This is a genomic window from Trichocoleus sp. FACHB-6 (assembly GCF_014695815.1).
Taxonomy (GTDB): Bacteria; Cyanobacteriota; Cyanobacteriia; order Cyanobacteriales; family FACHB-T130; genus Funiculus; species Funiculus sociatus.
The window spans coordinates 1-57,671 of record NZ_JACJOY010000013.1; the positions used below are offsets into that span (position 1 = coordinate 1).

Annotated in this window: 44 protein-coding genes and 1 pseudogene (1 of these 45 running past the window's edge); 23 read left to right on the forward strand and 22 right to left on the reverse strand. The window is 45.0% G+C overall.

Annotated features, from left to right (window positions below; all coding sequences use genetic code 11):
• A pseudogene (locus tag H6F66_RS02170) lies at window positions 1-89 on the forward strand (IS1 family transposase); the annotation flags it as partial.
• 95 nt (window positions 90-184) lie between these two features.
• Here H6F66_RS02170 and H6F66_RS02175 read toward each other — a convergent pair.
• From H6F66_RS02175 to purE, 3 genes are all read right to left on the reverse strand, one after another.
• The gene (locus H6F66_RS02175; protein WP_199295309.1) at window positions 185-1,012 is read right to left on the reverse strand and encodes an SGNH/GDSL hydrolase family protein; all 828 of its coding nucleotides are present in this window, start codon (window positions 1,010-1,012) and stop codon (window positions 185-187) included.
• Window positions 1,013-1,377: 365 nt separating this feature from the next.
• Window positions 1,378-2,988, reverse strand: coding sequence for an ammonium transporter (locus H6F66_RS02180; RefSeq protein WP_190417781.1), 1,611 nt, complete (start codon window positions 2,986-2,988; stop codon window positions 1,378-1,380).
• 514 nt (window positions 2,989-3,502) lie between these two features.
• Window positions 3,503-4,024: a 5-(carboxyamino)imidazole ribonucleotide mutase gene (gene purE / locus H6F66_RS02185; RefSeq protein WP_190417783.1), complete on the reverse strand. Its 522-nt coding sequence runs from the start codon at window positions 4,022-4,024 to the stop codon at window positions 3,503-3,505.
• A 28-nt stretch (window positions 4,025-4,052) separates the two neighbouring features.
• On the opposite strand from purE, the gene nagA reads away from it, so the two are divergent.
• The 5 genes from nagA (at window position 4,053) to H6F66_RS02210 (ending at window position 7,749) form a co-directional block, all read left to right on the forward strand.
• Window positions 4,053-5,264: an N-acetylglucosamine-6-phosphate deacetylase gene (nagA, locus tag H6F66_RS02190; RefSeq protein ID WP_347269322.1), complete on the forward strand. Its 1,212-nt coding sequence runs from the start codon at window positions 4,053-4,055 to the stop codon at window positions 5,262-5,264.
• 213 nt (window positions 5,265-5,477) lie between these two features.
• Window positions 5,478-6,164, forward strand: coding sequence for a magnesium protoporphyrin IX methyltransferase (gene bchM, locus H6F66_RS02195; protein WP_190417785.1), 687 nt, complete (start codon window positions 5,478-5,480; stop codon window positions 6,162-6,164).
• A gap of 39 nt (window positions 6,165-6,203) precedes the next feature.
• On the forward strand, window positions 6,204-6,623 hold the full coding sequence (locus H6F66_RS02200; RefSeq protein ID WP_190417788.1) for a hypothetical protein: 420 nt from the start codon (window positions 6,204-6,206) through the stop codon (window positions 6,621-6,623).
• Window positions 6,624-6,668: 45 nt separating this feature from the next.
• Window positions 6,669-7,046 (forward strand): DUF423 domain-containing protein, encoded by a 378-nt coding sequence (locus H6F66_RS02205; RefSeq protein ID WP_190417790.1) that lies wholly within the window; start codon window positions 6,669-6,671, stop codon window positions 7,044-7,046.
• Window positions 7,047-7,140: 94 nt separating this feature from the next.
• Complete coding sequence (locus H6F66_RS02210) at window positions 7,141-7,749, forward strand: transglutaminase family protein (protein ID WP_190417792.1); 609 nt, start codon at window positions 7,141-7,143, stop codon at window positions 7,747-7,749.
• A gap of 86 nt (window positions 7,750-7,835) precedes the next feature.
• Here the strand turns inward: H6F66_RS02210 and H6F66_RS02215 are convergent, their stop codons facing one another.
• The 3 genes from H6F66_RS02215 to H6F66_RS02225 are packed head-to-tail and all read right to left on the reverse strand — an operon-like array spanning window position 7,836 to window position 9,976.
• Complete coding sequence (locus H6F66_RS02215) at window positions 7,836-8,606, reverse strand: nucleotidyltransferase domain-containing protein (protein ID WP_190417794.1); 771 nt, start codon at window positions 8,604-8,606, stop codon at window positions 7,836-7,838.
• Window positions 8,607-8,664: 58 nt separating this feature from the next.
• Window positions 8,665-9,012, reverse strand: a complete 348-nt coding sequence (locus tag H6F66_RS02220) for a DUF6717 family protein (protein WP_190417796.1) — start codon at window positions 9,010-9,012, stop codon at window positions 8,665-8,667.
• A 58-nt stretch (window positions 9,013-9,070) separates the two neighbouring features.
• Window positions 9,071-9,976, reverse strand: coding sequence for a nucleotidyltransferase domain-containing protein (locus H6F66_RS02225; RefSeq protein WP_190417798.1), 906 nt, complete (start codon window positions 9,974-9,976; stop codon window positions 9,071-9,073).
• Between the two features lie 192 nt (window positions 9,977-10,168).
• Here H6F66_RS02225 and egtC point away from each other — a divergent pair, with 192 nt between their 5' ends.
• From egtC to egtD, 3 genes are all read left to right on the forward strand, one after another.
• Window positions 10,169-10,960: an ergothioneine biosynthesis protein EgtC gene (egtC, locus tag H6F66_RS02230; RefSeq protein WP_190417799.1), complete on the forward strand. Its 792-nt coding sequence runs from the start codon at window positions 10,169-10,171 to the stop codon at window positions 10,958-10,960.
• Complete coding sequence (egtB, locus tag H6F66_RS02235; RefSeq protein WP_190417801.1) at window positions 10,932-12,194, forward strand: ergothioneine biosynthesis protein EgtB; 1,263 nt, start codon at window positions 10,932-10,934, stop codon at window positions 12,192-12,194. The genes egtC and egtB overlap by 29 nt, the downstream gene beginning before the upstream one ends.
• Before the next feature lie 238 nt (window positions 12,195-12,432).
• Complete coding sequence (gene egtD, locus H6F66_RS02240; protein ID WP_190417803.1) at window positions 12,433-13,482, forward strand: L-histidine N(alpha)-methyltransferase; 1,050 nt, start codon at window positions 12,433-12,435, stop codon at window positions 13,480-13,482.
• Between the two features lie 268 nt (window positions 13,483-13,750).
• On the opposite strand, the gene H6F66_RS02245 is transcribed toward egtD, so the two are convergent.
• The gene (locus H6F66_RS02245; protein WP_199295304.1) at window positions 13,751-15,514 is read right to left on the reverse strand and encodes an alpha/beta hydrolase; all 1,764 of its coding nucleotides are present in this window, start codon (window positions 15,512-15,514) and stop codon (window positions 13,751-13,753) included.
• 227 nt (window positions 15,515-15,741) lie between these two features.
• On the reverse strand, window positions 15,742-16,848 hold the full coding sequence (locus H6F66_RS02250; RefSeq protein WP_190417805.1) for a precorrin-8X methylmutase: 1,107 nt from the start codon (window positions 16,846-16,848) through the stop codon (window positions 15,742-15,744).
• Window positions 16,849-17,105: 257 nt separating this feature from the next.
• Here H6F66_RS02250 and H6F66_RS02255 point away from each other — a divergent pair, with 257 nt between their 5' ends.
• The 8 genes from H6F66_RS02255 (at window position 17,106) to H6F66_RS02290 (ending at window position 31,051) form a co-directional block, all read left to right on the forward strand.
• Complete coding sequence (locus tag H6F66_RS02255) at window positions 17,106-19,031, forward strand: heavy metal translocating P-type ATPase (protein ID WP_190417807.1); 1,926 nt, start codon at window positions 17,106-17,108, stop codon at window positions 19,029-19,031.
• A gap of 216 nt (window positions 19,032-19,247) precedes the next feature.
• Window positions 19,248-20,036 (forward strand): molybdate ABC transporter substrate-binding protein, encoded by a 789-nt coding sequence (modA, locus tag H6F66_RS02260; RefSeq protein WP_190417809.1) that lies wholly within the window; start codon window positions 19,248-19,250, stop codon window positions 20,034-20,036.
• Window positions 20,037-20,232: 196 nt separating this feature from the next.
• Window positions 20,233-22,017: a molybdate ABC transporter permease subunit gene (gene modB, locus H6F66_RS02265; protein ID WP_190417811.1), complete on the forward strand. Its 1,785-nt coding sequence runs from the start codon at window positions 20,233-20,235 to the stop codon at window positions 22,015-22,017.
• A gap of 785 nt (window positions 22,018-22,802) precedes the next feature.
• A complete protein-coding gene (locus tag H6F66_RS02270; protein ID WP_190417812.1) occupies window positions 22,803-25,112 on the forward strand; it encodes an ATP-binding protein in 2,310 nt (769 codons plus the stop codon).
• The gene (locus H6F66_RS02275; RefSeq protein WP_190417814.1) at window positions 25,057-25,503 is read left to right on the forward strand and encodes a response regulator; all 447 of its coding nucleotides are present in this window, start codon (window positions 25,057-25,059) and stop codon (window positions 25,501-25,503) included. The genes H6F66_RS02270 and H6F66_RS02275 overlap by 56 nt, the downstream gene beginning before the upstream one ends.
• 209 nt (window positions 25,504-25,712) lie before the next feature.
• Entirely contained in the window at window positions 25,713-26,888 is a 1,176-nt protein-coding gene (locus H6F66_RS02280; RefSeq protein WP_190417817.1) for a hybrid sensor histidine kinase/response regulator, read from the forward strand.
• A 378-nt stretch (window positions 26,889-27,266) separates the two neighbouring features.
• Complete coding sequence (locus H6F66_RS02285; RefSeq protein ID WP_190417818.1) at window positions 27,267-29,657, forward strand: phosphoketolase family protein; 2,391 nt, start codon at window positions 27,267-27,269, stop codon at window positions 29,655-29,657.
• Window positions 29,658-29,815: 158 nt separating this feature from the next.
• On the forward strand, window positions 29,816-31,051 hold the full coding sequence (locus tag H6F66_RS02290) for an acetate kinase (RefSeq protein WP_190417820.1): 1,236 nt from the start codon (window positions 29,816-29,818) through the stop codon (window positions 31,049-31,051).
• Window positions 31,052-31,074: 23 nt separating this feature from the next.
• On the opposite strand, the gene H6F66_RS02295 is transcribed toward H6F66_RS02290, so the two are convergent.
• The 7 genes from H6F66_RS02295 to H6F66_RS02325 all read right to left on the reverse strand — a co-directional run bounded on the left by H6F66_RS02295 (window position 31,075) and on the right by H6F66_RS02325 (window position 38,286).
• Complete coding sequence (locus H6F66_RS02295; RefSeq protein WP_190417821.1) at window positions 31,075-31,614, reverse strand: retropepsin-like aspartic protease; 540 nt, start codon at window positions 31,612-31,614, stop codon at window positions 31,075-31,077.
• Between the two features lie 157 nt (window positions 31,615-31,771).
• Window positions 31,772-32,722, reverse strand: a complete 951-nt coding sequence (locus tag H6F66_RS02300) for a glycosyltransferase (RefSeq protein WP_190417822.1) — start codon at window positions 32,720-32,722, stop codon at window positions 31,772-31,774.
• A gap of 183 nt (window positions 32,723-32,905) precedes the next feature.
• On the reverse strand, window positions 32,906-34,000 hold the full coding sequence (locus H6F66_RS02305) for a glycosyltransferase (protein WP_190417823.1): 1,095 nt from the start codon (window positions 33,998-34,000) through the stop codon (window positions 32,906-32,908).
• 46 nt (window positions 34,001-34,046) lie between these two features.
• The gene (locus tag H6F66_RS02310; RefSeq protein ID WP_190417824.1) at window positions 34,047-35,015 is read right to left on the reverse strand and encodes a methyltransferase domain-containing protein; all 969 of its coding nucleotides are present in this window, start codon (window positions 35,013-35,015) and stop codon (window positions 34,047-34,049) included.
• Between the two features lie 206 nt (window positions 35,016-35,221).
• On the reverse strand, window positions 35,222-36,550 hold the full coding sequence (locus H6F66_RS02315; protein WP_190417825.1) for an O-antigen ligase: 1,329 nt from the start codon (window positions 36,548-36,550) through the stop codon (window positions 35,222-35,224).
• Window positions 36,551-36,712: 162 nt separating this feature from the next.
• Complete coding sequence (locus H6F66_RS02320; RefSeq protein ID WP_190417826.1) at window positions 36,713-38,107, reverse strand: oligosaccharide flippase family protein; 1,395 nt, start codon at window positions 38,105-38,107, stop codon at window positions 36,713-36,715.
• Window positions 38,104-38,286 carry a hypothetical protein gene (locus tag H6F66_RS02325; protein WP_190417828.1) on the reverse strand — a complete coding sequence of 61 codons (183 nt, stop codon included), beginning with the start codon at window positions 38,284-38,286 and terminating at the stop codon, window positions 38,104-38,106. Before H6F66_RS02325 ends, H6F66_RS02320 begins: the two co-directional genes overlap by 4 nt.
• Window positions 38,287-38,676: 390 nt before the next feature.
• Here H6F66_RS02325 and H6F66_RS02330 point away from each other — a divergent pair, with 390 nt between their 5' ends.
• Window positions 38,677-40,893 carry a hypothetical protein gene (locus H6F66_RS02330; protein WP_190417830.1) on the forward strand — a complete coding sequence of 739 codons (2,217 nt, stop codon included), beginning with the start codon at window positions 38,677-38,679 and terminating at the stop codon, window positions 40,891-40,893.
• Between the two features lie 42 nt (window positions 40,894-40,935).
• Here H6F66_RS02330 and H6F66_RS02335 read toward each other — a convergent pair whose 3' ends face one another.
• The 6 genes from H6F66_RS02335 to H6F66_RS02360 form a co-directional block, all read right to left on the reverse strand.
• Complete coding sequence (locus H6F66_RS02335) at window positions 40,936-41,148, reverse strand: hypothetical protein (protein ID WP_190417832.1); 213 nt, start codon at window positions 41,146-41,148, stop codon at window positions 40,936-40,938.
• A 395-nt stretch (window positions 41,149-41,543) separates the two neighbouring features.
• The gene (locus H6F66_RS02340) at window positions 41,544-42,725 is read right to left on the reverse strand and encodes a glycosyltransferase family 4 protein (RefSeq protein WP_190417834.1); all 1,182 of its coding nucleotides are present in this window, start codon (window positions 42,723-42,725) and stop codon (window positions 41,544-41,546) included.
• Between the two features lie 2 nt (window positions 42,726-42,727).
• Complete coding sequence (locus tag H6F66_RS02345; protein WP_190417836.1) at window positions 42,728-43,969, reverse strand: glycosyltransferase family 4 protein; 1,242 nt, start codon at window positions 43,967-43,969, stop codon at window positions 42,728-42,730.
• An 895-nt stretch (window positions 43,970-44,864) separates the two neighbouring features.
• A complete protein-coding gene (locus H6F66_RS02350) occupies window positions 44,865-47,078 on the reverse strand; it encodes a polysaccharide biosynthesis tyrosine autokinase (RefSeq protein WP_190417838.1) in 2,214 nt (737 codons plus the stop codon).
• Window positions 47,079-47,604: 526 nt separating this feature from the next.
• On the reverse strand, window positions 47,605-48,216 hold the full coding sequence (locus H6F66_RS02355; RefSeq protein ID WP_190417840.1) for a hypothetical protein: 612 nt from the start codon (window positions 48,214-48,216) through the stop codon (window positions 47,605-47,607).
• 273 nt (window positions 48,217-48,489) lie between these two features.
• Entirely contained in the window at window positions 48,490-49,101 is a 612-nt protein-coding gene (locus H6F66_RS02360; RefSeq protein ID WP_190417841.1) for a thylakoid membrane photosystem I accumulation factor, read from the reverse strand.
• 285 nt (window positions 49,102-49,386) lie between these two features.
• On the opposite strand from H6F66_RS02360, the gene H6F66_RS02365 reads away from it, so the two are divergent.
• The 5 genes from H6F66_RS02365 to H6F66_RS02385 all read left to right on the forward strand — a co-directional run bounded on the left by H6F66_RS02365 (window position 49,387) and on the right by H6F66_RS02385 (window position 55,777).
• Window positions 49,387-50,244, forward strand: coding sequence for a FecR family protein (locus H6F66_RS02365; protein ID WP_190417843.1), 858 nt, complete (start codon window positions 49,387-49,389; stop codon window positions 50,242-50,244).
• Between the two features lie 60 nt (window positions 50,245-50,304).
• Complete coding sequence (locus H6F66_RS02370; protein ID WP_190417845.1) at window positions 50,305-52,074, forward strand: adenylate/guanylate cyclase domain-containing protein; 1,770 nt, start codon at window positions 50,305-50,307, stop codon at window positions 52,072-52,074.
• Window positions 52,075-52,530: 456 nt separating this feature from the next.
• A complete protein-coding gene (locus H6F66_RS02375) occupies window positions 52,531-53,865 on the forward strand; it encodes a MurT ligase domain-containing protein (protein ID WP_190417858.1) in 1,335 nt (444 codons plus the stop codon).
• 59 nt (window positions 53,866-53,924) lie between these two features.
• Entirely contained in the window at window positions 53,925-54,707 is a 783-nt protein-coding gene (locus H6F66_RS02380; protein WP_190417847.1) for a type 1 glutamine amidotransferase, read from the forward strand.
• Window positions 54,708-54,880: 173 nt separating this feature from the next.
• Window positions 54,881-55,777, forward strand: coding sequence for a DUF4351 domain-containing protein (locus H6F66_RS02385; RefSeq protein ID WP_190417849.1), 897 nt, complete (start codon window positions 54,881-54,883; stop codon window positions 55,775-55,777).
• Window positions 55,778-55,854: 77 nt separating this feature from the next.
• Here H6F66_RS02385 and H6F66_RS02390 read toward each other — a convergent pair whose 3' ends face one another.
• A protein-coding gene (locus H6F66_RS02390; protein ID WP_190417850.1) for an ATP-binding protein crosses the window boundary here: on the reverse strand, window positions 55,855-57,671 show its 3' portion. Its footprint extends 1,612 nt past the window's final position; only the last 1,817 of its 3,429 coding nucleotides appear in the window; its start codon lies off the right edge, out of view; it ends in the stop codon at window positions 55,855-55,857.

The window sequence follows — 57,671 nt, forward strand, 5'->3', positions numbered from 1 at the left end:
GCTATTCCAAATCCGAAGAAATGCTGAGACATTCAATCCGCTTGTTACTTCACTACTTGAGATTTTGGGATGTCCCAATTCCTGCTTGATTCCTCCCATTATTCAGCAACGCCAGGTAAATTACTCTCGCTTCCTCGTTCCCAGACTGAGGATGAGAACGAGAGGAAGGAGAGGAAGGAGAATTTTAATTGATTTTGGCATTGGCGGGTTCTAGTTGCAGCCCCATGAACAGCACAAGCGCCGAACGCCAGACTAAATAGCCTTGAGAATTCAGGTGTAAGCCATCGGTAGTCAAATCGAGTTGCAAATCGCCTTGAGAATTGCTAAAGAGGGGATACAGGTTGAGATAATTGACACCTTCCGAACGTGCGATCGCTTCTAGTTGTTGGTTAATCTTGCGGATGCGACTGTTGGGGACTTCAGACAAGCGATCGCGTGCGCGAAAGGTTGACCTAGCTCCACTGTGGGGCAAAATCGACTGAATCACAATCTCGGCTTGGGGATGAACTCGCCGCAGATAGCGGATAATCCGTCGCTGATTCGCCAAAATTGTCTGGTCTTTCCCTCCCCGAAGCAGATCGTTAATGCCAATCATTACAAAAATCGTACTCGGTTCAGTTTGGTCAAATACATATAATCGGTTGAGCAACCCAGCCGAAGTATCGCCAGAAATTCCCTGATTTAGCCAAGTGCGATCGCGCCTAGTCCCCGAAGGAGCATCCCTTGGCAATAGCTCAGGAGGAAACCATAAACTGAGGGAATCCCCAGCTAGGACGGTTAAATTTGGCGGTTGTTTTGCTGCTATTACCTCAGCTTCTCGCCCCAGCAAAGCCACCCATTGTTGATAAGACAACTGGTGGCGTTGTCCTAAGGTTGGTTGGGGAGCAAGGGTTTTACTCATCAGGCTGGTAGAGAGATCCGGCGGGGTTTGCATCTGCGATGTAGAATCGCTAGCTTGAAATCTGGCTGGTAGCCACCGATCCCGATTCAGCAACAGGATCGTTGTTAGCATTAGCAGCCCATTAGTAGCCAGGGAGATGAAAGCCCAAGCCGGAATCAAGGTTTTGGAGCGGGTAGACACACTTCTCAAATTCAGCAGAGTTTGAATTTGATTTTAAAGGCTATCAGCAATAAATTTGTTTAGTTTCACTCACTCGTAAAACTCATCCCCCCTGCGAATTCCTCTCCATCATGTTTGGTGATAGCCATCCCTTGCATTTAGGCTTCTGGTTCGGGTTGCAGACCGACTGTAGCATTTAGGATTTTGAGAATGATGAAGATGCCAGAGCCATAATATACGCGATCGCTCCCAGAAAAAGAAAAAGGCAAAAGAAAAAATTCTTTTGCCTTTTCCCTTATACTTATTATCCTTTGCCCTTACTTGGCATACTCTCCCGGTGAATTTGGCATTCCACCGTGCTTACCAGTATCAGCAAAACCACCTGCGCCTGTCTCTTTGACAAATCCGCTGTAGGCTTCCATACCGTGTTCGCCGATATCCAAGCCTTCAAACTCCTCTTCAGGCTTAACTCGGATACCAAGGGTTGCCTTAAGCACCATCCACAAGATTGTACTCAGTAGAACTGTCATGCCGCCTACTGAAACAACGCCAATCAGCTGAGTGATGAACTGTCCAGGGCCACCACCCAAAAGTAACCCTTTCGCTGGGCCAAGACCTTCGCCGTACCAGGAGTAGACACCAGGGCCGACACTGAATAGACCCACTGCCAAACTACCCCAAATACCACAGACAAGGTGAACCGAAGTAGCACCCACTGGGTCATCAATCTTCCGCTTGTCAAAGAAGGTGACAGCAAAAACTACCACAACTCCGGCAATCAAACCAATTATCAAAGCACTACCAATGCTGATGAAAGCACAGGCGGCTGTAACCCCCACCAAGCCAGCCAAGATGCCGTTGATAATCATCGACAGATCCGGCTTACCAAGATACAACCAAGCTGTAACTGTAGCGGCGATTCCACCCGCAGCTGCCCCCATGTTGGTTGTCAGGGCAATGTGGGTAATGGCATTGGGATCGGCAGCCATTGTGGAGCCTGGGTTGAAACCAAACCAGCCCAACCAGAGAATTAAACAGCCCAAGGTAGCAATGCTTAGATTGTGACCTGGGAAAGCAACACTCTGCCCGTCTTGATATTTTCCTAGCCGCGGCCCTAAGAATGCGGCTCCCATCAAAGCTGCCCAACCACCAACCGAGTGAACTACAGTTGAGCCGGCAAAATCCCAAAATCCTCGCGATTGTAGCCAGCCACCACCCCAAATCCAGTGTCCGGTGATTGGGTAGATAATACCTACGAGTATGAGGCTAAAGATTAAGAAGTCAACAAACTTAATCCGTTCCGCAACTGCTCCAGAAACAATTGTGGCGGCGGTTCCGGCAAATACTAGCTGGAACAAAAACTTAGCAGCTAGAGGGACACCAGCCCATTTGAGAGAGCTAAAGACGCCTTGATAGGCATCGTTTGTGGCGGGACTGTTATCGGCTCCACCTAAGAAAAATCCATTGAGTCCGATGAAGGGGTTACCATCTCCGAACATCAAGCCAAAACCAATTGCCCAAAAAGCAACGGTAGCCAAAGCAAACACGATCAAGTTCTTGGCCAGAACGTTGACGGCGTTTTTCTGGCGGCAAAAGCCAGTTTCCAACATACAAAAACCAGCGTTCATAAAGAACACTAGGAAGGCAGCGATCGCTACCCACAAAGTATCCAATGCTACCTTTAGCTCCGCCGTTGTCGGGCCAGCGGCTGCCGGAGCATCTTGAGCAACTGCCGAGTAACCCCACAGCATCACAATGACTGTAGCTATAGGAATGCAAGCTTGCCAACTCGGAGTTAACCTCTTAACAGCAGTCTGTAACTGCTTCCACATCATGGCGCTCCGAGGGGAGTAAGGTAGCCCATTTGAAGAAAGTCGCTTACTTTTAGTCCTCGACTTCTTCTTTTTTATCTTTAGTCTAGAGATCATCAGTGCAGTTTCCTTGCCGCTTAAAACACATCCAACAGTTTCGCAATCGGGGTAAATCTAGCCCTCTGAAGCGGTAAATGACCTATTTGTAGAAACAACCCCACAGGGATTCAAGACGCTATTGGCGTTTGGAAAAATTGTAATTTTGCCTTTTAAGTCCTTAGATTTTGTATTTTCTTCATTACAAATTCTGTATAATAGAATACAAATACTTATGTCAGACTTTAGAGAGTTGACCAAAAAAGGATTTTCCCAAAGTCCTAGCCATAGGCAGTTGTAGCCTGTAGCTAAAATATATCTTTAGGAGGATGAACAAATTTTAGAATAAAATACTACAGTATCTTTCACTCATTGAGTGTAAATTTTTATAGAGAACCGATTAGGTAAAAATTTTTAATAATTCTTCTGATTGCCGCACAAAAATGTTGTACGATTTTGATTGAATCGTGCAACGCTTAAATTTATAAAACTTGCTACCGGCAAGGGTTTCACAATCCTTGCATAAGAATTCCTATTAAAGCATTTCCTTTAAATACTGCTTGTAGCCCAGTTCCTCTAACCGCCCTTGCTTTTCCATAACAGATTGGGCTAAATTTTGGCGATACTGCTGGACTCGTTCTAGTAATTCTGGCTGGTGGGAAGCTAATATTTGCACAGCCAATAAACCAGCATTCTTAGCATTGCCAATAGCGACAGTAGCGACGGGAATTCCCCCTGGCATTTGCACGATGGAATAGAGAGAATCGACACCCTGCAAATGACGGCTAGTTACTGGCACTCCAATCACAGGCAAGGGTGTTAAAGCAGCAACCATTCCCGGCAGATGGGCAGCGCCACCAGCACCAGCGATAATAACTTTAATACCGCGTTGGTGGGCGTGTTGGGCATATTCTACCATGCGTTCAGGGGTGCGGTGGGCGCTGACGATCGCTACTTCGCAGTTAACGCTGAATTCTTCACAGACTGCGATCGCGTCTTGCATAGTGGGCAAATCGGAATCGCTGCCCATGATAATACCAACTAGGGGTTGAGTCATGCGATTTTAGATTTGGGATAATCGAATTGTGAATATTATCAACGTTAGACTGCCTGGATATCAAGGATTACAGGAAATTTCCGTTACACAAGGCACAATTGAAAGAATCTCACCGATGCGCGTCTTTGAAAAAGGAATGCGATCACCAGATGGACTCTTAGATGTAGGAGGCGAGTGGCTTTCTCTGGGAGGTGTGGATTTGCAGATTAACGGGGCGCTAGGGTTAGCATTTCCAGAGGTTAATTTAGAAAATAGCCATAAAATACCCGAAATTTCTAAATTATTGTGGGAACAGGGTGTAGATGGATTTTTGCCCACTATCGTCACGACATCAGTAGAGAATATACAGCGATCGCTATCCATTTTCGCTGATGCCTCCGCCCAGCAGAACGATAAAACCAGCGCCCAGATTTTGGGAGTTCATCTAGAAGGGCCATTTCTGAATTACCAAAAGCGCGGCGCACACCCAGCAGAGTATTTATTGCCCCTGACAATTGACAACGTGAAGCGAATCTTAGGGGATTACGCCAGTATTGTCAAAGTAATTACCTTGGCACCAGAATTAGATGAAACTGGAGAAGCAATAGAGTATTTGCGATCGCTTGGCATTACCATCAGTCTCGGACACTCCCAAGCTACAGAAACACAAGCGCAACGTGCCTTTAACACGGGTGCAACAATGGTGACTCATGCCTTCAACGCCATGCCCAGTTTACATCACCGAGAACCCGGATTACTCGGAGCAGCAATCGTCCATCCTGACGTAATGTGTGGTTTAATTGCCGATGGTCAGCACGTCTCCCCGACAATGATCAAGATGCTGCTATGCGCCAGCAACTACGAAAAAGGCATATTTTTAGTTAGCGACGCATTATCACCATTGGGGCTACAGGACGGTATTTACCCGTGGGATACTCGGCAAATAGAAGTAAAAAATGGTACAGCAAGACTACCAGATGGCACCCTTTCCGGGACAACATTACCGCTGTTGGTCGGAGTGCAGAATTTAGTCAAGTGGGGGTGTCAAATAGAGGATGCGATCGCTTTAGCAACCATAGCACCCCGTCGCGCCATAGGGTTGCTTAAAGAACCATCAAAACGCGATCGCCAAAAAAACAATCAAACCAGCCCCTACCTCAGCCAATCCGTCAATCAACTGCTGCGCTGGCATTTAGATGAATTCGGCGAACTCACATGGAAACGATTACAACCCCGTCCCGTCAACCGGGAGAGGCTTTGATACGGCTACCGACTCATCTCTTCCTCTGCGTTCTCCGTGCCTCTGTGGTTCATTTCACACTGCTGATTTGCAGCCTACAAAACTCTTCCTCTCTTCCTCCCTTGTCCTTCGTTGTCTAACGGCTGTCGCCTTCGCTTATGCGATTCCATTTCCCACTGTCCTCGGAGAATGGTAACTTAGAGCGTTGGGAACAGTTAAACAAAAACCAATTTCATGAACGCAGCAGACGACAAAACGATAGTAAAAGACTACTTCAACTCCACCGGATTCGATCGGTGGCGGCGCATCTACGGCGACGGCGAAGTTAACAAAGTCCAACTAGACATCCGTGAAGGACATCAGCAGACAGTTGATACCGTCATCAGCTGGCTGACAGACGATGGCAATTTAGCAACTCTCTCCATTTGCGATGCGGGATGTGGTGTTGGTAGCCTCAGCATTCCCCTCGCCCAAGCTGGTGCCAAACTCTACGCCAGCGACATCTCCGAAAAAATGGTAGGAGAAGCTAAAGAAAGAGCCGAAGCACTTTTAGGCAACAATAGCAATCCTACCTTCACAGTGCAGGATTTGGAAACATTGAGCGGCAAATATCACACCGTGATTTGTCTGGATGTGTTAATTCACTATCCCCAAGACAAAGCCGCCGAGATGATTTCCCATCTCTGTTCTATGGGAGAATCTCGGATAATTCTCAGCTTTGCACCGAAAACTTTAGCCCTCAGTTTGCTTAAGAAAATCGGCAGTTTCTTCCCAGGCCCCAGCAAAGCAACTCGCGCTTACCTGCACCGCGAAGCTGATGTCGTGAAGATTCTGGAAAGTAACGGTTTTGTGATTCAGCGCAAAGCAATGACTAAGACTCGCTTTTATTTTTCCCGCCTACTGGAAGCTACTCGAAACTGAGGTTAAGATCGCGGCAGTCTTGAATATATCAACTGCCCTATGAAGCTGATTAAGAAACTATCTGCGGGTTTATTACTTACCTTTGGCGGTCTGGTTCTATTAGTCCCGTTAATCGTTTTTACGATGCCAAATCAGGATGCTAGCCCGGAGGATAAGCAGGAAGATAGAGATGCTGCTTTAGGAGGTTTAGTTTTAGGGCTACCCGCAGTAGCTTTGGGAGGATGGCTGGTAAGGGGATTGCAAAAACAACACTCCAAAGAAACACGCGATCGCCTCCAGTCTATCTTTTATCAGCTCATCCAAGACGGCGACGGCACGATTACAACATTGCGCTTTGCAGCAGAGGCGCAGCTATCAGGAAAAGAAGCCAAGCAGTATTTAGATGAAAAAGCGAAAGAGTTCGATGCCAATTTTGATGTTAATTCAGAGGGAGGAATTTCCTATCGATTCAATCTTTAGGATTTAAAATTGAAGAGAACTAACTCTTAGGACTCGGCTGAGAAAATGACGCGGATTTTTTTGAGTATAGCCGCTATCCTCGGCGCTACATCTGTCGCCTTTGGTGCTTTTGCTGCCCATGCTTTAAGGGACAAACTAACTGAAAGGGCGACAGAAATTTTTGAAACTGGCGCTCGTTATCAGATGTATCACGCTTTGGCGCTGTTACTGGTAGCATTATTATTAAGCCGTGCCGAAGCAGCACAATCAAGCCTGGTGGCGGCTGGATATGCCTTCATCGTCGGCGTGGCGTTGTTCTCTGGTAGTTTGTATGCTTTGAGTCTTACAGGTTTCAAATGGCTGGGAGCAATTACTTCACTGGGAGGAGTAGCATTTATTGTAGGCTGGGTTTGTCTGTTTGTCGCCGCCCTCAGTTTTAAATAATTAACACAATCCACGACTTTTTCTTAGCCCCCCTTTTCGAGGGGCTGGGGGATAGAATATTGTAGCCTTGCTCAATACAATTAGTATAAATCCAATGAAATTAATACCTGAAGTTAATAACCTCAAAGAATATCTAGCACCATCAGAAGTCATCGACCATAACATAGAAAGCATACAAAATATCGCCAAAAAATTAGCTGCCAATAATGAAAATGATGATATTCATTTAGCTAAAACTGTATATGAATATGTTCGAGATAAAATCTCCCATTCATTCGATATAAACAGCGATACCGTCACCTGCAATGCTTCCGATGTCTTGAAATACAAACAAGGTATTTGCTATGCAAAATCACATCTACTAGCTGCTATATTACGATATTTAGGAATCCCCACCGGACTTTGCTATCAAAAGCTTATTTTAGATGATACTGATAAACCGTTGTTCACCTTACATGGTTTGAACGCAATTTATTTGAAAAGTTTAAAGAGATGGATTAGAGTTGATGCCCGTGGAAATAAAGAAGGGGTAGCAGCAGAATTTAGTATTGATACAGAAATGCTTGCATTTTTTGTGAGGGAAGAACTAGGCGAGAGAGATTACCCCACGATTTATGCCAAAGCGAATAAAACCGTTATTAAATCTCTAAAGAATAGTAATAACCGTGAAGATTTAATTAAAAATTTGCCTCTTGAATTATAATTATACCTATTAATTGTAGGTTGGTTTGAGCGGTAGCGAAACCCAACGCCCACAAGTATTTGTTTGGTGAGATTCCTCAACTAAACCTACCCTAACTTGTTTGTAAAAGATGCTAATCGTACCCTTACGAGCAAGTCATTTAGCGCAGGCTTGGCAGAAGGTGATTCCGGTAGGGTACTGCTTTGACTCGCCTTGTCTAATTGACCTAACAATCGTTGATATTCGCTCAGATGAAATGCCATATCAGCATCTTCCAAAACAGATTTTTCTGCTCCTGCTAACTTCCGCTCAATCAGGTCAGGAATGTAAGGCAATTTGAATAATTCATTCAACTGCACTAAATTGGCTTCGATTACACCCGTTTGCATCAGATAAATGCCAGTTAATAACACCCGATAAACATAAAGAAGGGGTTTAACTCGCCGCAGTTCTTCTTTGGCAAAAAGTTTCCATTGCGTCTGAGCAAAGCCTAAATAATGATGGCTATGATGGCGAGTGATGCAGCCTTTGGCAATGTCTTTCAATTCCTCGTGTTCTGGCGTAGTGTGCAGGATTAAAGGCGAATATAGTTGCTCCAAAACATAGCCATTTTTTTTGAGTGATAGCGAAAAGAACTTTTTGACATCGTGAGTTACCAGGTCAATTTCTAGCTTGTCGCGTAATTCTGAGACTTCAATAGTTTCCCGTCCAGTATCTAAGCCAACAACCTCTGATACTGGCAGAATGTGCGAACCGCGTAAATCGTAATCAGAATCAGGCGACGGGAAACCATACAGATGTGCGCCGCTGATTGTGGCAAATAAAAGCGGGTAGGGTTGGTCAGAAATTACCGGGAGTAGTTGCTGCATTGTCGCCATAATTTATTTGAAGGGTAAGCAGAGCCTCCCACCTTACGTCTGGTAATGAGAAAACTACTTAGGAACGAAGTTTCTCTGCTTTGCAATAAAGTTTCATCGGCGCTTCGCCGAAGTATTTAAACAAAGCCGGACATAACCATCCTTCCATGTTATTCGACTCCCAGCGATACCAGTTGCCATTGTATTCTTGTCTCAACAAAGTTAATTCTGCTTGATATCCGGGGAAAGGGTTTCCAGAAAACAGAAGTTTGAAACCTTTCTCAGCATTGGGAATGTCTTTAACGAGGATATCAATCATTTCCGGAATGCCGCTGACAAATGGCTCCCTTACAAGTCCAACTCGCTCATCATCAAATACCCAAGTATACTCACGATAGGGGAAAATCACCATCATTGCATTAGACATTAAATTAATCTCCTTTCAAATTTCTCTCGAAATTCTTTGTCTTTATAGGGTTTAAAATCTAAACCATGCTTCTACGCGCCTTGATTAAAAAAGCATTAGCTTTTTCATAATCTGGACGCTCTGGCAGAGATGTCACGGCAAAAGCATCATCAAACTGCTTGTGCAAGCTTAAACGCCAAGCGTTGACTTCTTCCCAGGAAACTTCACCATAGCGGATAGACATCAACTGTTGCCGATGTTCTTCGACGCGCACCGGCACAAAACCTTCATTCAGCACCTCGATACCGGATAACAAGACGCGAATTAGGTGCATGGCGTGTTTCCATTTGATGTCGCCTTTGGTGCGGATGTCTTGTTCAAGTTTTTTAAACTGAGACATCACATATCCGTTATATGTCTGATAAACTAACTGAGAGAGAAAAATAGACCGAATTGCCAGTAATTCCTCAACCAGGGGCATCGCCTTTTCTACCAGTGGCGTGTAAAGGCACTCTAAGACGTTTGGATTTGCTTTGAGTGCGAGTGTTAGAAATTTCTGGAGTTCCCAGTAGCATTCCTCGGTGTCTTTGTTGTCCAACTGCTCCGGGAGACCGTAGAGCGACCAGTGCATATCGGCTGGTGGTAAGTATATGCCACGTCGGTCGATGTCGGAGTTGGCATCATCTAGACCGTAAGCTTTAGAACCGACGATACAGCGGTAAATCACATAATCATAAAGGTCGAAATCAGATAAGTAGGCTGCTGGTTGCAAACCTTCTTTTTGCGACTCTTTGCGGATGGTAAGTTCACTTCGGCGCAGGGACGCAACGCTTCCATCGGGAAACTCGACGCGATAGGCGTGGGAGTTGTCTTGAGGTGATTTAATGATAACGCCGACGCTGCCGCGAGTATGCACTGCCTCATCTTGAATATCGACGCGAGTTACTACCTGTGTTCCGACTGGCAAAATTAAGTTGGGATTCATGGGATTGGGGATTGGGGATTGGGGATTGGGGATTGGGGATTGGGGAATTGGAATGGGGAAGAGAAAAAAGTCCCTAGTCCCTAGTCCCTAGTCCCCTTCCCCTCCTATTACCTTTTTTTGCTGCCGTAGCCTAAGAGGACGTGCCTACAATGATTAAGGATTGTAAAAAAGCTGGGAGCGATCGCTTTCTCTATGTGCCGTATACTAGGCTACCTTGGCGCACCGATTATCTTGGACTACCTTTTGTCCAAACCAGAACACTCGCTGATTGTTCAAAGCTACCAACCCCGCGAGATGACCTCTGGCGTTGTCAGTGCTGACGGCTACGGGATTGGCTGGTTTCACCCACAACGCGAGACAGAACCTTTTGTTTACAAAAATTTGCTGCCCATTTGGGATGATATCAATCTCACCAACCTCGGTAGATATATTGAGTCAGGTTGTGTAATGGGTAACGTTCGCAGTGCTACTACTGGTCAGTCAGTGGATTTGAGTAACTGCCAACCGTTTCGAGGGGAGAATCTGTTATTTACTCATAACGGTTTCATCAAAGACTTTCGTAAGACGCTATACAGACCGATTAGGGATCAGTTGAGCGATCGCATCTACCAATCTATCGATGGTACAACCGATTCCGAACATATCTTCGCTCTACTGCTCAATAACTTGGCATCTACCCCTGGTATGACTTTGGAACAAGCAGTTTACAAAACCTTGACTACCATCGCTGAATTAGCCAAAGCTCATCAAACATCAGTTTCTGCCAACCTTATTGTCAGTGACGGACATCGCATGGTCGCCACTCGCTATGCTACTACTTCCCCCGCTCCCTCCCTCTACTGGCTGCGCGACGAGCCTATCTTCCCAAAAGCAGTAGTTATTGCCTCTGAACCGTTGTTTACTAGCAACTGGATTCGTTTCCCAGAAAATACCATTTTGAGCGTGGGAGAAGACCTTGAAGTTCAAATCGATCAATTCTTGTAGAGAGGCAATTTATCAGGGATTGCAGCGCTGCCGTACCGGAACTTTAGCGCTGTTTGAAGGTATAAACCACGACACCTTTTGTCGTCAAGTGCATCCCGACTTCAGCCCCATTGGTTGGCATCTCGGTCACATTGGCTACACCGAGTCTCTTTGGCTACTTAATCGTTGTGCTAGGAAACCGCCTGCGTTCACCGAATATCAACGCTTATTTGCTGCTGATGGCTTACCCAAAGTAGAACGGGTTTATTTACCAACACTTTCCGAAATTTGCAGCTATCTGGACACCGTAAGAGAACAGGTATTAGATTACCTGGAAGTAGCGCCATTAGACGAGCAAGAACGCCTATGGCGCTGGTTAATTCAGCATGAAAGCCAGCATAGCGAAACGGTGAGCTTTGTCCTGCAATTGCAACGCTGGCAGATGCCCCAAGTGGGATCTCTTGTGGCATCTGGCTTGCCTAATCAGGCGCGGGCATCCTACCCACCCCTCAAGCAATCTGAAATGATTGAAATCCCGGCGGGTGAGTTTGCGATGGGTAACGAATCTATCGATGCCCTGGATAATGAACGACCAGTTCACAAAGTATATTTAGACACCTACTGGATTGACCGCTACCCCGTCACCTGCGGGCAATATCGCGAGTTCATCGAAGCGGGAGGCTATCGGGAAACCTGGTGGTGGAGTAATGCTGGGTGGAAATGGCTGTCTGAGAATCCTGTCAATCAGCCGCTATATTGGGCAGAAGACTCAGCTTGGGATAATCACCCTGTCTGCGGTGTCAGCTGGTACGAAGCTGAAGCTTATGCCAGATTTGTTGGGAAGCGTTTGCCAACAGAGGCAGAGTGGGAAAAAGCAGCCAGTTGGGATGAAACAGCCCTTTGCCGTCGCACTTATTCTTGGGGGGAAGAACTAGATGCCCACCGATGCAATCACGATAATGCTGCGGGGCAAACGACACCAGTAGACGCTTATCCCCCTGGGCAAAGTGCTTATGGTTTGCAAGATGCTTTGGGTAATGTTTGGGAGTGGACATCGACTTGGTTTGATGGCTACGACGGGTTTGTAAGTTACCCTTACGCTGGTTATTCCAAGGCTTATTTTGATGGAGAGCATCGGGTGTTGAGAGGTGGCAGCTGGGCGACTCGTCCTTGGGCTTTGCGTTGTAGTTTCCGCAACTGGTATCATCCCGACGTGCGTCAGATTTTGTCTGGGTTTCGCTGTGCTAAGAGTTAATTTATCCTCATTCCTAACCCTTCTCTCCTAGTGGGAGGAGGAGGTTGGGGTGAGGGGGATACTAACGTGGGTTAAGGGCTGAGCGGTTAGCCTAAGCTAAGAATTGACAATAAACAAGCTTAAATTTGAAACATCTAACTAAGGCGGGTTTTTATTCTATCTAGCTTTGTGTTTCACTAGCTGACGGTTGTAGTGAATTGTTTTAAAGAGCGATCGCTCCCACACAAACGGAGGTTTAATGTCAATTTCTAAAACTGCAAGCAGTAAAATTTCTTCCCAGTATACTATTGAAAAACGCTTGCAGATAGAGCATCTACTTAGCCCCACGCCATCAGAGCTAAATAAACTCGATCCGGGTGGCGATGTTGTTCAGGGCTTGACTCAAACTCCCAAAACTCTGCCGCCACGCTATTTCTACGATGACAAAGGTTCACAACTGTTTGAGCAAATCTGCGAGTTGCCTGAATATTATCTAACACGCACAGAAACGGCAATTTTGCAACAGTATGCCGGGGAAATTGCCCAGATGACGGGTGAGTGTGAACTGGTGGAACTGGGAAGCGGTAGTTCTACGAAAACCCGCATTCTGCTAAATGCTTACCAGGACATGGGTAAGAAGCTGCGCTATGTGCCGATTGATGTCAGTGCGGGAATTTTGGAAAGCAGTGCTAGAGAGCTTTTGGTAGACTATCCATCTCTTCAGGTTCATGCTAAGTGCAGCACTTATGAACTGGCATTGGCACGACTGTCCCCAACTGGGCTGTCTAGTCGGATGATATGTTTTATTGGCTCTACATTGGGAAATTTAACTCCCGAAGAATGCGATCGCTTCTTTTCCCAAATTACAAATGCCCTCCAGTCGGGCGAGTATTTGTTATTAGGAATAGACTTAGCCAAACCTAAACATTTGTTGGATGCAGCCTATAACGATAGCTGTGGCGTAACGGCGGCGTTTAATTTGAATATGCTGGAGCATTTGAATCGGCGCTTTGATGGCAATTTTGACATCTCAGAGTTTGAACACTGGGCGTTTTATAACGAAACTCAGCAGCAAATTGAGATGCACTTGAGAAGCAAGCGATCGCAAACTATCCAGCTTCGCGCCCTCGACTTAACAGTTGAGTTTAGCAGTGGCGAGACAATTCTTACCGAAATTTCCCGCAAATTCGATCTCAAAACTATGCAGCAGTATCTCCAGACACAAGGTTTAAAACCGCTGCAAGTTTGGACAGATAAACAGCAGTGGTTTGGCTTATTACTTTGCCAGATGCAACCTTCAGTTTCGTAGGGTATTAACCTCTCCCCAACCCCTACCATGTATACACAAGTCTTGGGTCTAGAGTTTGGGGTTGTAGATCCCCCTTGCATCCCCCCTTAAAAAGGGGGCTTTGACTCTGATTTCCCCCCTTGAAAAAGGGGGTTAGGGGATCGAAAGCTGTAATTGCTAACCAAAACCATTTGTGTATACACGGTAGCTTGTAGGGAAGGGGGTTAGGGGGTTAGGTCTGCCTTAGAAACTTAACCATATTAAGCCTTTGTTGGGTTTCTAGGTACAACTAGCGGAAGCCAGCGATCGCTTGTTCCAACTGAGCTGCTGTCAGAGACTTGATCAGAGTCAGGTTAAATGGATTTTGGCTGATAGCATTGACATAAGGCTGACTCAGGTAGGGACGGTATTCTGGCTGATTACTCAGGTGAGTTTTAAAAAAAGCCGTTGAGAGCGCCCTGAGTTGGGGACGAGCTAAGCCAGGATCTGAACCAATCAATTCTGGTGGGACAGGCAACACCCCTTTTTTTCCGCCAAGATAAGAGAAGTGAGTGGCGTTTTGGGCCATAACCAAGTATTTCTGGCGCGTTGTTAGCCAGGTAAAGGGGAAAATCTGCTCCGGTACTGGTGGCGTAAACAAATCCTCAACACCTGCAACCAGCATGACGGGAACTTGAATTTTACTTAATCCCTCCTGTCCAAAGATAGTGCTACTCAGGGGATTTACTGCCAGCACCGCTTTCACCCGTTCATCTTGCAAATTATAGTTTTGGGGCGGTAAATCGGTGCTTCGACACTGTAGCAGCAGTGACAAATTAAAAGATGTATTGTTCAGTTCAGATTGATTGCACACCTGACGCAGCTTTTCAAAGTTGAGCGCAGCACCCCCAAGAGCTAGAACCGTATAACCGCCAAGCGATTGACCAATTACTCCTACCTGTTGCACATTCAGCTTTCCTTTCCAAGCTGGGTCAGACTCAGATTTTTGCTGGAGTTCATCAAGTAAATATTTGACATCCAAAGGGCGATTGATAAATGTGGTGGGTTGCGGGGGTGTATCGAAACCAGTCAAGAATCGCTGAAACTTTTCGGCACTGGTATCAGGATGCTCCACCAGTGCCACTGCAAAGCCCCAAGATGCTAAATGTTCAGCTAGATAAGCAAAGGTATTGCGGTCTGAGGCAACACCGTGAGAGATGACAATTACAGGGGCAGTCTGGAGTCCTTGGGGCAAGTAAATATCGGCAGGAACGGAAAGTTCCCGGTTTGGGTTGTTAAAGGTGATAGTTTCTTTTCGCCACCTAAATTGTCCTGAAACCCGTAAATCTGGCTGTGCTAAAAATTTTAAAGTCGTTGTTGCTACTTCATCGGCCGCCTGCTGTTGAATGCTGTTGACGATTAAATCCCGCCTTCCGAATAAATAAGACACCTCTCTAATTGCCCGGAGACTTAGTTGCAGGTCTAGGCGGATGGTACGCAGGGGGAACTGATGCAGTATATTTACGAGGGTTAAGCCTTCTGGGTCAGCAGCAGCCTGAACGAAGGCGGATCGTAGGGCATAAAAACCATTTTGGTTGAAATCAGCTTTTAACACTTGCCCCAAACGTCTCAATATTTGTTTTCCAATCGGCGTGTAGGTAAATTGAGAGATAGTAATAGGGCCTACATCCAGGCGTCTTTGCAGTAACTCTCGCAGTACAGCGAGTTGTTCTGGTTTGACACGATTGGCATAAAAGGCAAATTCTGGGGTGATTTTGCCTTCTTTGGCAAAGATTTCCAGGTCTTTAATGGAAATATAGAACTCGCCAAAGGGTGGGTAAAAGAAGGCAATTCTCTCGGCACTGAAAGCAGGAATTGCACTCAAAGCTGTGGAGAGTATTCCCAAGCATAGGGAAAAGAAAAAACGCGAACCCCCCACAGGGGCCGTCCCTTTGGGCGATCGCATCTTTTGAAGCCAACTTCTGTTTTTCTGATGCCCAGCAGGGGAGTTCTGTTGCTTAAATGAGTGCAACGGTTGAGAGGTTTCACGATCTTGACGAGGGGAAGATGCCATCTGGAGATCCAATAAAGTTGATTAGGGGATGCTAGATATCTTCATTGTCTTTACTCCTAGTGCTTTACCCATATCCCCAACTTTAGTGGAGTTTTAAGAGTCCCAAGTTCAGTTAACGCTAAAAATCTAAACCCTGCCTAGGAACGAAACCCAACAAATGCTTCTTTTGTGTTGGGTTTCCCATCCTCAGTCGCAACCTACAACTTAAGAGTCTCCAGCCTCGTTCATCAGCCCAGATAACAGTGGCAGTTTGGCTTCTCGATCAGGGACTCGGCTAAGGCATTCAGGGCGATCGCTGCTAGTAGCCCCCCACCTAAAGTACCAAGGCTGGTTATGAAAGGAATGCCGGAACGCATTAAGCGGCGTTTGGCAGATGGGGCGTGACTAAAGCCAATTGGCATCCCGATAATTAAGGCAGGTTGCAGCTTACCGTTTTCAATTGCTTCGCAAGCTGCCATCAATACTGATGGGGCATAACCTACTACTAGAACACAGTTAGAATTTAGCTGCTGCAATCGTTCCCGCCATTGGCGATGTTGCCAAAATTCGTGTTCTGCTTCGGTGACACTGGTAATGTGGGGGTCATCAATTAAGGTGACAACCTCACAGCCCAGATGCGCTAATCTGGTTTGGTCGAGGCTGGCAAAAACTGGTTTTACATCCGCGACGATTTGGCAACCAGCTTTTATGGCATCACGAACAGCTGCGATCGCATTCTCACTCAGTCGCACAACATCCACTAAACTGACATCGCCACAGGCTAACACCAGTTTCTTAAGTAAATCTACTTCAATTTCTGAGCGATCGCTCAAATCCGGTAACAGGTGTTCTAACGATTCTTGAAATTCTTCTGGATGGGTGTGTGTCGCAGCATCCAAACCGTCCCAAAGTTTTTCTAGTTGCGCGAATCCGGTGATCGTTTCTACTTCCAGTTGTCGCAGTTGGTCGATTGCTTCTAATTGGATATTAAGACATTCGCGATCGCGTCCTAACAATCCTTCCAACGCCGATGCTGTTTGCCGCAACCTTCCCAGATATTGCATCACAGACCGATACTGCTGTTGCAGTTGAGTCATCAGCGAGTCATTTGTCGTCGTCATGCTGTCGGTTGCCAACAACTTTTGGATGTGGGACAGCTGAAATCCTTGTTGCTTCAACGCCACGATCCGCCGCAAGTGTTGTACATCGTGATCGGTGTAGAGTCGGTAATTCCCATGCGATCGCTTAGCAGGTGGCAACAACCCCAAAGTGTGATAATGCCTCACCATCCTGGGAGTAAGACCACCTCCTACCGCCTTGATGAGATTTTTAATCGTCAGGGGGTTACTTGTCATGCCTTTAGTCTAAGTAGGGTGGGCAATACCAAGGATAAGAGCAAAAAGGGAAAATAAAAGCATTATTTTGTTCTTTTTGTTTATTTTGTCTCAATATCCGGGTAATGCCGTCGCCTGCTGTATTTATTATCGCCATGCTAGTCCCTTTCTTTGGGGCGCTTTTTTCTTTTACCTTCTCAATGCCCACCCGTATAAGTTGACATTTACATTAGTGTCAACGTTTACCGTTGTCTAGAAAGGCGATTTCTAGCACCCCAATGACTTCTTCCCTTACCACTCCAAACTTCAACCAACTCCTCAAAGAACATCCAGATGCTATAGCGGCTACTTTGTGCGGTCTACTCGTCTTCCTGGGTTGGCTTTGCCTGCAATTTAGCTGGGTTGGACTTAGTTTATTTCTACTGCCAGCAGCCTATGTAATTGGCGGCTACGAAAGCGCGAAGGAGGGACTAACGACTCTTTTTGAAGAAAAAGAACTCGATGTCGATTTACTAATGATTGTGGCGGCGCTAGGGGCGGCGGGGCTGGGATTTTGGCGACAGGAGTATCACCTGCTTGTTGATGGTGCGGTGCTGATTTTGATTTTTGCCATCAGCGGCGCACTGGAAGGCTACGCTATGCAGAGAACTAATCGGGCAATCCGCAGTTTGATGAGTTTGACACCGGATACTGCCAGAGTGATGTTAAACGGTCAGGAACATGAGGTTTCCATAGATAAATTAAAAGTGGGCGATCGCGTCTTAGTCAAACCCGGAGAATTGATTCCCACTGATAGCATCATCATCGAAGGTGAAAGTAACCTCAACGAAGCATCAATCACAGGCGAGTCATTACCAGTAGAGAAAGCTATTGGCGATGAAGTCTTCGCCGGGACAATTAACGGGACTGGCGCTATTACCCTGAAAGTGCATCAACCCCCAGAAAGTAGTTTAATTCAACGAGTGATTCGTTTAGTACAGCAAGCCCAAACTGAAGCACCTCCGTCGCAGCTATTCATTGAACGCTTTGAGCGTGGATATGCGAAAGTAATTGTGTTGGTGGGGATAGTTTTAGCAATTTTGCCGCGAGTATTATTGAATTGGGATTGGGAAACTACAATTTATCGGGCGTTGATTTTTCTGGTGGTAGCTTCTCCCTGTGCATTGATGGCGGCGATTATGCCGACATTGCTATCAGGAGTGGCAAACGGGGCGCGACAAGGTATTTTATTTAAAAGTGGCACCCAGTTGGAGATAATGGGAAAAGTCAGAGCGATCGCTTTTGACAAAACTGGCACTCTCACCACAGGTAAACCGCAAGTTGTCGAAATTATCCCAGCTTCCGGACAATCAGAAAGTAGCGTATTGCAAATAGCAGGTGCGATAGAAGCATTTTCAGAACATCCTATCGGAAATGCGATCGCCCAAACCGCCCAAGATCATCATCTGAGTGTTCCAACTGCTACTAACGTGCGATCGCAAACAGGTTTTGGGATTATCGGTGAAGTGGACACAAAGCAGGTAAAACTAGGTAAAGCTGCTTTTGTGAAATCGGAAAATTCTGACTTTGCCGAAGATTTGATTAAAGAATGCGATCGCTTAGAATCGGAAGGCAAAACCGTTGTTTGGGTAGCTGCTGACAATCAAATTCTGGGAATCATTGCTATTGCTGACACCCTACGTCCCGCTGCTGCTACAACAGTAAAACGCTTAAAACAGCTAGGCATAGAACAGATTATCATGCTGACTGGTGATAACGAACGCACCGCCAAAAGCGTTGCCCAACAGTTAGGAATAGAGCAAGTTTATGCTGAACTTCTCCCCGAAGATAAAGTATCCGTAATTCACCGTCTGCAACAGCAATATCAAACCGTGGCGATGGTGGGAGATGGGATTAACGATGCACCCGCACTTGCTACAGCATCAGTGGGAATTGCAATGGGAGCAGCTGGCAGCGATGTAGCTTTAGAAACAGCTGATATTGTTTTAATGGCAGACCGTTTAGAAAAATTGTCTCAGGCAATTAATTTAGGTCGTCGTGCGGATAAAATTGTCAAACAAAACATCGTTTTTGCACTCAGTGCCATTGTATTGCTGTTAATCGCTAACTTTACTGCTAATATCACTCTACCTCTAGGCGTGATTGGCCATGAAGGATCTACTGTACTCGTGACGCTAAGTGGTCTAAGATTGCTAAGAAATTAGGCTATCGTGCGATAAATCTGTAGGGACATGGCAATGCCATGTCCCTACCAACGTAGCCCGAACGTCAAAACCGCGATAGATTCCACCCAACTGAGAAACGCTATAGCAGTTCAAAACAAGTTCTAAAATCTTTCATCCTATGTATCCCAGATGAGACATCTGCGACAGATTTAGCAATATTTCAAAATAAATTAATTTTAATAACTCAGATAATCTATGACAAAAAGACGCATTATTATATTTTTCTCCTTACTCCTTGCCACATTAATCATCTTAACCATCCGAGCAAATATTAACACTCCTCTTGTAGCACATAAAAATAATAAATTGCTCGTTTCTGCCGCCGCTAGTTTAAGAGAATCACTCCAAGAAATTCAGCTTCTTTACCCACAAAATAAACAAAATATAAACCTTACTTACAACTTTGGCGCTTCCGGTGCCTTGCAACAACAAATTGAAAATGGTGCGCCAGCGGATGTATTTATTTCTGCTGGTAAAAAGCAAATTGATGCCTTACAAGAAAAGGGACTTATTCTCCCCGATACTCGCCGCAGCCTGCTAACTAATCGCCTAGTTTTGATAGTGCCAAAAAATTCTTCAGAAGTTAGAAGTTTCCGCCAACTGACAAACGCTAAAGTGAAAAGGATTGCTGTTGGAGAACCACGAAGCGTACCAGCAGGACAATACGCTGAAGAAGTCTTCATAAATTTAGGTATTTTGCAGCAAATTAAACCAAAGTTTGTGCTAGGAAACAACGTTCGCCAAGTTTTAGCAGCGGTAGAAAGTGGCAACGTCGATGCAGGTCTTGTTTACGCTACAGACGCGCGAACATCACAGCAGGTAAAACAGATAGCAACAGCAGCAGAAAACTTACATTCCCCGATTGTTTATCCAGTAGCAGTGCTTAAAAATAGCAAAAATATACCTGCGGCTAAAGAGTATATCCAATTTTTATTTAGTAATCAAGCTAGAACGCTATTTCAAAAATATGGATTTGGGATATAGCAATCCTCGGCAGAATTGTGAAAAACGAACCGCTGAGGCGCAGAGGAGGAGGAAAGGGAAAATTTTCTAAATAAGGTAGGATTGCTATAGCCCAATATTTTTGATTTTAATCTCTTTTTATGGAGCCTGGCAACGGGAGAAGGAGTGTAAATTAAGTATAATAGCTTGGCTTACTTTTGCATTAAAAAACTTGCCAATGCCATTTGATATATCTCCTCTATGGATTTCTCTTAAAATTGCTTCAATCGCCACCGTTATTACCTTCTTTCTTGGCATTTTAGCTGCTTACTGGATGCTAGGATATCGAGGAAAATGGAAATCGCTAATTGAGGCAATCTTTATTTTACCCTTGATTTTGCCGCCAACAGTCGTAGGCTTTTTATTACTACTGTTGTTCGGAAAAAATGGTTTTGTGGGAATGCTACTGCCTCTAAATTTTAGCATTGTATTCACTTGGTACGCCGCTGTAATAACTGCTACAGTAGTTGCTTTCCCATTAATGTACAAAACAGCATTGGGAGCATTTGCACAAATTGACGCGAATTTATTAGCAGTAGCTAGAACTCTTGGCGCTTCTGAATGGTCAATTTTTTTGAGAATTAGTTTACCTTTAGCTAGTAAAGGAATTATCGCGGGAACAACGCTGGCTTTTGCCCGTGCTTTGGGAGAATTTGGCGCTACTTTGATGTTAGCTGGCAATATTCCGGGACAAACGCAAACGATTCCAATGGCGATTTATTTTGCGGTGGAAGCGGGGGAAATGAGTGAAGCTTGGTTTTGGGCGGTGGCGATTATGAGTATTTCTTTATTAGCGATCGCATCTGTCAATTTCTGGCAAGATGACCGAAAAAGGCAAAAAAAAGACTTATCCCAATCCCCAATTTCCAATTTCCAATTCCCAATTCCCAATTCTGGACTTTTTGTAGATATTCAAAAGCAACTTTCTGATTTTACCTTAAAAGTTTCCTTCAGCAGCGATGAACAGCCTTTGGGATTGCTGGGCGCTTCTGGCGCTGGTAAAAGTATGATATTGCGCTGTATTGCTGGAATCGAAACACCTACCCAAGGACGGATTGTTTTAAATGGGCGAGTGCTGTTTGACTCAGAACGAGGAATAAATATTCCAAGTCGCGATCGCTGTATCGGTTATTTAGTCCAAAATTACGCCTTATTCCCTCACCTAACTGTTGCTGAAAATATTGTTTTCGGCTTACCAAAAAAGATATCAGTTGCCAAAATTAAACAGCAGGTGGAAGCCCAACTTGCAGCGGTGCAGTTGCAGGGATATTCTCACCGATATCCCCGCGAACTTTCTGGCGGTCAACAGCAGCGAGTTGCTTTAGCAAGGGCTTTGGCAAGTCAACCTGAAGCGCTGCTATTGGACGAACCTTTTTCCGCACTCGATACCCACTTGCGAAGCCAGATAGAACAGCAATTAATCACCAGCTTGGGGAATTATCAGGGCGTTACTTTATTTGTGACGCACAATTTGGAAGAAGCTTATCGGGTTTGTCAAGATTTGCTGGTGCTGGAAAAAGGTAACGCGATCGCTTACAGTTCAAAGCAAAATATTTTTGAGCGCCCAAAGGTTGTAAGCGTTGCCAAATTAACAGGTTGCAAAAACTTTTCTCGCGCCCGAATTAGTGCATCCCAAGAAGTAGAAGCAATAGATTGGGGTTGCACTCTCCGAGTTATCGAACCTATCTCAGATTTGCTCTCCTACGTCGGAATTCGCGCCCATCAAGTAACCTTTACTAAAGACCCGAATCAAGAGAATACTTTCCACTGTTGGTTGGTGAGAACCAGTGAAAGTCCACACCGAATGACTCTATATCTCAAGCTCAACTCTTCCCCCACCACTTCCCACGATTACCATCTGCAAGCAGAAGTTTTTAAAGAAAAATGGGCGGTTCTCAAAGACCAATCTTTCCCCTGGTACGTCCGGTTAGATCCAATGCGGCTAATGTTGTTGGAGGAGTAAATTTACTGTGGAGTTCCTTATAGAAATATATAGGAGTATTTACGAAAGTTTGTAATCTATAATTAGAATATCTTTTTATTTAATATAAAACCAAAAGTTTGCTTTTGTTCAAAGTAACTGTAGGGAATGGGAGCCACGGTTATTCGCGGGCGTGGCGTTTGAGGAACCTGAACTAACAAATCGCATCTTCTAAATTTTTAACTCTAACTGAACCGTATTGTTGTTTAGCCAATTTTGGCAGAACGAGATTTGTACTCAAACATATTGTTTTCCAGAAACTCTCCCCGCCGCCGCTACCCCCGGAAGCGGCGGCAGAAAGATGATAAAACACATTCCGGTCGTACGGCTAAAGATTTCAAAACATCAAGAGGATATTTTCAAGAGTTACAGATTACGAATAAATTGTTACATTGTAAGACACGCAACTAAAGTTGCGTGTCTTACAACTGCATAGTTCAGCCTAGGAATCGTTATTCCGTCGTCTGTCTAGGAAATATAAAAAGAGTAAAAAATTGTCTTATTGCCGCACAATTTTTAACATTTACTATAGGAATGGTAGTTAGATACCTGTGCTATGCTGATGAACGCAAGCAGGTCAGGAAAAAACTGCGAAAGACGGCTAATTAGAGTCAAGAACAAAATTTTTCAGCCCCTGTCCCTCTGCGGCATCAACCAAGTAAATTTTTAACTGGTACGGAAGTTACATTTAGGTATTGTAACCCCGATAGGATTTCATATCCTATCAGTGTTCTAGTTTTTGTTACGCCGGATAATAAAGGAGAATCATGGCGGAAATAGATTTACAAATACAAGATGTTAATTTGGCTAGTTTGGAACAAAAATCAATCCATAATTGTGGTCAAATTCAGCCTCACGGGTTAATCTTCGTTTTGGAAGAACCTGGCCTAAAAATATTACAAGTTAGCAGTAATACATCCAGTGTTTTTGGAATTTCTCCCGAAAATATACTTGGGAAACAACTGGATGAAGTTATCGATCCATTTCAAGTAGAAAGAATTAAAGCCGGACTAGCAGAGGAAACTCTTGATTACATCAACCCTACAAAGGTTTGGATCAGAAAAAAAGGTGATGATTTCTTAGTATTTGATGCAGTTTTTCACCGTAATTCAGACAAATTTTTGATTCTGGAACTGGAGCCAGCAGTTTCCCAAGAAAATATTCCATTTTTAAGCTTTTATCATCTAGCTAGAGCTTCTATCAATCAGCTAGAAGAAACATCAAGTCTCCGGGACTTTTGTAAAATCATTGTCAAAGAGGTGAGAAAAGTCACTGGATTTGACAGAGTGATGCTATATAAATTTGATGATGATGGGCATGGCTCTGTTATTGCTGAAGAAAAACTGGAAAGTATGGAACCTTATCTAGGTCTTCACTACCCAGAGTCAGATATTCCTAAACCAGCGAGAAGATTATTCGCTTCCAATTGGATCAGATTAATACCAGATGCCAATTCTCAGCCTGTTCAAATTTTCCCTGTGAATAATCCGATAAATCAGCGATCGCTAGATTTAACGAACTCCATTCTTAGAAGCGCCTCTCCCTGTCATATACAGTATTTGCACAACATGGGTGTTGGTGCAAGTCTGACTATTTCTTTGATTAAAGACCAAAAACTTTGGGGACTTATTGCTTGTCATCATCAGTCACCAAAGTATGTTTCCTATGAGTTGCGAAAAGCTTGTGAATTCTTAGGAAGAGTAATCTTTTCGGAAGTTTCAGTTAGAGAAGAAACAGAAGACTACGACTATCGCATGAAGTTGACATATATCCAATCAGCTTTGATTGAATATATGTCCCAAGAAGAAAATTTTATCGATGGGTTACTTAAACACCAGCCGAATCTCCTCGATCTTGCCAGCGCTCAAGGAGCAGCCGTGTGTTTTGGTGGGAATTGCACAACTGTCGGAGAGACTCCTAATGAAGAAGACTTGAATTTTTTAGTTCAATGGCTTAAAAATAATGTCAAGGAAGAAGTCTTCTACACAGATTCCCTGGCTCACGTTTACCCTGACGCAGAAAAATTCAAAAACGTCGCCAGTGGTTTACTAGCGATTCCAATTTCTAAGAAAAACTATGTTTTGTGGTTTCGACCAGAAGTAATTCAAACTGTCAATTGGGGAGGCGATCCTAGTAAGGCGTTTGAAGCAACTCACTCAGAGGGAAGCGTACATCTGTCCCCTCGGAAATCATTTGAATTGTGGAAAGAAACGGTTCGTTTAACATCTTTACCCTGGAAACAGGTGGAAATTAAAGCAGCGCTTGAACTGAGAAAGGCAATTATTAACATTGTCCTGCGTCAAGCCGATGAACTCGCTCAGTTAGCTCACGATCTAGAACGTTCCAACGCTGAACTAAAAAAGTTTGCCTACGTCGCCTCCCATGACTTGCAAGAACCGCTAAATCAAGTAGCGAACTATGTGCAGCTGTTAGAAATGCGCTATGAAGAGCAACTTGACCAAGATGCCAAAGAGTTTATTACCTTTGCTGTCGAGGGAGTCAGCCTGATGCAGACGCTGATAGATGATGTGCTGGCATACTCGCGGGTGGATGTGCAGGGTATCGAGTTTGAACTGACGGAGGTAGAGACACCTTTAGAAAGAGCCTTAGGCAATTTGCGGGGACGGATCGCGGAAAGCAAAGCTGTTATTACCCACGATCCTTTGCCAAGCGTCATGGCTGATAGTACGCAGCTGATGCAGTTGTTCCAGAACCTGATTGGCAACGCTATCAAGTTCCGGAGTAACCAGCAGCCAGAAATTCATGTAGGAGTTTCTCGCCAAGAGGATGCGTGGCTATTTTCAGTGCGGGATAACGGCATTGGCATCGATCCGCAGTTTAGCGATCGCATTTTCGTCATCTTTCAACGCCTGCACACGCGGGATGAGTATGCTGGTACAGGCATGGGTCTGGCTATTTGTAAGAAGATTGTAGAGTGCCACCGAGGCAACATCTGGGTAGAGTCGCAGCTTGGTCAGGGTGCGACGTTCTACTTTACGATTCCAGTAGGGGGACGCGATCGTGAGCGTAGAAACGGACGAAAAGCTCAAAACAATCTTTTTGGTGGAGGACAATAAAGCTGATATCCGCTTAATTCAAGAAGCGTTGAAAAATAGCTCGGTGCCGCATCAAGTAATGATTGTCAGGGATGGCATGGATGCTATGGCTTATTTACGTCAGGAAGGCGAGTATGCTGATGCACCTCGCCCAGACCTGATTCTCTTGGATTTGAACTTGCCGAAGAAGGATGGTCGAGAGGTTCTGGCGGAAATTAAAGCCGACCCTAACCTAAAACGCATTCCGGTGGTAGTGCTGACAACTTCAAAAAACGAGGATGACATTTCCCAAAGCTATGAGTTGCACGTAAATTGCTACATCACTAAATCCCGCAATCTCAGCCAGCTTTTCAAAATTGTCAAAGGGATTGAAGAGTTTTGGCTAGAAACCGTCACCCTACCGTCAGAATAAAATTTTGAGTTGTGAGTTAAAAATGAGAAGTTAGGAATTAGAAGTTATAAGTGAGAAGTTAGGAATTTTGACCCCTTGGCTTAGCTCAGGGAATGGTTTTAAATTCAAAATTTACTTACACTTAAAACTTCTCACTCCTCACTTTTGGCTCAAAACTCAAAACTCAAAAATCAAACATTGGGGAGCGGAGGGAGAAAAACTAAAAGACTATGCCTGCAACCTCAATAAAAATCTTGTTAATTGAGGACAATCTGGCAGAAGCCAGACTTTTGCAAGAGTATCTGAAGCAAGCCAACGGCAATCAGTTTAGTCTGGTTCATGTCAAGCGATTGGGGGAAGCCCTCAACCGACTCAAGGAAGATTGTTTTGATATCATCTTGTTGGATCTGACCCTACCAGATAGTCAAGGATTAGAATCCCTGGCTCCCTTAAACAGCCACGCCCCTAGCTTACCGATTGTGGTGCTAACAAATACGAACGATGAGAAATTAGCAATTGAGGCGGTTCGGCAGGGGGCGCAAGATTATATAGTTAAGCGGCAGCTCAATGTAGACCTGCTGGTTCGCTCCATACGCTATGCGATTGAGCGATCGCAAGTTATGGAAGCATTACGAGAAGCGAATGAAGCGTTAGAAATTAGGGTTCAGGAACGAACGGCTGAACTGGTTAAAGCTAAAGAAGTCAGCCAGATGAAATCTGAATTTGTTTCGATGCTCTCTCACGATTTCCGCAATCCACTAACTACTATTCTCCTGTCTACTGGATTTCTCCAAAACCATGACGACAAACTAACCAAGGAGACAAAACTTACTCACTTCTTGCGGATGCGTTCGGCGATCAAAAACATGGATCAGCTATTGAACGAGGTTTTATTAATCGGTAAAGCCGATTTAGGTAAACTTCAGTATCAACCTACTCAGTTAGCTTTAGAACCGTTTTGCCGCCAACTGGTCGAAGAGTTACAACTTAGTACAGGTGAAAAGCATTTTACTATTGTTTTCACCTGTCAAGGAGAATTGGGCGAGGCGCTATGGGATGAAAACTTGCTGAGGCATATTTTAGGAAATTTACTCGCCAACGCCATTAAGTATTCGCCCGAAGACGAGACAGTTTGGTTTGAACTGATTGGTCAGGAGAAAACAGTCATTTTTCGGATTCAAGATCGGGGGATTGGTATTCCTTTAGAAGACCAAAAAAGACTGTTTCAACCTTTTAATCGCGCTAGAAATGTCAGCACAATTCCTGGCAATGGTCTTGGTCTAGCGATTGTTAAAAAGTGCGTAGAGGCACATGGGGGCCAGATTTCCGTACAAAGTGAAGCTGGAGTAGGGACGACGTTTACCGTCATCCTGCCACTTGCGTCCGCAACAGTGAAGTCTGATTAAGGACTTGCCTGTGGTGCTGACAACTTCATCCGTCAATATTATCAAGTTATTCTGAATTGAATATAGAAATTCTATTTAAATTGTTAATGAGTATTCGCCCTGGTGTAGGGACACAGCAGTGCCGTGTCCCTACAGGGTGTCACGAATTATTTAGGATTGCTATATTCCTTATTTGCATCCATCAAGAGAAATAGTTCTGAAAAAAAACTAATAAAATTTTGCAACTTGTTAAAGCAATTCTTAACAAATTGGCACGGAGCTGGATGTCGCACAGATAATTATGGTAACAAGACAACTTCATTTAGTAATTTGAAGCTGTCAGTTGCATTTCGTAGTCCTACCAACTAATTCCCACGATCCAGAAGGTAGAAAATCATTATGGTTCAAGCGATCGCTCCCACACTCCAAAAAGGTCTGCTGACCGCCGAAGAACTGCACAAGATCAACGCTTACTGGCGTGCTGCTAACTACCTTTCCGTCGGACAAATCTATTTATTAGACAATCCGCTACTCAAAGAACCACTGACAATAGAACAGGTCAAACCCAGGCTACTTGGACACTGGGGGACAACTCCGGGTCTGAACTTCATCTACGGCCATTTCAATCGCCTGATTAAAAAGTATGACCTTCAGGTAATCTACATTGCTGGGCCTGGTCATGGCGGGCCCGGTTTAGTCGCCAACACATACTTAGAAGGCACTTACAGCGAGTTCTACCCCAACATATCCCAGGATGCTCAGGGCATGAAGTCGCTGTTCAAACAGTTCTCTTTCCCCGGTGGTATCCCTAGCCACGTTGCACCCGAAACTCCCGGATCAATTCACGAAGGCGGAGAACTCGGTTACGCACTCGTCCACGCTTACGGTGCTGCCTTCGACAACCCGGATCTGATTGTCTGTGCCGTTGTTGGTGACGGGGAAGCAGAAACTGGGGCCCTGGCTACCAGTTGGCACAGTAACAAGTTTCTCAACCCAGTCCATGATGGGGCTGTGCTGCCGATTTTACACCTGAATGGCTATAAGATCGCTGGGCCAACAGTGTTAGCGCGCCTGAGTGATGACGAACTGGAACACCTGTTCGTTGGCTACGGCTACAAGCCTTATTTCGTTGAGGGGTCGTACCCTGTTGAAGATGTTCACCAGTTGATGGCGCAAACCCTGGAGAGTGCGATCGCAGAAATTAAAGACATCCAACAAGATGCCCGAAGCAATGGGTTCAGCAAGCGCCCCCAATGGCCGATGATTGTCATGCGGACTCCCAAAGGCTGGACGGGGCCAAAAGAAGTAGATGGTAAACCCGTAGAAAATTACTGGCGATCGCATCAAGTCCCATTATCAGACTTGGTGAACAAGCCAGAGCAGCTGAAAATGCTCGAAGATTGGATGAAGAGTTACAAACCCGAAGAACTCTTCGATGAAAACGGAACGCTAATTCCCGAACTTAAAGAACTGGCACCATTAGGCGATCGCCGCATGGGTGCGAACCCTCACGCTAACGGTGGCTTGTTACTAAAAGACCTGAAGATGCCAGACTTCCGCAATTACGCCGTCGATGTCCCCAAACCCGGCACCGTTATCAGCGAAGCTACCCGCATCATGGGAATGTTCTTGCGCGACATCATGACACTCAACGGCGAACGCCGGAACTTTCGGTTATTCGGGCCAGACGAAACGGCATCAAACCGCCTCAGTTCTGTATTTGAAGTCACAGACCGGGTATCTACCGCCGAAATTCTCCCCATCGACGGCAACGTTTCCCCCGATGGTCGCGTGATGGAAGTCTTAAGCGAACATATGTGCCAAGGCTGGTTGGAAGGATATCTCCTAACTGGTCGCCACGGGTTATTCTCCTGCTACGAGGCGTTCATCCACATCATCGACTCGATGTTCAATCAACACGCCAAGTGGCTCAAAACCACTCGCCACATTCCCTGGCGGCGACCAATCGCTTCCCTCAACTACCTGCTAACAAGCCACGTCTGGCGACAGGATCATAATGGTTTTTCCCACCAAGACCCCGGCTTTATCGATCACGTTGTCAATAAGAAGGCAGAAATCATCCGGGTTTACCTACCCCCCGATGCTAATACCCTGTTGTCGGTGACAGACCATTGTTTACGCAGTCGCAACTATGTCAATGTCATCGTCGCCGGGAAACAGCCCGCCTTGCAGTACCTTGATATGGATGCGGCAATCAAGCACTGTACGGTAGGTATTGGTATCTGGGAATGGGCGAGTAATGATAAAGGTAGCCAACCAGATGTAGTGATGGCGTGCGCTGGAGATGTTCCCACTTTAGAAACTTTGGCAGCAGTTGACATTCTCCGTCAGCACTGCCCCGATCTGAAGGTGCGGGTGGTGAATGTGGTTGACTTGATGACGCTTCAGCCAAAAAGTGAGCATCCTCACGGTTTGTCTGATAAAGACTTTGACACCATCTTCACCACTGATAAGCCTGTCATCTTTGCCTATCACGGCTATCCTTGGCTGATCCATCGTCTCACCTACCGCCGGACAAATCACAATAACCTCCACGTCCGGGGTTACAAGGAAGAAGGCACGACGACTACGCCGTTTGATATGGTGGTTCTCAACGATTTGGATCGCTTCCACCTGGCGGGGGATGTCATCGATCGGGTGCCAGAACTGGGATATGCGGCGGCTTATGTGAAACAAATGCTGCGCGATAAGTTGATTGAGCATAAGCATTACATCACTACGCACGGCGAGGATATGCCGGAAATTCGCGATTGGAAATGGCCTTATTAGAGGAACCCCAATCCCTCCCCGCTTGAGGGGGTAAGAGAAACTGTTTAAGACGTTCCCAGGCTGAGCTTGGGAACGCCTTTCAAGCTCAGCCTCTTGTTTAGATACAGGAGGCTGAGCCTCCAAATACGCATTCCCAGGCTGAGCCTGGGAACGAAAAAATGAAGATATTAGTTTTGAATGCGGGATCTAGCAGCCAGAAGAGTTGCTTGTATGAGTTAGGGGAGTCTTTGCCACAGGAACCCTTAACTCCTTTGTGGGAGGCGCAGATTGACTGGACGAAGCAGCCTGGGATGGCTTTAATTGAGGTGAAAACTGGAGGAGGTGCAGTTTTTGAGGACAAGTTACCGCTAGATGATCGGTTAAAAGCGATCGCTTCTATGTTGGAAACTCTCTGGTGTGGCGATACTCAGGTGCTAGATAACCCTACAGATATTGATATTGTCGGTCATCGGGTGGTGCATGGGGGAGAAGAATATCGCCTCCCCACTTTGATTACAGCCGAAGTCAAAGACGCGATCGCTCGTCTTGCGGAATATGCCCCCATCCATAACCCAGTCAATCTTGAGGGAATTGAAGCCATAGAGCAAATTCTGGGTAATTCCGTTCCCCAAGTTGCTGTGTTTGACACAGCTTTTCACAGCCAACTACCGCCCGCAGCTTATGTATATCCTGGTCTTTACGAGTGGTTAGAACAAGGTATCAGGCGGTATGGTTTCCACGGTATCAGCCATCAATACTGCGCTCAACGCACTGCACAAATTCTGGGGAGAAACCTCGATTCTCTGCGCCTGATTACCTGTCATCTAGGAAATGGTTGTTCCCTGGCGGCAATTCTTAACGGTTATAGCATCGATACCACGATGGGGTTTACTCCCCTGGAAGGGTTGATGATGGGCAGTCGTTCAGGTTCTGTCGATCCTGGGATTTTAATTCATTTATTGCGTCAGTCAGGGATGGATGCCGAAAAGCTTGACAAAATGCTCAATTCGCTTTCTGGGTTAAAGGGGATTTCCGGCTTATCCGGGGATATGCGCCATATCCTGAGTGCGATCGCTCAAGAAAACCCACGCGCAACTTTGGCGTTTGATATTTACGTGCATTCACTCCGCAAGCACATCGGTGCCATGCTTGCAAGTTTAGGCGGCTTAGATGCACTGGTGTTTACTGGCGGTGTCGGTGAAAATGCGGCGGCGGTAAGAGAGCAAGCCTGTGCAGCTTTTGAATTTCTGGGTTTGCAACTAGATCCCCAAGAAAATGCCGCATCCCCGCGCGATCGCGATATCGCCTCTTTTGAATCAAAAATCCGGGTGCTAATTGTTCACACTCAGGAAGATTGGGCGATCGCGGTGTCGTGCTGGCAGTTAGGATTTAGCGCCGCTTCCGCCACAGGATGAGTATTTTTTCTTCCCCAACAACCTCAGCGCAGTTGAAACACCACCACATCCCGTTTCACGGTGACATCGTAATTGCCAAAGAAGTCATGCCCCAAAAGCCCAATGTCTTGATCTGCACCTGCGATCGCTACTAGCACTTTATTGGCAACGGCACCATCTACAGACATCGATTGCACGTATCCTACAGGAAATTCTACTCCTACCGCACTGGCAGTATCAGCTTTAACCGTTGTCACTGGCACTACCCGCAATGCCGACGCCATTCGGCGGGTAATCATTGTCCCGCTAGCCCCGGTATCTAGAATCATCTCGTAAGTTTGCCCGCCATTAAATGTCACATCAATTACGGGTGTACCACCTAGTCGGCGTTTGATTGGGGCTTGAAACGCCCGTTTGCTAGTCGAGTCGCCGCCGCACAGATGACCTAAGTTGACGGTTCTGCCTCCCGGAGCCACCATAAAACACGGGTCATCCTGGGCTTTAGCCGCCCTTGGCACCTCCGCCAGGACTGCATAAAAAACCAGCCCGGTTAGAGAAACTAGCACTGTTATAAATCGTTTCATCTTGCTTTCCCTGTCTTATTAATTGAGCTTGGTAGGACTATTGCTCAATTCTCAATTTTTGTTATACAGCAGTCCTAAACGAATATTTTTTCGTTTATCGCACTCTCGTCCTGAGAGCGACTTACTGGATGCTGCTATATCTATTATTATTAATTTTTTAAAATTTAGTATTTTTCAGATAATTGTAAAGCGCCCTCATATAAATTTCCATTTTTTCTGGTAGCGTCACCGAAGATAAATAACTTTTGACAAATTCCTGACATTCCTCTTCAACTCCTCCAGAACGCCCATACATACCCAAACCTGTTGCTAACAAATTATTGGTAAATTTAGAAAACGATGGGAATTTCTTTCTTATCCAATAGGCTGTAAGAACAATTATTCTCGCTTGCACCTTTTGCTTATCCTTCCTCATCGAATAAGCGTTGGAGCCGTGTACTCTATAAAGAGCTAATTCTTTATCAAAAATCAGACCTTTACCCAGTCCTATTGCCGTAAATTCCAAATAACCATCATTAAGGCCAATTCTCTTGGCTTCAGGCATTGGTAAAATTTGTTGTAGAAGCGATCGCCTAAAGCAAAGTCCTGTTGTAGAAGGGAGATTGTCTAATTTATCCTTCAGTTTTCCCTTTTTGATGTATTCTCTCAGATCGTACTCGCGTTTGGTATTTTCAGACCCATTCTTGCTAATATATCCACCTTCATTACCATTTTTACTAACGGTAGGTTTACCCTCAGCATCCACCCACTTAAGCGAGTGAAAACACCATTCTAAATCTGCGCGATCACTAAATGCTTCTACAACTTCTGCCGCTTTTTCTGGCACATAGATATCATCAGCGTCTAAAAAGCAAATAATATCCCCACTACTCGCTGCAAAACCAGCATTAAAAGCCGAAGCTTGCCCTCCATTTTCCTTTAGGACTGGGGTAATTTTATCTCCGTAACTGGCAATAATTTCCCGTGAATTATCGGTAGAACCGTCATCTACTACGATGACTTCAGTGTGAGAATAACTTTGATTAAGAGCGCTGTCAATCGCCTCCGACAGGAAACGAGCATAGTTGTAGTTGTTAATGAGAATGCTAACTTTAGGATTACCGTTCATGCTTTAGCCCTTCAAACTTTTTAAAATTCACCAGTCGTTATTTTACTTTCTTCCCGCTCAAAAATTACTGAATCTGTAGGTTGGGTTGAGGAACGAAACCCAACGTTCCTTACTGGGGCTTGTTCCTCAACCCAACCTCATAAATTCCTCTAATTAAAGCAGAAGCAAAGGAAGAAAATAGCTTTAGCTAACATTCAATACCTGCCGATACCCTGTTAAAGCATTTTCTAGCGAATATTCCGCAGCCTTTTGCCGTAAAGCTTCAGAATTTCGAGGCTCCTCTAAACTCTTAATAATAGCCTCTGCCATACCCTTAACATCTCCCACAGGTACTAATTTTCCATAGCGACCGTGTTCTAAAATCTCAGCGGGGCCACTCTCGCAATCGGTAGAAACCACCCTGGTTCCTCCAGCCATCGCCTCAATTAATACAGTAGGCAACCCCTCAAATAAAGATGAAAGAACGAACACATCCGATGCAGCCATATAAGCATAGGGATTCGCCACGAAACCAGGTAAAGCTACAACTGCCGTTAAACCTAGTTCCTGCACCAAAGCCTCAAGTTGTGGACGTTCTTTTCCCTCACCCAAAATCATCAACTTTGCCGGACGCTGCTGCTGCACAAGTGCAAAAGCGCGAATTAGCATTGGAAAATCTTTCTGCTTTTCCAAGCGTCCCACACCTAAAATCACCGGAGGCGAACCCGGTGCAAACCAAGGATGATCCACAGGTTCAGCAACTTTTTTAAAAAGTTCTGGGGTAACAACTGGGTTGTAGATTACTTTAACCAGTTCCTTAGACAAACCCAATTTTATTAAATCGTCCGCCGCCCCTTGAGATACTGTAACAACTGCATCAGCCCACGGGTAAAACCAGCGTGCCAAATAAGGTGAAATTCGCCTTTTAAGTTGAGTTGAATTTTGGGACTCTATGGAAAGAGTATTATGCACGCTAACTACCATTCGAGTAGATACGCCACCTATTTTTCGACTCCATAAAGCTACTAAGTTTGTATCTTCCAAAGCCGAAAGTAAAGCTTGCGGTTTGTTTTCTTTTAGATAGCGTACCAGCGCGGGAAGACTGGTTATTAGCCGCTTACCCTGCAAGTCTATGATGTTTACTTCTGACGGAACCAGAGGCAGAAAAGGCCCTTCAACCTTAACTAAAACTAAGTCTACGCTTAAACCTTGCTCAATAAAACCACGAGTCAAGTTAACTAGCACTCTCTCAACGCCACCACCTTCGAGGGAGGTGAGAAAAATTGCCACATTAGACATCTTAAATCAGGCAATAAATTATTAACAATCTTAATGAGCAAAAACTCTATTGTATACCTTTGTAGAGTTTAAGCAATTCTCGGTCAGAAAGAACGCGATCGCTCTTTGTCCCGATAAAATAATATCCTGATGCTGCATCAAATGTACCAGGCTTATCAATTAAAAAATAATCTAAATATTTTAGCCAGAAGGATGTCAACCTGGTAAAAGCTTTTACCGCAGATTTGGCCGCATCAGACTTCACAAAACTCAAAAGAAAGTATTGATATGACCAAGCTAATGCCATTCCCGGGCCACACACTGCGCCACTAGAAGCTTCTTCAAACTTGCGGAACAAACGGCGATGTCCTAAGTGGGTGAAGCGAGTAAAATCATATCGTCCCATGTGTACTTGTTGCATAAAGGGAGTTTCTGCGTAAACTACTCCACCTTTTTTAAGTACCCGATAAATTTCTTCTACACATCGGTTGGGATCTAGAACGTGTTCAAGTACAGCTTGTACAATTACCCCATCAAACGAGTTATCAGCAAAGGGTATGTCGTGAGCGTCACAGATTAATGCTGTACAAGGGCCAAAAGAAACATCAGTGCTAACAATTTCCAAATCTGGATTGGAAAAAACAGCTTCCATTCCATCTCCCACTATACCCCCACCAACCACCAAAATCTTAGGCTTTTCATTCAGCTGCATTACCAGCTTTAAAAACTGGTTATAATTGGCTTTTCCCTTGATATTGGCATGAATATCCGGGAGCAGATTTGCAACAATCTTTTTCAATTTTGACTGGGATTGAAAATTGAAAGTTGTATCTTGGCGATTTAAAAAATCGCTAAAAGAAAAGATACTCGAAGACTCATTAATTAAAACAGGTATTCCATCAACCACAGGAAAATGAGCTTTACACTCAGAATTTGTACATTCAAATTCCTCTTTGGCCAATTCTAACTTTGACTGGCAAACTGGACAATTGAGCAATTGTTGCGTATTTTCTGATAACTTCATTTGGGTATTCATGAAATCATTCCTTTAGGTTTTGATAGGTAGTGCAAAGTAATTTATCGGACGAAATATGTAACAAACTTACCTTGATATCTTGTTATCTGTTCCTGGGTAGCGGTCTGGAAATACTTGCTGCGAGGCTCTGCCTCACGTTCCCCGCAAGTTTTTTGGTTAGCCTCCCTCTCGACCGTATTCAGATTCAGCCTAGGTACGGTGGAACATTAAGGAAAGCTTTCTATACCTGTTTGACTAACAATTTTTTCACTTAATCTTTCACTTTCTTTCCTAACCTTTACCCCTTGGACATTTCTTAAAGAGAAAGTGATTGAAACAAACAAAACCCAATAAATAGAGTTTGGTTCGACAATCGTACTCTCGGTGTAATTATACATAGGCAAGAACGTTAAGTAAATTAGAGGCCATAGAGATTCCGAAGTTGTACTTGTACGCACGTATTTGATTGCTCGTATATAAGCAAAAGCCACACTAAGCACAAAAAACAGCGCTCCTAATAAACCAATTTCTACTCCTATATTGTAAAAACCATTGTGAGCCTGATACACCCTGTAGCGAAGTACGCGCCACACATAATCTGACTCTCCTCCCTCTATCCAAAACGCCTGATACCCGTAACCTAACCAAGGACGCTCCCAAATTTTATGCATGACAGCTTCCCAAATCTCTGTACGACCGCTGAGGGTAGGATCTTTCCCTAAACTAAACAGCAAATTGTCCCAACTAGCTACAGTAAATGTAGCCATACTTCCGCCTACTAATATTGCAGTGATAAAGAAGGGAATTGCCAGGTTATCGCTCCATCGCAAAGCTCTATACAGAGGTAACAGAAGTATCAAAGTAAGAAAGATAACCAGAGCAGTTTTAGAAGTTGAAAGTATAATTAGAGCAATTGCCAGACCAGCAACACCAAACACAAGGTAGCGATACTTATTGCGAAGATCCAGAGCAGCTAGTAATGGAGGAAACGCACATACAAGCATCAGCCGAGCAAAGAGATTTTTGTGCAACAATGGTCCTCGCCAAGCTCCCGAATGAGTCCCATTTTCTATTCCCGATCCCCGTAAACCTAGCGTATACAATAAACTAAATACTGCGACTATACCCAACGCCCACGCTATTATTCTTAACTGCTCTTTTAAGCTAAAGCGGGAAGCAAGATACAATCCAAATAAGGTTGTTGTTAATGCAAATATACCAGCCTTTCTCGATATACTTGGGAAATCAGACCAAAAAAATGAAGTGACAATAATTCCTATTAGAACTAATAAGAATGGGTCTCTCAGAGCAGGGCGAACAACACTTTTGAACCGGGCAACAATAAAGAATAAAGTTGTCGCATAAATCCCATATTGCAGCAGCGACACCAGACGGTCAAAGGAAGACGAAACGTAAAAGCCGTATCCTGGTACGCCCTCAGACACATTGTAATAGCTGGCAAAATTCAAAACACCTGTGAAGACTACCAGGGTAAGAATGGCGAATCTTTTTTCAAAGAAGCTTAGGAGGGGATTTACAGTTTGAGCTGGTGACATAGGGAAGGAAAATTAATCTGAATTTTCTGATGAGCCGCTAATACCATTGTCAATTGGGAAACCCTTGCCTGCAAAGGATTTCAGAACTTTAACTGTTGCAATTCCAAAATCCAATGGTATAACTTTTAACATTGAGAGACCGTAGCTACAGTCGCGCTAACTTCAAGACGCGCCTTCAGACTTTGCTCCCCTGATACTTTTAATGTAATCTCTCAGCTTTTGGTGCGTACTGGGCAACAAAGCCACCACTACTAATCCCAGCGCCGCCCACCATCCTAACTGATAAGCAAACAGAGCCGCAGCAAAAGCACCCCACCACAAGCCAGTCAGCCGATAGTCTGGGTTGCCAATATCCCGCACCAAATAGAAGTGAATTACAACGTAACTCGTCAGAGCCACTATCTCAGCCCAACCGTATCCGATTAATCCCAGGCGGGGTAAAAGCAAAAATGCTGCTCCCGCAAAAAGAGCCATGTGTACGATGTGAAAGGCTGTAACTTCCCAGTTTCGCCGCAGAACGTAGAGGGCGGAGGAGTGCATATTAAACAGGGAGTTGGTCAGGTAGCCCAAGGCGATAAAAGGATAAACTTGTACTACCGGAAGCCAGCGATCGCCAAATACTAGAGGAATTAGCCAAGGACTAACCCAACTAACTCCGACTAACAGGGGTCCCACTGCTAATATCTGTAAACCCATGCCTTCAGTTACAGCTCTTACTAGGCGTTCTTTGTCCCCCTGCAAGCGGGAGAGGGTAGCGATAGAAATTCGCCAGGTTGCTGCCTTGACAAAACCAAGAATCTCGATAATGCGGATGGCTAAAGCCACGTATCCCACCGCTTCGGCCCCGGCGAACCTACCTACTAGCAAGGGGTTGATTAGGGTACGCAGTTGCCAGACCCAAATTGACGCTGAGAAGCTCATGCCGTACCCCCACATCTGCTTAACTAAATCCCAGTTCCAGGCAAAGCGGGGACGATAGCCTGCACTCCAGTAGAGTAGTGCTAGAGTTTGAGCTTGCTGTAGCCACCATCCAGCCACCAGCGCCCACACTCCGGCTCCCCGAAAAGCCAATGGAAAGGCTATCACGTAGTAAAATAACTGACCGAGAAGTTCAATTAAAGCTACCCGCTTGTAATCTAGATTGCGCTCTAGCCGGGCCATCGGTACTTGATTGAGGAGAACGACGGGAAGCCCCAGAAACAAGACTTGCGCTACCGGGCGAAACCCTTTGATGTTCACCCAGCTTTCTATTAAGGGAAGCGCCAAAAAAGCTAAAAGCATTCCGGCCAACGCTTGCAATAGCAGCAGGGTGAAAGCTTGGTGGTATACTCCTAGTTCTTCTTCCCCTTCTCGCCGCACCAGATAAACTTCAATACCTAGTTGACTGAGCATCTGGAGGTACAAAAATATACTGACAGCGGCAGCATACAGACCGTAGTTTTCTGGGCCGATCACTTTGGTAACTAGCATCACTCCCGCCAGACTGATGAATACTCCCAGTCCCTGACGCAATACCAGGTAGATTCCTCCCCGCATGACTTGAGTTTTTAAGCTCATGCTTGTCGTCCCTCGAAGTAGCAAATATTACGGGAAAAACTTTGAGGCTCTACAAATGAAGACTTCCAGAAAAAGAGATTTATAGATAGCGATCGCAGCTTGGGAGTCTTTAGCGGCGGAAGATTAGGGATCGGTACAATGCTCATCATTTTTTTGAGCAGGTGGCTCAGCTCCAGCACATTTTTCTCCTCAGTTTGCCTTGGTTCATCGCTATTGCATATTTCAGACTGTCTTCTACAGACCGTCTGCATATTTCATTGAATAAATTAGTCAATTGCCAATAATGCTAGTACAGACTGGCAAAAATATCTCAGCAGCAGTTAAAGTTATTGTAATTGGGTGCCAATCTCTTGCTACGCAAACAAAATTAATTTACCACAGACAACAGTGTGCGTTCGTGAGAATTTTCCCTAGAAGTTTAAAGCTTTTATAAAGATACTTAATATTTACACATTTGGCATTGAGCTATGGAATGCTTGATAATTTTTCATTAAAACTTGAAATGTATGAGTAGATAACTCAATTATTCTCTGCAAAATGGCTGTAATCTTACCAGTATTTAGTCAATCATGATATTACAACTTCTCCATCGGGCTGTGGCTCCTGTGTTTATTGGCATTATGCTTGGGTGTACTGCAAGTAGCAACCAACAGCCAATTGTAGGAGCAGACCTTGTGTCTGCACCGATTGCGCCAACTTCCTACGTCGGGGCAAATGGGTATCGCTGGGCTAACGTGTCGATAGGAGGCGGGGGGTTTGTTACAGGTGTCTACACCCACAACGGGCAAAAGGATCTGGTTTATATCAGAACCGACGTTGGTGGCTTTTATCGCTGGAATGCCAAAGATAAAACCTGGATTCCATTAAATGACAGCTTCTCAATGCAAGAGAAAACATATTACGGCGGAGAAGCGATCGCGACAGATCCCAATAACCCAAATATCGTCTATATGGCCGCAGGTAAATACTCCCAGTGGCAACCCAAAGGGTCAATTTTTAAGTCCACAGATCAAGGTAAAAACTGGACTAAACTAAACATAGACTTAGGGATGGACAGCAACGACGAGCATCGTTGGGCGGGGAAAAGGCTAGCTGTCAATCCAGCCAACTCCAACGTTATATTCTTTGGTTCGCGGCACGATGGCCTGTGGAAGTCGGAGAATGCAGGCGCGACATGGGCAAAAGTCGCAACTTTATCTCCAACTTTTACCAAAGGCGTTGGCATCTTGGGCATTGTATTTGACAACCAAGTACCAGGTTTAGTCTATGCCAATATTTACGGAGACGGTATTTACCAATCTACTGACACGGGTGTTACGTGGAGCAAAATAGCGGGAAGTCCAGCACAAGGACAGCGAATGGCTGTTGCTAACAACAGTATTCTGTACGTAACCCACATGGCAGGGGTTAGCAAGTATGAAAAGGGAACTTGGAGCAACATCACCCCAGAAAACAAACCAGCAGCTTTTAATGCCTTGGGTGTTAACCCGAATAATCCCAACGACTTACTGGTAGCCTTGGGCCAATCTACCTCTACTAAAATTTACAGAACCTCAGATGGTGGTGCCACTTGGACAGAGAAAAAGGCATCGATAAAGCATACCGTTCCTTGGTGGGACGACTCCATGTTTTCCTTGTGGACTTCCGCTATTGAGTTTGACCCAAAAGTTCCAGGGAAAGTATGGTTAACTGACGGGTTTGGAATTTGGCAGACAGACAATATCAACGCCAATCCGGCCGTTTGGACTAACTATGAGCAAGGACACGAAGAAGTAGTTGCTTTTGCGATCGCTGCACCTCCCAAAGGCGCTGTCTTGTTGAGCGGGGTAGCCGATGTAGACGGTTTCTATCACAACAATGGACTGAACGCCTTTCCCGCCAAAAGGTTTGAAGGTATTTCTCCCATAAATAACGCCAATCGCGACACCTATGCGATCGCCTACTCCCAAACCGACCCTTTGCGTATCGTCCGCGTTGGCGGTTCGAGGTGGAACTCAACTTATACAGGAGCAACTTCAACAGATGGCGGATTAACATGGAAGCGGTTTGGGTCATTTCCGGCATCAATGCCACTGCGCGTAGCTATATCGGCAACTAACCCAAATTTGTTCGTTGTAGCTGTCAGTAAAGCTCCACCCCTACGCACCACTGATGGCGGCGCATCATGGAGTGCAGTGTCAGGACTACCTAATGGCCCAGAAGGCCCGTGGTATTGGGGTCAGCCGTTGGTGGCGGATAAAGTAGATGGCAATACTTTTTACTATTACAGCGACGGCAAAGTTTACCGCAGCACTGACGGAGGTGTATCCTTCAGCGTTGTTAACTCATCGATTCCCAATATTAATAGTGACTATTATTCGTATGCGCTGAAAACAGTTCCAGACGCGAAAGACGAAGTCTGGCTCAGCTTAGACTGGGAAGGTTTATTCCATTCCACAGACGGTGGCAAAACGTTTTCTAAACTGCCTTCGGTAGAAAAGGCGCATTTGTTTAGTTTCGGGAAACCACAGACAGGAAGTACAACTCCGGCGCTTTATTTGTATGGAAAAATTTCTGGTATGGGCGAGGGAATCTTCCGTTCTCTCGACAGAGGCAAAACTTGGATAAGCATCGGTTCTAAGCAAAATCCCATCGGTGGCGAGCCAAATGTGATGGAGGCGAGTTGGCAGCAGTTTGGCTTGGTCTTCATTGGTACCAATGGCCGGGGTATCTACTACGGAACTCCAGACGATTCCAAGGAACAGGCTGCTTTATCTTCCGCGCCCGTACCCCCAGTTCGCCCCTGAATACTGGTCAAATTGATCTGCCAAGTACCAAGGCATTAGCCTTTAACAAATTTGGGAACCTCTAGACGGTTCTTCCGCGCTAGTAACACGTTCTGTTAAAGAATGATTTTGTAGTGCTGTTGCTTCTGACAACACTTGCGAGACGAGGGATTCAACCATCATCAAGACTACGGAAAATGCTAATACTACGAAACCAGCCGCAGTGAAGATCAACATTACGCTCGTAGAAATTAGTTTATTGATAAAGGTGTTCATTTTTCTGAGTAGCTTTCTTTACCTCTCTAGCATATAAAACAGTACGTGGCGTTGGCATCAGTGAATTTTTTGAATTAATTGTAAAGAACGCCCTTATAAATTGGAAAACCTACGTGGATATATGTAAGTATAATTTTTTACTCATCAATTCAAATTTTGGTTATTACTTTATCCTAAAAGCTAAGATTTGTAAATTAATGGTGCTAGTACAGCCGTAATTGAGTGTAAGTATGGGTGTCGCGCTTATAACATTGGTGCAGTGAGTGTCACTGGCTATTGTCGGTAAAAAAAATTCAAACACAAAAAATAGTAGGGGCGTACAGTTATTTGCGCGCCCCTATCCCCTGACGGGAAATATTAAGTTATATTGACAATTTAGAGATGCAACAGCACTCTTAAGCCTTGGCAGGACGGTCTGAAACTGGAAATGGGTTTGGTTTTGGTTTTGGAACAGGGGCGGTGAGTGTGTTGTACAACTTCAACGTTTCGGCAGTAATCTGGTTCCAGGTATAGTTTGTTTGTACATAATTCTGGGCGTTTTTAGCCATTACCGCCAGTTCCTGCTGGTGATTGATTGCCCATTCCAAGCTGCGGAGGCAGGAGTCTACATTTTTCACCTGGAAAAGCATCCCCCGTTCTTTGCCGATCAATTGCTGATGCACGGGAATATCACTACCGAGTACGGGGACACCTTCCTGCATTGCTTCCAACATCGATAGAGGTAATCCCTCCAACTCAGAAGGAAGTACAAACAATCCCGCGCCCCGAAGGATTTCTGCTAGACGAGGCCCTCTAAGTTCACCTGTGAATATTATGTTTTTGTTATTCGCCGCCATGTCGGTTATCTCTGAGGTGAACTCATTGGTATCGCTGGTACCGCCGACCATGACGAGTTTCCATCCTTCTTGCTGAAGGTTTTGAAAGGCTTTGATGAGTAAGTCGGGACACTTTTCCGGCACCAGTCTACCTAAAAATAGAATATAGCGTCCCTGTTCCAGACCTAGCGAAGTTCCATAAGTAAAAGTAGGGTCTGAATCACCCATATTTGAGGGTGCGTTAGGAATATAAATTGTCTCTTTACCGTAAGTTTGCTTAAAGTATGAGCGCAGTTCCTCTGAAACGACTATCATCTCATCAGAGAAGCGGACAGCAGCGCGTTCCCCACGACGGATTAGGTCGCTAGAAGCTTTGTTCCATTTGGCACGTTGCCAATCTAAGCCATGACAGGTAACAACGACTTTTGCTGAAGAGGCAAATTTTGGTAGCCAGGTAAAGAGAGATGGCCCTAAAGCGTGGAAGTGAACGATATCATAACGCTTTGCATTAGAAGCGATCGCTCCCAGCGCCGAACTCAACAGAGCATCCATTCCCTTGACATTCAAGCTGGGTATAGAAACAACCTTCACACCATGAACGTTATAGTGACTCAGTGAAACATTTCCGGTGTATGAGGAACGAGCAAACAAATCTACTTCGTGACCCTGTTCAACTACCCGCGAGTAAATTTCTTCACAGTGATGCTCAATGCCACCTTGTTTGGCAGGCAACCCTTTCGCTCCAATTACGGCAATTTTCATTGTTAAACCCCGGTAAAGCTTTTATGATTAATCTGGCTAGTAGATAAATTCCCCTGTTCCCAGCGACTTAGCATATCGCTGTAGATATCACCCACAACAGTCTTGGCACTGTAAGGTTTGGCAGCTTTAACGCACGCCTCAAGTGGATAATCTCCGCTATTGTGCAGTACCTTACGCAAGGCATCTGCAACTGCGGCTGGCGTTCGCTCCTCGCATACCACTCCACTGTCAGCAGTGAGTAGGTTGGGAGTTTCGCCGCAATTGGTTGTCACCAATGGGGTACCGCTGGCAAGTGCTTCGAGAGCAACCATAGGAAGACCTTCATAGACGCTAGTTAGTACGAAGACACTGCATATCCGCTGCAACTGTGCAAGTTCTTTCTGGGCTAATGGTCCCAGCAGCGTTACCTGTTCGGTCAATCCAAAGCGGGAAATCTCAGAATTTAGCTCATCCTTTAAGTCTCCATCACCCGCTATGAGCAGGTGAACATTTGCATCGTTCAGGGCAGCAATGGAGCGGATTAGCAGTACGGGATCTTTTTGGGCGTGAAGGCGACCAGCAAATAGAATAAAGCGCGTATCCTGGGCTAAACCCATTTGCTGTGCTAAGCTTCGCCTAGCTTGTTCGCGTTCATCCTCAGTTAATGGGTAGCAAATTTCGTTATCTACTGTGTTTTTGACGTAGGAAACGCGCTCTGCTATGTCTGGGTAACGCTGCTGGTAATGTTGCACCGAATCGGTGTTGCACGACAAGATTTGGGAAAATTGACTTATAAGATAGTGTTCGACAGCAAAATACGCTGCTGGAAAACGTTGCCATAAAATAGCATTTTTCTTGTCTGTAGAATTTACCTGCTTTTGAATATCATTGTGAATAAAAAGAGTTTTTTCACCAGCCCATTTAAGAGTTGCTAGGGTCGGTTCCAGCCTGTGAAAGTGCATGAAATCTGAACTCAAGTTACGGCCCAAAAGAGCAGCCGTATATTTAATACTGGTTGGTACTAATTTTTTAAAGTTATCGTTTTCTATAAAAAACAAAGGCATAAAGCGGATTTCTCTGCCTGCCACTTGGGTATCTCGCCATACTCCTATTGGTTTGGATGGATCGTTTTCCGTTCCTACCAGCCGGATTTCAAACTCGCTAGGAGCGTATTTGACAAAGGTGCGTATGACTGTTTGAATACCCCCGATGCTAATGCCACTGGGATTGAACTGGTAGAAGATAGTCAAAACAGGTTTACGCATAACTATAAAACCTATATATAGCTAGGTGTGCTGGTAGTTTTTTCGTAGCAACAAAGGTTAATTTAGCAGCCTGTTAGTAAATTTCCTTTAGCATTATTGCTTAGCTTACTTGAGAATCTGAGATTCTCTTCAGCGTTATTACGTAGATTACTGTAAAACACTATCCAAGTAAATTGAATTTGCCATATTTCACAGAGAATTCTCAAATCCCATACTTGACTTCATGGCAACTTCATAATAATGAGTTTTAATATCTTTTTTATCCAAAATATCTACTGGATCTAGCACTAGGCAATAATTTCGTCCCCAAGCCGAAACACCCTAGCCTAGCCATTCCTAGGCTTATAGGGAGCCTGGTATTATCCTACAATTGAACCCGTTACTACTACTATCAAAAGTAGTAAATTGCAAAATATTCCTTGGCACAGTTGTCGGCTGACTTTGTTCCTACGTAGAACTACTTGACAAGCTCAATTTTGTATAAATTGTACTTGTGTACTTTACAATTAATTTTCCGAGCCAACAGATATAAACTGCTAATGAAGTCTGTATTTACAAAGTGTAATTTGACATACCCTAAACAAAAACACAATTATTTTTTAATCGGGAACATTAAAAAATAATTGTGTTTTTGCTTACCCGCAGTAGCAGCCGGCAAGAGCCAATTTGCCTACTTTCCCTATCAGGAGAGGCTATGTACGTAAGGGCATTGAAGCAACTGTATAACTTAGCTGCCTTCCCCGCCAGGAAAGGGGAGCCGCCCCTCTCCTGTAAAAAAAATTTCTACTGCCCCTAGCCTAATACGGTTAGGATAAGATGATTTGCCATAAGCGTATAGAACGTTTCTACAACGGTACGCTTATGGTTCGATCTAGAAGTACCGACGAATGCCGGTTTAAAAGCGATCGCTATTTTTGGGAGCCTTAGCTGTCAGCATTTTCGGCGTACTGGCATCTTCCTTGTAGTATGCCTTGGCATGGTGGAAATAACTATCAGGTTCGTTTTCCACAATCACACCATTGACTACCAAGCCTAAAACCTTCTGACCTGATTGCACCAAAAATTGCTTACAAGCAGCAGCACTGACAGTATCAACCACGCCTGGCCGGACTACCAATAAAATACCATCAGTCATTTTGCCCACTGCTAGAGCATCCGCTACCAGAACGATTGGAGGCGTATCAAGGATTATAAAATCGTAGTCTTTAGAAAAATTGTCAATTAATGCAGCCATCCGCTTTGAGTCAACAAGAGCCAATGGATTAGGAGGAATCACCCCAGAAGGAAGCACATCGAGGTTATCCATCACTTCCCGCACAGCCATTCCAAACTCAGCTTGATTAACGATGACATCGCTCAGACCAATTGCATTAGTCAAGTCCCAGATGTGATGCTGCATAGGATGGTGCAGATCCGCATCTATTAATAAAACTCGTCTTCCCAGTTGAGCCATAGCCATAGCCAAGTTGGCACAAACCGTAGACTTGCCTTCCTTAGAAACAGAACTTGTCACCGCAATGACTTTCAGCTCTTGATCTGGACTGAGAAACTTCAAGTTTGCCTGAAGCATTCGGTAAGCTTCACTGATAACCGAATGTGGATTATCTCTAACGGGAAGCTGCGGAACAATTCTTTCTAATTTCTTACTGCGAAAAGTTACTTTTTTCTTCAAAGAAGGAACCATTCCCAGGACGGTATACTTAAATAACTCCCGCACCTCTTTGGCGGTTTTGATAGTTGGATCTTTCAGGTCTACAAGGAAAGCAGTGATTACATAAAGTAGACTGCCTGCCACAATTCCGGCAGCTAGGATTATTATCTTGCGAGTACCTACGGGCTTTTCTGGAACTGTAGCTGCGGCAATTAAACTAGCGTTGCCTACATTTTGATTTTCCGCAATTTGTACCTCTTGAAGATTTTTCAAGAGAATTTGATAGGTTGATTGCGCGGCTTCTACTTGCCGTTGTAAATCGCGCTGGCCCTGTTGCAATCTGGGTAAAATGTTAGCCCTTTGCCTGTATGCCGACTGAGCGCGAGATAGAAAACTGACTTGATTAGCCAAGCCTAAGCGTTGCACCTCTGCATTGACTAATTCTGCGGTTAGTTTTTGTTCAAGTTCACCAATTTGTAAATTTTCTCCGGATACTTGTTGGTTACTGCCAACAACCTGACCTACCCGTTCCTGTAGTAAAGCTTTTAATGCAGCTTGTTTACTTTCCAGATTAATTATTCTGGGATTTTCATCCTGAAGGCGGGTGCGCTCAACTGTCAACTCGCCTTCAATTTTTTGGAGTTCTATCAACACTTGCTGAACTGCGGGAGATTGACTGAGCGAGTTTAGTGTCATAGCCCGCCGTGAATTCAGACCTATCTTATTTTGGAAGGCGGCGACTCTAGCACTTGCATCTTCAAGTTCAGCCTGAGTCTGAGCTTTTTTGCTGTCTAGCTCTGCGATCGCTTTTACCGCTGAGCTTCCTTCTTCTTCTAAAGCTACAATGTTATTCTGTTCTTTGAAATTACGCAAAGCTGCTTCTGCTTGACGAACATTAACTTCAGTTTTGGGTAGCTGCTTAGTAATAAATTCGCGAGCCGCAGCTGCTTGAGCGCGGTTATTAAGTATGTTCTTCTCGCGATAAAGACTCATAACTTTGTTGACTATCTTTGCAGCTTCTTGGGGATCTTTGCTTTTAAAGGATATCTGCAAAACATCAGTCCCTTTGATACCTTTTACCGTCAGCTGTTTTAGGAAATCGATAGTTTTTAGGGGGTCTCCCTTTTTGTCTTTCAGTTTTAGGGAATTTATCGTCTCTTGTATTAGAGGCTCAGAACGGACTATCTCTGCTTCAGTATCGAGAGGGGTATTCAGAACGTTTAGCGGTTCCAACTGCCCGATTTTTGCTCCTGCTTCTGTGACTAAGGCAGAAGTCGTATTTTGCTTCTTAAACAAAAGCCTACCTTCGGCTTCATAGGTGGGCTTTTTTAAGAACGCAAATGCGGTAGCTAGTGAAACTGTAAATACAAAGACGGTGGTGGCGGGTAGCCAACGCCGTTTGAGGATAAGCCAGTATTTTTTAAAATCTATATCTTCTGTGTATTCTCTAGTTTCCATAAGAGGCTCGTGTAGGAGGGTGGTAATAAGGTTGTTATGGAGGCAGGTGTATTAGCCGCCCCCAGAAGCGAGTCCTTGGAGTGTAGACTATTTCCTCGCTTATCAAGAGGCAGCATGTGGCAGTTCTTACTCAGCCGACAATTGTATCCTAACAAGGCTAGTGAAGGTTGGAACAATTAAAACTGTTAATCAAGTAAAGGATGAGCTTAAAGCTGTATGCAGTAGCATCAGACTGGCAGGTCTAGAGAAGAGGGATTAACAAGAGCTGGCTCTTGAAATTTGTTGAGACTGGCGGACAATAGCACTATGGAAAAGAGTAGAAATGCGATCGCATTCGGTCAAAGCACCCTATAAGCTTATAGTTTAGAGCAGGATTGGGCGCGCGATCACTATATAATCACCCAGAGAATTGAGTAAAAATATTTGGGAACATATTTCTGACTTATGCGATCGCTGCACAAATGTTGATATATGTGTAGAAACCTACTGGAAAATTATTCTTTAGCGAACGGTATTGCCACCAGCCTTAACAAATAGGACTATTCCCAGGATTCACTGCATGAATATACTCGCTTCCTGAATGAGGCCATCCCCGTTTATAAGCAGCTTCCTCTGGCTTTCCCCAACCGAGTTGCAAGACAATTTCTAAAAAATCTGACTTCTCCCACTTCCAAAGGCTTGCCCATTCGGTGCCACAAGCAATTCTGTCTACATCTGGTGCCATAATCATCCGGTGGTCTTTGCCATTATTAACGCTCAGGTACAAGTCCATCTCGGCTGTTGCTTCATGCCAAAATAACATTATTGAATTCTTAGCAGCTTTCAGCGTCTCCATATCACTCGGAAGAGCAATTAGCTGAGCATCTACTTCTGGAATTCGTAGAGTCTTGTTCTTGAGTGTTAGCTGTCGCCAAACAATGCCGGAAACGTTATGTTCCCTCTGATAGCGATGAACTGCGGCTTTAAAGTCTTGATAAGCTGTGAATTTTTGGATGCCCTCCGGCTTGAGAAACTTGTCAATCAATGGGTTAACTCCAGAAGTCTTGGCAGCTAAATTAAGGCGCTGCCCATTGAGACAGGCGCGGCGCTCCGTAGCCAAGATTTTGATTAGCTCCTCGGTGGTGTAGACTTTTGGCATCAGAACACCATCTGGTCGCGGTTACAGATAGTTTAGCGTCGCTTGCCTTGAAATAGGTCAACAAGTCAGTATCAAATTAACGTCAGCTGGGCGGTTAAAACCGCAGCTACACAGACCGGAGGCGAAGCCTATGCGGCTTTGCTCAACCCGCGCAGGCGGAGTTCAAAACCTTTGATATTCCGATACTCCGCGCAGGCGGATGAGAGTTTGTATAGCTGCGAATTCTATTCGCCAGAGCTGAAGTTAACACTAATGCCAGCGGCCCAAATACAATTATTTGGTTAATTCGGTATTAAACTCATTGAATGTTCGCCGCTTCAGTTCTGCTGATTCGGAACGAGGCAACAAGTCAAACACCTCCCGCAAGACATCATCTACCTTCTCATATTCGACCTTCCCCTTCTCGTTCAGCACAACCTCGCCTTTCTGGTTGAGCAACACTGTCTGAGGGACGACACCTTCATAGTAATAGCCGGGTTCGGTAGCTGTAAAGGTGGATTTTTCTGGAATAGCATCTACGTTGATGGGCATAATATCTGCCGCCCGACCATAAAAAGCTTGTAAGCGGTTGACGACGATCGCATACTGCTTGCAATCGCTGCTATCGTCTACGAAGAACACCAGCAGCGCAGGTTTTTTCCGGGCGAAAGATTCTGCCAAAGTCACTTTCGGCGGCACCAGTGAGCCATTGCCAGCGTAGAGGGCAAAGATATTGCCGTCAAAGTAATCGTCGTTGATGCCTGCTAAGGCTGAGGGGGTTCCCAGCAGCAGCAGCAAACCCAAACAAGCAATTAGCCTCAACAAGTAGCGGTCAAAAAGATGCCGCCACGAACGGCGATAAGCTGCCAGAATACCGAATCGAAAATGTAAAAGACGAATATTCATATCAACGTTGCTGTGGAAACTATCATGATCGCGCCGTCCGTACCATTCAACTGCGGAAACGAAAACAGGCTATTATAATTTACTGCATTCAGGGTAAAAAGATATTTTGATTAAATGCTTGTGCTATTAAATGCATGATCTCTGCACCTCAATCTTAAGCGGAACTTATTGGGGATATAATATCTAGTCTAAACAATAATATTTTTGCATAAATTCCCCGCTAAAAAGCGATAAATAATATAGCTACATAGCCAAATTATTTTCGATTTAATAATTTTCTGCCCTATGAAATTGCACCCAGCTAGAACTTACCGACTGTTAGCATTGGTATTAACGGGTATTTTATTAGTAGCCTTACCCTTGCTGGCTAAGGATCTTCAATTGCCTTCGAGCCGCTTTGTGGAAGTGAGGCAGATTCGCGGGACAGTAACTTACCAAGGAAGACAGGCAAAAGTAGGTGATCGCTTGACAACATCTGGGCAGCAAATTGCTACGGGGGCAAACTCCAGCGCTGTTTTAGCTGTAGACACTGCGATCGCTACTATCAATGTTTCAGAAAATTCCATTGTACAAGTTAAAAATCTTTCTCTGGCTGCCAAGGGCGGCAGGGTGACTGTCCTGGGGGTGCCTAAAGGGCAGGCAAGGATACAAGCACGAACCTTAAAAAACCCTAATTCGCGCTTGGAAATTAGCTCTCCATCTGGTGTTGCTGGCGTTCGCGGCACCGTGTTTGGCGTTGCTGTTGATCCCAAAGGGAAAACAGGAATTTCTACGCTTGAAGGTGCCGTAGCCATCACAGCTAAAGGGCAAACTGTGAGAATAAATGGTGGTTACTCTTCTGTTGTTTTTCCTGGTTCCCCGCCAACGCTACCTCGCTTGACGAAGGATAAATTAAAATACAAATTGGAAAGTTTGTCAGCAATCGGGAACAACAAAATCCGGTTGATTTGTATAGTCGATCCGCTAAATTTGGCATTTCTTAATAACCGTCCCCTAGAGATAAATCAAAAGGGTAAAATTGATGCAATACTTCCTGCGCCAGCCAATTCTGATTTGCGGCTAGTGGTTCGTAGCCCATTGGGAGACGAGAAATATTATAACTTAGGTGCAAAACTTCGGGAATCAGGAGTCAATAGTCAGTAGTCCTTGGCTAATGGCTTTTGAAGAATTAGCACTTAGCAACTGGCTAATGATTAATAACTAATGACTATTAAAATTTCGGTGTTAAATTCTTTATTGCCGGGAATTATTGCTGGTGTAATTTCCGTGACCATGTGGCAACTAGAGGGATGGAAAGCGCTAGAAAATCTAGCGTACAATACGCTGTTTCAAATTCGCGATGGGGGAATTTTGCTATCGCCAGAGTGGGATGAACGGGTGGCAGTAATTGCAATTGATGAAACCAGTTTGCAGGAGTATGGGCGATTTCCCTGGAGACGTGATCGCTATGCACAGCTATTGCAAGCGTTATCAGTATCTCCACCAGCTGTAATTGGTTTTGACATTCTATTTGCTGAAGAAAGTCCCGAAGATAGCCAATTTGCTGACGCTATGTTTGCTAAAGGAAATGTAGTTTTGGCGAGGGTTTGGGATGACAAAGGTAAACCTTTACCAATCGTACCAAATTTAGTAGAAGCTGCTGCTGCACAAGGGCATATTTTACACAAACCTGATACAGATGGTATCAGCCGTCAGGCGACGCTATTTGTGCGTGAAATTCCATCGTTAGGGGCTGCAATGCTGCAAGTTTATAATAACAGTAACCAAATACCCGTAAGCGATCGCTCTGTTGAATTTCAGCCTGTATTACTTAATTGGGTCGGAAAAACCCAATCTTTACCAACTTATTCCTTTGTGGATGTAGTGGCTGGGAGATTTCCTAAAAACGCTTTCGCTGGTAAGTTTGTTTTAGTTGGTATCACCGCTACAGCTTCCGACCCCTTGCTGACCCCTTTAAATCAAAATCCTCCGACTGCTGGGGTTTATATTCATGCAGCTGTAATCGATAATTTGCTGAATAACAGGCTCCTTTCTACTGTACCCAAGTGGGGAACGGTGCTGTTGTTGCTGTTGGTTGGCCCTGTTTCGAGTAGGTTATTTTCCACCCAAGGGTCAAAAGGAAGAATTGCGATCACATTTTTGTTATTGATAGTTTGGTATGCAATTGCACTATTATTATTCACCTTCGCTAATGTCTGGATTTCCATCGCCGCACCAATTGGGACAATGGTGCTATCAGGGGTGATTTTACAATTGCGAGAACAGCAGGAAAAGCAACAGCTAATGAGTCTGTTTGAGAAATACATGGCTCCGGAGACTGCTAGTTTAATTTGGCAGCGGAAAACTGAAATTTTTCATAAAGGTGAGTTAAAAGCTCAAGAAATGGTAGCGACGGTTTTATTTATGGATATTCGGGGTTTCACTACCATTTCGGAGAAACTAACACCCCGCGAGTTGCTAATTTGGCTAAACGAGTATTTGGATGCAATGAGCGATTGCATCATGAACAACGGCGGCGTTATAGATAAATATATTGGGGATGCAATTATGGCAGTTTTTGGTATTCCCTTTCCTCACACGAAGCCGGAAGAAATTCAGCAAGATGCTTTGAATGCGATCGCTGCTAGTTTAGCCATGCACGAACGGCTGCAACAGCTTAACGAACACCTGCTGGCTCAAAACAAGCCCAAAATTGAATTTGGCATTGGCATTCACACTGGTCTAATTATCGCTGGTAGTGTGGGCGGTTCTCGGCGTTTAAATTACTCAGTGCTGGGAGATACTGTTAATATTGCTGCCCGACTAGAGGCGATGAATAAGGATGTCAAAGAAGGTAATCCGTATCGCCTGTTAGTTACTGGTGAAACTTATGGATATGTGCGCGATCGCTATTACGCCCGACCCGTCAAAAACCTTCAATTGAGGGGTCGAGAACGAGAGACTTTGATTTGTGCAATTCTGGGTAAAAAATAAGCGATCGCGCATATATAAGCCCACAGGCTTTAGTCGTTAGGCGGTTAAAAAAAAGGTGAAAGGTATCACTCGTTGCTATACGGCTTCTCGCTTCGGACTGTTAGTTCAATAATGAAAATATTTTTATAAATAATATTGCAGCGTAGTTCTTCCTTATCAAGATAAATTATATCAGGAAAAACCAAGATAAGTCTAGGGTTTAAAAAAGAAATTTTCCTGAAAATGGGTGAAAAACACTTAAATTTAAAAGGGACGAAGGGCGATTTTTAGCTAGACTTTACCGAAGAAATCTTGCTACTACGGAATCTAAACACAGAAGCTTGTTCTGGAAAATAAGTGGATGTAGGCTCTTGTTAAGGTAAAATGCTGACGAGCCAACAACAGCTCAGTAGATAAGCAGTAAAGACGCTTGTAGAAACTTGATAAATCGCGTCTTGGTAGGAGTGTGGTGTGAGGATATCATTTTTCGATAGATTTCGGCTAGGCGTGGCGGTGGCGGTGGCGAAGACGGTAACGGCGCTGGTGCGATCGCTGCGGCTGGGGGCTGCTAGTGTATTACCTGGGGAAATTGCCCGTCGCCTGCATCCGAATCTGTTGCAGCTGCTGTCTCGTCAGGTGAAACACGGGGTTATTTTCATTGCGGGGACGAATGGGAAGACGACGACATCGCTGCTGTTGCGGACGATGCTGGAACGTCAGGGATGGCGAATTGCCCACAATGCTGCTGGTGCTAATCTGGTAAATGGATTAATGACAGCACTGTTGGCAAACACTAACTTAATCGGTCAGTTGAGCGCTGATTATGCGATTTTGGAGGTGGATGAAAATATTCTGCCCAAGGTTCTGCCTTCTATTCAACCGAAATTTATTTTATGTTTAAATCTGTTTCGGGATCAGCTGGATAGGTACGGTGAAGTTGATACGATAAGCCAGCGTTGGAAAGATGCGATCGCGCAACTTCCAAAAGAAACTGTGGTAATCTTAAATGGTGATGACCCGACGTTATCTTATTTGGGTCAGCAGTTGCCGCAACGGGTTTTATCTTTTGGGCTAAGCGAACCAGAAGCCTATCTTGACGAAATTCCTCACGCGGTAGATTCTATTTATTGTCCTCGGTGCGGTCATTCTCTCGATTATCAGGGTGTCTACTTATCTCATCAAGGCGATTTTCACTGTCCCAGTTGTGGCTTTGAGAAAAGCAAGCTGGCAATTGACAGCCGAAAATGGCCTCAGATTTTAATCGGCATTTACAACAAATATAATACGCTGGCGGCTGTATTAGCAGCTCAAGAAATTGGGGTTGATGCAGATACTCTTTTAGATACAATTAAAAACTTCCACGCGGCTTTTGGACGGTCTGAGGAATTAGAAGTTGCGGGGAAAAAGGTGCGGATTTTGTTATCAAAAAATCCCGTGGCGTTGAATGAAACTATTCGCGCAGTTAATCAGCAAAGAAGTAATGGTGGTTCCTCTACAACACTAATGGTGTTGAACGATCGCACGCCCGACGGTACAGATGTATCGTGGATTTGGGATGTGGATACGGAAAAGTTGGTGGAGAAGGGGGGAACTGTGGTGGTGAGCGGCGATCGCGTCTATGATATGGCCCTGCGTATCCGCTATAGTCAAGCTGAGGGAAATGTCTGCAAGTTGATTGTAAAGGAAGATTTGCAGGATGCGATCGCTACAGCTTTAGAACACACTCCGACAGGGGAAACTTTGCACATTTTACCTACTTATTCGGCGATGTTGGAAGTGCGCGGGATTTTGACTGGGCGGCAGATTTTGTGATTTTAAAAACCGCTCTAGGCGCAGAGGACGCAGAGAAAGAGAAGGAATAGAGGGAGTAGATGGAATTAACTATTGGTTGGCTTTATCCGTCGTTGATGAGTACCTATGGCGATCGCGGCAATGTGATATGCTTGCGCCAACGCGCCGAATGGCGCGGAATTCGGGTGAATGTGTTGTCTTTGGCGCAGGATACGCCGCCAGAAGAATTTCAGAAGGTGGATGTGTTGGTTGGTGGCGGCGCACAAGACCGACAGCAAGAAATCGTGATGCGCGATTTGCGGGGGGCGAAGGCGGAGGCTATCCGCGAGAAGATTGAAGCTGGGACACCAGGGGTGTTTACTTGTGGATCGCCGCAGTTGTTGGGACACTACTATGAACCAGCGTTAGGTCAGCGGATTGAGGGATTGGGTTTGTTGGATATGGAAAGCAAGCATCCAGGCCCAGACGCGCGTCGCTGTATCGGTAATGTAGTTTTTGAGGTGACGGCGACACGGTTGGCGCAGGATTTGCAAAAGATGCTGGGCGCTGCGCCAGTAATAATTGGTTTTGAAAATCACGGCGGTAGAACTTATCTGGGGAATGTGGAACCGTTGGGACGTGTGGTTAGCGGTTACGGTAACAATGGGGAAGATGGGACGGAAGGGGCGTTTTATCGGAATGCGATCGCTACCTACTCTCACGGCCCGCTTTTACCTAAAAATCCCTTCATCGCTGATTGGCTGATTCAGACAGCATTGTTAGAAAAGTATCAAAGGCCAGTGTCTTTGGAACCGCTGGATGATACTTTAGCAATGCAGGCACGAGAAGCGATGTTTAAAAAATTAACTGCGCTCAAAAAATAAATAATTGCTAATGGTTAATGGGGTTTTCTTGCCATTAGCAATTAGTAAGAGTAGGTTGGGACTGTGCAATAGCGAAACCCTACAAATGCTTATGTTATGCTGGTTGAGCTGCCTCAACTACAATAATTTTTAAATAATGGTTTTTTATTACGATTAGCCATTAGCTTTATTTGATGATAGACCACGATCGCTTATTCAAAGAATTAATTTCTACCTTTTTCTGGGAATTTATCGAATTATTCTTCCCCGAAGTCTCTGCATACTTAGAACGAGAACCCATCACCTTTTTGCCGCAGGAAATATTTACAGATGTGACATCAGGCGATCGCCGCGAAGTCGATTTAGTGGCAAAATGCCAATTTAGGGGTAAAGAGTCATGTTTTCTAATTCATGTCGAGAACCAATCTCAATCACAAACAGATTTTAGCGAACGGATGTTTTTTTACTTCGCTCGTTTGTATGAAAAACATCGCTTACCTGTGTACCCAGTCGTAATATTTTCTTTCGATTACCCTCTGGAGGAGCAGCCAAATTTTCATCGAGTCGAGTTTCCTGACAAAGTAGTGTTAGATTTTAACCATGCTGTCATCCAGCTAAATCGACTCAACTGGCGAGATTTTTTGCAGCAACCTAACCCAGTAGCCGCTGCATTAATGTCTAAGATGCGAATCGCCCGAAAAGATAGAATTAGAGTCAAGTTAGAATGTCTGCGTTTGCTGGCGACACTGCGTTTAGATCCCGCAAGGATGCAGTTGATTTCTGGGTTTGTGGACACCTATCTGCGGCTGAATGCAGAGGAAGAACGGCAGTTTCAAGCCGAGATTGTTAGGATTGAACCAGTCGAACGGGAGGAAGTTATGGAAATTGTCACAAGTTGGATGGAGCAAGGAATTGAGAGGGGAAAACAGGAACTTGTCCTGCGTCTGCTGACTCGTCGGTTTGGTACACTTGATCCGGAATTTCAACAACAGATTTCTCAGTTACCAGTGGCACAATTAGAAAATTTGGCAGAGGCTTTACTGGATTTTTCAACTATCGATGATTTGCGTAATTGGTTGAGTAATCATTAGGCAAATGGCAAGACAGAAGAAGGCTAATCCCTAATAGTAATAAAAAATAATTAGCAATTAGTTATTTTGCATTTTACCTATGAACTTCGTCTGGCAAGTTGCGCGATCGCATCCGCCAACTTAGATGGCTCAACAGGCTTAGGGATATGCCTCTGAAAGCCAGCTGCCATAGCAAAAGCGCGATCGCGATCGCTGGCGTAAGCCGTCAGGGCCACGGCGGGAATTTCACCCCCAGCGTGGGAGTCGCGCATCCTGATTTTACGAATTAGAGCATAACCATCCTCTTCCGGCATCCCAATGTCGCTCACCAAGACATCTGGCTGCGAATCTTCCAGTGTCTGGAAGGCTGCGATCGCTGATTCCACTGCCGTCACTTCGGCTCCCCACTCCTCCAGCGCTACCTTAATAACCTCGCGAGTGTCCGCCTCGTCATCCACAAGCAGCACCCGCAAACCTTTGAGGGAGATTGAGGATTGGTGATTGGTGATTGGGGTAGGGCGTGAGTCTTTCTGCGTCCCTAATCCCCTATCAATGAGTGGCAATATCACCGTGAAAGTCGATCCTTTCCCTTCGCCGGGGCTGTTGGCGCGAACGCTTCCACCGTGCAATTCCACCAAGTGGCGGACAATAGCAAGACCTAAACCTAATCCGCCGTGCGATCTTGTAATTGAACTATCGGCTTGGCGGAACCGCTCAAAAACGTAGGGTAAAAAGTCAGGGCTAATACCTTTCCCCGTGTCGCTGACTGCGATTTGAGCATAGTTGTTCGTTGGTTTTGGAACGCTGTTAGAACCTGACAAATCTTCCCTGACAAGTGACAACCGAATCTCCACCTTCCCGCCTTCAGGGGTGAACTTAATCGCATTAGAGAGTAAATTCCAGATGATTTGCTGTAAGCGATCGCTATCGCCCAACACTGCACCCACCGAGGGATCGAGTACACTCTCAAGCCGAACCGATTTGGACTCAGCAGCGGGACGCACGGTATCAAGCGCCAGATTAATGAGTGGTATCAGTTCAATCGGGCGAATATTCAGGCTAAACTTACCCCGAATAATTCGCGAGACATCCAGAATATCGTCAATCAGTTGCGCCTGAGATTTAGCATTGCGTTCGATAGTCTCCAAAGCCTTAGCCGTGGTTACTTCGTCAAACTTGCGAGAACGGAGCAATTTAGCCCAACCCAGCATTGAATTAAGCGGCGTGCGGAGTTCATGGGAAACCGTTGCCAGGAAATCGTCCTTCATGCGGTTCGCCGCCTCTGCGTCGGCGCGTGCAGCTTGTTCGCGAATGAGCAAATCATCCTTGATTTTGTTAGCCGCTTCCAATTGCGCCGTGCGTTCGATGACTCGCTGTTCCAGTTCAGCGTTCATGGTGCGGATTTTTTCTTCCGCCTGCTTGCGGTCTGTAATATTGCGGCTTACGACTAAAGCGGATGCGATCGCGCCTTCCTTATTTAACTCTGGCACCACACGCGATTGAAAAGTGCAGAGTCCGTTTACCGTCTCAGTCTCGAATTCAATTGCTTGTTCTTCACCTGTTTCAAAGACTTTTCGCAGCGTTTTCTCCCACAATTGCGACAACTCTTCTGGCGAGCCTAGTTCCGGGGGAGACTTGCCGATGAATGCGTTTGATGGCATTCCACTTATCCGCTCCACTGCTGGATTTACGTAAACATAACGCATTTCCCTATCTAGACGCATAATCGCATCCGGCGCATTTTCCAGCAGTGCTTTGAATTCCTGCTGGCGACGATAAAGCTCCTCCTGTACTTGCTGGCGCTCTACGATTTCATTTTCCAGTTTTCCATTAGTTTCTAACAGTTGCCGGGTACGTTTTTGCACCCGTTGTTCTAGAGTTTCGTTAGCTTGTTTGATTTCTTGAAATTTTTCTT

Coding starts and splice junctions, on each gene's coding strand:
- H6F66_RS02175 (WP_199295309.1), bottom strand. CDS start 1,012: ATGCTAACAACGATCCTGTTGCTGAATCGGGATCGGTGGCTACCAGCC.
- H6F66_RS02180 (WP_190417781.1), bottom strand. CDS start 2,988: ATGATCTCTAGACTAAAGATAAAAAAGAAGAAGTCGAGGACTAAAAGT.
- purE (WP_190417783.1), bottom strand. CDS start 4,024: ATGACTCAACCCCTAGTTGGTATTATCATGGGCAGCGATTCCGATTTG.
- bchM (WP_190417785.1), top strand. CDS start 5,478: ATGAACGCAGCAGACGACAAAACGATAGTAAAAGACTACTTCAACTCC.
- H6F66_RS02200 (WP_190417788.1), top strand. CDS start 6,204: ATGAAGCTGATTAAGAAACTATCTGCGGGTTTATTACTTACCTTTGGC.
- H6F66_RS02205 (WP_190417790.1), top strand. CDS start 6,669: ATGACGCGGATTTTTTTGAGTATAGCCGCTATCCTCGGCGCTACATCT.
- H6F66_RS02210 (WP_190417792.1), top strand. CDS start 7,141: ATGAAATTAATACCTGAAGTTAATAACCTCAAAGAATATCTAGCACCA.
- H6F66_RS02215 (WP_190417794.1), bottom strand. CDS start 8,606: ATGGCGACAATGCAGCAACTACTCCCGGTAATTTCTGACCAACCCTAC.
- H6F66_RS02220 (WP_190417796.1), bottom strand. CDS start 9,012: ATGTCTAATGCAATGATGGTGATTTTCCCCTATCGTGAGTATACTTGG.
- H6F66_RS02225 (WP_190417798.1), bottom strand. CDS start 9,976: ATGAATCCCAACTTAATTTTGCCAGTCGGAACACAGGTAGTAACTCGC.
- egtC (WP_190417799.1), top strand. CDS start 10,169: ATGTGCCGTATACTAGGCTACCTTGGCGCACCGATTATCTTGGACTAC.
- egtD (WP_190417803.1), top strand. CDS start 12,433: ATGTCAATTTCTAAAACTGCAAGCAGTAAAATTTCTTCCCAGTATACT.
- H6F66_RS02245 (WP_199295304.1), bottom strand. CDS start 15,514: ATGGCATCTTCCCCTCGTCAAGATCGTGAAACCTCTCAACCGTTGCAC.
- H6F66_RS02250 (WP_190417805.1), bottom strand. CDS start 16,848: ATGACAAGTAACCCCCTGACGATTAAAAATCTCATCAAGGCGGTAGGA.
- H6F66_RS02255 (WP_190417807.1), top strand. CDS start 17,106: ATGACTTCTTCCCTTACCACTCCAAACTTCAACCAACTCCTCAAAGAA.
- modA (WP_190417809.1), top strand. CDS start 19,248: ATGACAAAAAGACGCATTATTATATTTTTCTCCTTACTCCTTGCCACA.
- modB (WP_190417811.1), top strand. CDS start 20,233: ATGCCATTTGATATATCTCCTCTATGGATTTCTCTTAAAATTGCTTCA.
- H6F66_RS02270 (WP_190417812.1), top strand. CDS start 22,803: ATGGCGGAAATAGATTTACAAATACAAGATGTTAATTTGGCTAGTTTG.
- H6F66_RS02280 (WP_190417817.1), top strand. CDS start 25,713: ATGCCTGCAACCTCAATAAAAATCTTGTTAATTGAGGACAATCTGGCA.
- H6F66_RS02285 (WP_190417818.1), top strand. CDS start 27,267: ATGGTTCAAGCGATCGCTCCCACACTCCAAAAAGGTCTGCTGACCGCC.
- H6F66_RS02290 (WP_190417820.1), top strand. CDS start 29,816: ATGAAGATATTAGTTTTGAATGCGGGATCTAGCAGCCAGAAGAGTTGC.
- H6F66_RS02295 (WP_190417821.1), bottom strand. CDS start 31,614: ATGAAACGATTTATAACAGTGCTAGTTTCTCTAACCGGGCTGGTTTTT.
- H6F66_RS02300 (WP_190417822.1), bottom strand. CDS start 32,722: ATGAACGGTAATCCTAAAGTTAGCATTCTCATTAACAACTACAACTAT.
- H6F66_RS02305 (WP_190417823.1), bottom strand. CDS start 34,000: ATGTCTAATGTGGCAATTTTTCTCACCTCCCTCGAAGGTGGTGGCGTT.
- H6F66_RS02310 (WP_190417824.1), bottom strand. CDS start 35,015: ATGAATACCCAAATGAAGTTATCAGAAAATACGCAACAATTGCTCAAT.
- H6F66_RS02315 (WP_190417825.1), bottom strand. CDS start 36,550: ATGTCACCAGCTCAAACTGTAAATCCCCTCCTAAGCTTCTTTGAAAAA.
- H6F66_RS02320 (WP_190417826.1), bottom strand. CDS start 38,107: ATGAGCTTAAAAACTCAAGTCATGCGGGGAGGAATCTACCTGGTATTG.
- H6F66_RS02330 (WP_190417830.1), top strand. CDS start 38,677: ATGATATTACAACTTCTCCATCGGGCTGTGGCTCCTGTGTTTATTGGC.
- H6F66_RS02335 (WP_190417832.1), bottom strand. CDS start 41,148: ATGAACACCTTTATCAATAAACTAATTTCTACGAGCGTAATGTTGATC.
- H6F66_RS02340 (WP_190417834.1), bottom strand. CDS start 42,725: ATGAAAATTGCCGTAATTGGAGCGAAAGGGTTGCCTGCCAAACAAGGT.
- H6F66_RS02345 (WP_190417836.1), bottom strand. CDS start 43,969: ATGCGTAAACCTGTTTTGACTATCTTCTACCAGTTCAATCCCAGTGGC.
- H6F66_RS02350 (WP_190417838.1), bottom strand. CDS start 47,078: ATGGAAACTAGAGAATACACAGAAGATATAGATTTTAAAAAATACTGG.
- H6F66_RS02355 (WP_190417840.1), bottom strand. CDS start 48,216: ATGCCAAAAGTCTACACCACCGAGGAGCTAATCAAAATCTTGGCTACG.
- H6F66_RS02360 (WP_190417841.1), bottom strand. CDS start 49,101: ATGAATATTCGTCTTTTACATTTTCGATTCGGTATTCTGGCAGCTTAT.
- H6F66_RS02365 (WP_190417843.1), top strand. CDS start 49,387: ATGAAATTGCACCCAGCTAGAACTTACCGACTGTTAGCATTGGTATTA.
- H6F66_RS02370 (WP_190417845.1), top strand. CDS start 50,305: ATGACTATTAAAATTTCGGTGTTAAATTCTTTATTGCCGGGAATTATT.
- H6F66_RS02380 (WP_190417847.1), top strand. CDS start 53,925: ATGGAATTAACTATTGGTTGGCTTTATCCGTCGTTGATGAGTACCTAT.
- H6F66_RS02385 (WP_190417849.1), top strand. CDS start 54,881: ATGATAGACCACGATCGCTTATTCAAAGAATTAATTTCTACCTTTTTC.